Origin of the sequence: Burkholderia sp. MSh2 (genome assembly GCF_000731655.1) — a bacterium.
In the GTDB taxonomy this organism is placed as follows: domain Bacteria; phylum Pseudomonadota; class Gammaproteobacteria; order Burkholderiales; family Burkholderiaceae; genus Burkholderia; species Burkholderia paludis.
The window spans coordinates 1-56,047 of the sequence record NZ_JPGM01000055.1 but is presented as its reverse complement, the minus strand read 5'-3'; the positions used below and the strand labels follow the sequence as shown (position 1 = coordinate 56,047).

General features: G+C 67.8%; 49 protein-coding genes. 19 read left to right on the top strand and 30 right to left on the bottom strand.

Annotated features, from left to right (window positions below; genetic code table 11):
- Positions 1 to 87: 87 nt before the first annotated feature.
- The 6 genes from GQ57_RS28665 to GQ57_RS28640 form a co-directional block, all read right to left on the bottom strand.
- Positions 88 to 1,203, bottom strand: a complete 1,116-nt coding sequence (locus GQ57_RS28665) for a succinylglutamate desuccinylase/aspartoacylase family protein (RefSeq protein ID WP_034199655.1) — start codon at positions 1,201 to 1,203, stop codon at positions 88 to 90.
- Positions 1,204 to 1,429: 226 nt separating this feature from the next.
- The gene (locus tag GQ57_RS28660) at positions 1,430 to 2,212 is read right to left on the bottom strand and encodes an ABC transporter substrate-binding protein (RefSeq protein WP_031401823.1); all 783 of its coding nucleotides are present in this window, start codon (positions 2,210 to 2,212) and stop codon (positions 1,430 to 1,432) included.
- Positions 2,213 to 2,438: 226 nt separating this feature from the next.
- Positions 2,439 to 3,359: a LysR family transcriptional regulator gene (locus GQ57_RS28655; RefSeq protein ID WP_031401822.1), complete on the bottom strand. Its 921-nt coding sequence runs from the start codon at positions 3,357 to 3,359 to the stop codon at positions 2,439 to 2,441.
- A 265-nt stretch (positions 3,360 to 3,624) separates the two neighbouring features.
- Positions 3,625 to 4,218, bottom strand: a complete 594-nt coding sequence (locus tag GQ57_RS28650; protein WP_034199654.1) for a hypothetical protein — start codon at positions 4,216 to 4,218, stop codon at positions 3,625 to 3,627.
- 205 nt (positions 4,219 to 4,423) lie between these two features.
- On the bottom strand, positions 4,424 to 5,812 hold the full coding sequence (locus GQ57_RS28645; protein ID WP_031401820.1) for an NCS2 family permease: 1,389 nt from the start codon (positions 5,810 to 5,812) through the stop codon (positions 4,424 to 4,426).
- Positions 5,813 to 6,356: 544 nt separating this feature from the next.
- Positions 6,357 to 7,034: a TetR family transcriptional regulator gene (locus tag GQ57_RS28640; RefSeq protein ID WP_034199653.1), complete on the bottom strand. Its 678-nt coding sequence runs from the start codon at positions 7,032 to 7,034 to the stop codon at positions 6,357 to 6,359.
- 48 nt (positions 7,035 to 7,082) lie between these two features.
- Here GQ57_RS28640 and GQ57_RS28635 point away from each other — a divergent pair, with 48 nt between their 5' ends.
- Positions 7,083 to 7,748, top strand: a complete 666-nt coding sequence (locus GQ57_RS28635) for an O-methyltransferase (protein WP_031401818.1) — start codon at positions 7,083 to 7,085, stop codon at positions 7,746 to 7,748.
- Positions 7,749 to 7,872: 124 nt separating this feature from the next.
- Here the strand turns inward: GQ57_RS28635 and GQ57_RS28630 are convergent, their stop codons facing one another.
- From GQ57_RS28630 to dkgB, 3 genes are all read right to left on the bottom strand, one after another.
- Positions 7,873 to 8,400 (bottom strand): DUF3455 domain-containing protein, encoded by a 528-nt coding sequence (locus tag GQ57_RS28630; protein ID WP_034199652.1) that lies wholly within the window; start codon positions 8,398 to 8,400, stop codon positions 7,873 to 7,875.
- Positions 8,401 to 8,549: 149 nt separating this feature from the next.
- Positions 8,550 to 9,665 carry an alkene reductase gene (locus GQ57_RS28625; protein WP_034199651.1) on the bottom strand — a complete coding sequence of 372 codons (1,116 nt, stop codon included), beginning with the start codon at positions 9,663 to 9,665 and terminating at the stop codon, positions 8,550 to 8,552.
- A 64-nt stretch (positions 9,666 to 9,729) separates the two neighbouring features.
- The gene (gene dkgB, locus GQ57_RS28620) at positions 9,730 to 10,536 is read right to left on the bottom strand and encodes a 2,5-didehydrogluconate reductase DkgB (protein ID WP_034199650.1); all 807 of its coding nucleotides are present in this window, start codon (positions 10,534 to 10,536) and stop codon (positions 9,730 to 9,732) included.
- A 222-nt stretch (positions 10,537 to 10,758) separates the two neighbouring features.
- Here dkgB and GQ57_RS28615 point away from each other — a divergent pair, with 222 nt between their 5' ends.
- Positions 10,759 to 11,694, top strand: coding sequence for a LysR substrate-binding domain-containing protein (locus GQ57_RS28615; RefSeq protein ID WP_031401814.1), 936 nt, complete (start codon positions 10,759 to 10,761; stop codon positions 11,692 to 11,694).
- A 52-nt stretch (positions 11,695 to 11,746) separates the two neighbouring features.
- Here GQ57_RS28615 and zwf read toward each other — a convergent pair whose 3' ends face one another.
- From zwf to GQ57_RS40350, 3 genes are all read right to left on the bottom strand, one after another.
- Positions 11,747 to 13,222 (bottom strand): glucose-6-phosphate dehydrogenase, encoded by a 1,476-nt coding sequence (zwf, locus tag GQ57_RS28610; protein ID WP_031401813.1) that lies wholly within the window; start codon positions 13,220 to 13,222, stop codon positions 11,747 to 11,749.
- Positions 13,223 to 13,624: 402 nt separating this feature from the next.
- Positions 13,625 to 14,203 (bottom strand): peroxidase-related enzyme, encoded by a 579-nt coding sequence (locus GQ57_RS28605; protein ID WP_031401812.1) that lies wholly within the window; start codon positions 14,201 to 14,203, stop codon positions 13,625 to 13,627.
- Positions 14,200 to 14,706: a TetR/AcrR family transcriptional regulator gene (locus GQ57_RS40350; RefSeq protein ID WP_235212780.1), complete on the bottom strand. Its 507-nt coding sequence runs from the start codon at positions 14,704 to 14,706 to the stop codon at positions 14,200 to 14,202. Before GQ57_RS40350 ends, GQ57_RS28605 begins: the two co-directional genes overlap by 4 nt.
- Positions 14,707 to 14,934: 228 nt before the next feature.
- Between GQ57_RS40350 and GQ57_RS28600 the strand changes: the two genes are divergently transcribed.
- Both GQ57_RS28600 and GQ57_RS28595 read left to right on the top strand, forming a co-directional pair.
- Positions 14,935 to 16,125: a M20 aminoacylase family protein gene (locus GQ57_RS28600; RefSeq protein WP_031401811.1), complete on the top strand. Its 1,191-nt coding sequence runs from the start codon at positions 14,935 to 14,937 to the stop codon at positions 16,123 to 16,125.
- Positions 16,126 to 16,177: 52 nt separating this feature from the next.
- Positions 16,178 to 17,509, top strand: a complete 1,332-nt coding sequence (locus GQ57_RS28595) for an MFS transporter (protein WP_031401810.1) — start codon at positions 16,178 to 16,180, stop codon at positions 17,507 to 17,509.
- A 52-nt stretch (positions 17,510 to 17,561) separates the two neighbouring features.
- On the opposite strand, the gene GQ57_RS28590 is transcribed toward GQ57_RS28595, so the two are convergent.
- Positions 17,562 to 18,482: a LysR family transcriptional regulator gene (locus GQ57_RS28590; RefSeq protein WP_034199649.1), complete on the bottom strand. Its 921-nt coding sequence runs from the start codon at positions 18,480 to 18,482 to the stop codon at positions 17,562 to 17,564.
- A gap of 137 nt (positions 18,483 to 18,619) precedes the next feature.
- Between GQ57_RS28590 and GQ57_RS28585 the strand changes: the two genes are divergently transcribed.
- Together GQ57_RS28585 and GQ57_RS28580 are read left to right on the top strand one after the other, a co-directional pair.
- Positions 18,620 to 19,393, top strand: a complete 774-nt coding sequence (locus GQ57_RS28585) for a transporter substrate-binding domain-containing protein (protein WP_031401808.1) — start codon at positions 18,620 to 18,622, stop codon at positions 19,391 to 19,393.
- Between the two features lie 47 nt (positions 19,394 to 19,440).
- Positions 19,441 to 20,556: a succinylglutamate desuccinylase/aspartoacylase family protein gene (locus GQ57_RS28580; protein ID WP_034199648.1), complete on the top strand. Its 1,116-nt coding sequence runs from the start codon at positions 19,441 to 19,443 to the stop codon at positions 20,554 to 20,556.
- A 242-nt stretch (positions 20,557 to 20,798) separates the two neighbouring features.
- On the opposite strand, the gene GQ57_RS28575 is transcribed toward GQ57_RS28580, so the two are convergent.
- Positions 20,799 to 21,785 (bottom strand): LysR family transcriptional regulator, encoded by a 987-nt coding sequence (locus tag GQ57_RS28575; RefSeq protein ID WP_034199647.1) that lies wholly within the window; start codon positions 21,783 to 21,785, stop codon positions 20,799 to 20,801.
- Positions 21,786 to 21,926: 141 nt separating this feature from the next.
- Between GQ57_RS28575 and GQ57_RS28570 the strand changes: the two genes are divergently transcribed.
- Together GQ57_RS28570 and GQ57_RS28565 are read left to right on the top strand one after the other, a co-directional pair.
- Complete coding sequence (locus GQ57_RS28570; RefSeq protein WP_034199646.1) at positions 21,927 to 23,246, top strand: MFS transporter; 1,320 nt, start codon at positions 21,927 to 21,929, stop codon at positions 23,244 to 23,246.
- 332 nt (positions 23,247 to 23,578) lie between these two features.
- The gene (locus GQ57_RS28565) at positions 23,579 to 25,093 is read left to right on the top strand and encodes a M81 family metallopeptidase (protein WP_034199645.1); all 1,515 of its coding nucleotides are present in this window, start codon (positions 23,579 to 23,581) and stop codon (positions 25,091 to 25,093) included.
- Between the two features lie 66 nt (positions 25,094 to 25,159).
- Here the strand turns inward: GQ57_RS28565 and GQ57_RS28560 are convergent, their stop codons facing one another.
- Entirely contained in the window at positions 25,160 to 25,945 is a 786-nt protein-coding gene (locus GQ57_RS28560; protein ID WP_031401803.1) for an IclR family transcriptional regulator, read from the bottom strand.
- Between the two features lie 310 nt (positions 25,946 to 26,255).
- Here GQ57_RS28560 and pcaF point away from each other — a divergent pair, with 310 nt between their 5' ends.
- Complete coding sequence (pcaF, locus tag GQ57_RS28555; protein WP_034199644.1) at positions 26,256 to 27,458, top strand: 3-oxoadipyl-CoA thiolase; 1,203 nt, start codon at positions 26,256 to 26,258, stop codon at positions 27,456 to 27,458.
- Positions 27,459 to 27,566: 108 nt separating this feature from the next.
- On the opposite strand, the gene GQ57_RS28550 is transcribed toward pcaF, so the two are convergent.
- From GQ57_RS28550 to GQ57_RS28540, 3 genes are all read right to left on the bottom strand, one after another.
- Entirely contained in the window at positions 27,567 to 28,046 is a 480-nt protein-coding gene (locus tag GQ57_RS28550; protein ID WP_425322005.1) for a DUF523 domain-containing protein, read from the bottom strand.
- A gap of 123 nt (positions 28,047 to 28,169) precedes the next feature.
- On the bottom strand, positions 28,170 to 28,730 hold the full coding sequence (locus GQ57_RS28545; RefSeq protein WP_034199643.1) for a GNAT family N-acetyltransferase: 561 nt from the start codon (positions 28,728 to 28,730) through the stop codon (positions 28,170 to 28,172).
- Positions 28,727 to 29,584, bottom strand: a complete 858-nt coding sequence (locus GQ57_RS28540) for a class I SAM-dependent methyltransferase (RefSeq protein ID WP_031401799.1) — start codon at positions 29,582 to 29,584, stop codon at positions 28,727 to 28,729. Before GQ57_RS28540 ends, GQ57_RS28545 begins: the two co-directional genes overlap by 4 nt.
- 317 nt (positions 29,585 to 29,901) lie before the next feature.
- Between GQ57_RS28540 and GQ57_RS28535 the strand changes: the two genes are divergently transcribed.
- Together GQ57_RS28535 and GQ57_RS28530 are read left to right on the top strand one after the other, a co-directional pair.
- Complete coding sequence (locus tag GQ57_RS28535) at positions 29,902 to 31,446, top strand: methyl-accepting chemotaxis protein (RefSeq protein WP_031401798.1); 1,545 nt, start codon at positions 29,902 to 29,904, stop codon at positions 31,444 to 31,446.
- Positions 31,447 to 31,859: 413 nt separating this feature from the next.
- Positions 31,860 to 33,404, top strand: coding sequence for a methyl-accepting chemotaxis protein (locus GQ57_RS28530; RefSeq protein WP_034199642.1), 1,545 nt, complete (start codon positions 31,860 to 31,862; stop codon positions 33,402 to 33,404).
- Positions 33,405 to 33,470: 66 nt separating this feature from the next.
- On the opposite strand, the gene GQ57_RS40340 is transcribed toward GQ57_RS28530, so the two are convergent.
- The 6 genes from GQ57_RS40340 to GQ57_RS28520 all read right to left on the bottom strand — a co-directional run bounded on the left by GQ57_RS40340 (position 33,471) and on the right by GQ57_RS28520 (position 39,197).
- Positions 33,471 to 33,917 (bottom strand): hypothetical protein, encoded by a 447-nt coding sequence (locus GQ57_RS40340; RefSeq protein WP_081896792.1) that lies wholly within the window; start codon positions 33,915 to 33,917, stop codon positions 33,471 to 33,473.
- 68 nt (positions 33,918 to 33,985) lie between these two features.
- Positions 33,986 to 34,477, bottom strand: coding sequence for a hypothetical protein (locus GQ57_RS40335; RefSeq protein ID WP_081896790.1), 492 nt, complete (start codon positions 34,475 to 34,477; stop codon positions 33,986 to 33,988).
- Complete coding sequence (locus GQ57_RS40330) at positions 34,477 to 35,151, bottom strand: M35 family metallo-endopeptidase (RefSeq protein WP_075123046.1); 675 nt, start codon at positions 35,149 to 35,151, stop codon at positions 34,477 to 34,479. The genes GQ57_RS40335 and GQ57_RS40330 overlap by 1 nt, the downstream gene beginning before the upstream one ends.
- On the bottom strand, positions 35,138 to 35,692 hold the full coding sequence (locus GQ57_RS40325; RefSeq protein ID WP_081896789.1) for a PAAR domain-containing protein: 555 nt from the start codon (positions 35,690 to 35,692) through the stop codon (positions 35,138 to 35,140). The genes GQ57_RS40330 and GQ57_RS40325 overlap by 14 nt, the downstream gene beginning before the upstream one ends.
- A gap of 662 nt (positions 35,693 to 36,354) precedes the next feature.
- On the bottom strand, positions 36,355 to 37,824 hold the full coding sequence (gene gabD, locus GQ57_RS28525; protein ID WP_034199641.1) for an NADP-dependent succinate-semialdehyde dehydrogenase: 1,470 nt from the start codon (positions 37,822 to 37,824) through the stop codon (positions 36,355 to 36,357).
- Between the two features lie 89 nt (positions 37,825 to 37,913).
- Complete coding sequence (locus GQ57_RS28520) at positions 37,914 to 39,197, bottom strand: 4-aminobutyrate--2-oxoglutarate transaminase (RefSeq protein WP_031401794.1); 1,284 nt, start codon at positions 39,195 to 39,197, stop codon at positions 37,914 to 37,916.
- A gap of 126 nt (positions 39,198 to 39,323) precedes the next feature.
- On the opposite strand from GQ57_RS28520, the gene pdxR reads away from it, so the two are divergent.
- Positions 39,324 to 40,835, top strand: a complete 1,512-nt coding sequence (gene pdxR, locus GQ57_RS28515) for a MocR-like pyridoxine biosynthesis transcription factor PdxR (protein WP_031401793.1) — start codon at positions 39,324 to 39,326, stop codon at positions 40,833 to 40,835.
- A gap of 131 nt (positions 40,836 to 40,966) precedes the next feature.
- On the opposite strand, the gene GQ57_RS28510 is transcribed toward pdxR, so the two are convergent.
- The 3 genes from GQ57_RS28510 to GQ57_RS28500 are packed head-to-tail and all read right to left on the bottom strand — an operon-like array spanning position 40,967 to position 44,156.
- Entirely contained in the window at positions 40,967 to 42,457 is a 1,491-nt protein-coding gene (locus GQ57_RS28510; RefSeq protein ID WP_034199640.1) for a YfcC family protein, read from the bottom strand.
- Positions 42,458 to 42,486: 29 nt separating this feature from the next.
- Positions 42,487 to 43,260 carry an IclR family transcriptional regulator gene (locus GQ57_RS28505; RefSeq protein ID WP_031401791.1) on the bottom strand — a complete coding sequence of 258 codons (774 nt, stop codon included), beginning with the start codon at positions 43,258 to 43,260 and terminating at the stop codon, positions 42,487 to 42,489.
- The gene (locus GQ57_RS28500; protein WP_031401790.1) at positions 43,257 to 44,156 is read right to left on the bottom strand and encodes an N-formylglutamate amidohydrolase; all 900 of its coding nucleotides are present in this window, start codon (positions 44,154 to 44,156) and stop codon (positions 43,257 to 43,259) included. The genes GQ57_RS28505 and GQ57_RS28500 overlap by 4 nt, the downstream gene beginning before the upstream one ends.
- A gap of 352 nt (positions 44,157 to 44,508) precedes the next feature.
- Between GQ57_RS28500 and GQ57_RS28495 the strand changes: the two genes are divergently transcribed.
- Positions 44,509 to 45,612: a porin gene (locus GQ57_RS28495; protein ID WP_031401789.1), complete on the top strand. Its 1,104-nt coding sequence runs from the start codon at positions 44,509 to 44,511 to the stop codon at positions 45,610 to 45,612.
- Positions 45,613 to 45,638: 26 nt separating this feature from the next.
- Here the strand turns inward: GQ57_RS28495 and GQ57_RS28490 are convergent, their stop codons facing one another.
- Positions 45,639 to 46,475 carry a DMT family transporter gene (locus tag GQ57_RS28490; RefSeq protein ID WP_031401788.1) on the bottom strand — a complete coding sequence of 279 codons (837 nt, stop codon included), beginning with the start codon at positions 46,473 to 46,475 and terminating at the stop codon, positions 45,639 to 45,641.
- Between the two features lie 110 nt (positions 46,476 to 46,585).
- Between GQ57_RS28490 and selD the strand changes: the two genes are divergently transcribed.
- From selD to GQ57_RS28475, 3 genes are all read left to right on the top strand, one after another.
- Entirely contained in the window at positions 46,586 to 47,650 is a 1,065-nt protein-coding gene (gene selD / locus GQ57_RS28485) for a selenide, water dikinase SelD (RefSeq protein WP_031401787.1), read from the top strand.
- 64 nt (positions 47,651 to 47,714) lie between these two features.
- Positions 47,715 to 48,305 (top strand): LysE family translocator, encoded by a 591-nt coding sequence (locus tag GQ57_RS28480; RefSeq protein WP_031401786.1) that lies wholly within the window; start codon positions 47,715 to 47,717, stop codon positions 48,303 to 48,305.
- Between the two features lie 222 nt (positions 48,306 to 48,527).
- Positions 48,528 to 49,595, top strand: a complete 1,068-nt coding sequence (locus tag GQ57_RS28475; protein ID WP_031401785.1) for a purine-nucleoside phosphorylase — start codon at positions 48,528 to 48,530, stop codon at positions 49,593 to 49,595.
- 206 nt (positions 49,596 to 49,801) lie between these two features.
- Here the strand turns inward: GQ57_RS28475 and GQ57_RS28470 are convergent, their stop codons facing one another.
- Both GQ57_RS28470 and ceoR read right to left on the bottom strand, forming a co-directional pair.
- Positions 49,802 to 50,095 (bottom strand): DUF4148 domain-containing protein, encoded by a 294-nt coding sequence (locus GQ57_RS28470; protein WP_027790465.1) that lies wholly within the window; start codon positions 50,093 to 50,095, stop codon positions 49,802 to 49,804.
- A 393-nt stretch (positions 50,096 to 50,488) separates the two neighbouring features.
- A complete protein-coding gene (ceoR, locus tag GQ57_RS28465; RefSeq protein WP_031401784.1) occupies positions 50,489 to 51,493 on the bottom strand; it encodes a putative multidrug efflux transcriptional regulator CeoR in 1,005 nt (334 codons plus the stop codon).
- A gap of 224 nt (positions 51,494 to 51,717) precedes the next feature.
- On the opposite strand from ceoR, the gene GQ57_RS28460 reads away from it, so the two are divergent.
- The 3 genes from GQ57_RS28460 to ceoB all read left to right on the top strand — a co-directional run.
- The gene (locus tag GQ57_RS28460; protein ID WP_031401783.1) at positions 51,718 to 52,578 is read left to right on the top strand and encodes an alpha/beta hydrolase; all 861 of its coding nucleotides are present in this window, start codon (positions 51,718 to 51,720) and stop codon (positions 52,576 to 52,578) included.
- A gap of 32 nt (positions 52,579 to 52,610) precedes the next feature.
- Positions 52,611 to 53,828: a multidrug efflux RND transporter periplasmic adaptor subunit CeoA gene (ceoA, locus tag GQ57_RS28455; RefSeq protein WP_031401782.1), complete on the top strand. Its 1,218-nt coding sequence runs from the start codon at positions 52,611 to 52,613 to the stop codon at positions 53,826 to 53,828.
- 45 nt (positions 53,829 to 53,873) lie between these two features.
- On the top strand, positions 53,874 to 56,047 hold a 2,174-nt coding region (gene ceoB / locus GQ57_RS28450), incomplete at its 3' end, for a multidrug efflux RND transporter permease subunit CeoB (RefSeq protein ID WP_034199662.1).

Here is a 56,047-nt window from a genome sequence, read left to right as displayed (position 1 = left end):
GGCACCCGACGGACCGGAAAGCCGATCGCCCGCGCAAGCGGGCGATTGCATTGGTGCGCGCCGTGGCCCGGCGCGCGGGCCGGGCGCTCAGGCCGACAGCAGCGAACCGGTGCGGATCGCGGTCGCGCCGGCAATGCGCGCGACTTCCATGCCGGCCGTCGCGAAGCGCACGATCTGGCGCGCGTACAGCACGCCCGACACGCTGCTCTTCAGCGTGACGACGCGATCGGTCAGCGGATCGACGATGTCGGCCACCGCCTGGCCGGCCTCGATCCACACGCCGACCGGCGTGCGGAACACGATCACGCCCGACACGGGCGCGACCAGCGGATCGGTGCCCGCGAGCGGGGTGGCCGGATACGCGAGCGGCGGCAGCGGCGCCGGCGTGCCATCCACGACGCCGCGCTCGGTCAGGTATTCGACGATCGCCTGGGCGTCCTTTTCGGCGAACTCGTACGACACGTCGCGCTCGCTGCGCAATTCCACCGTGACGGAAATCGCGCCGTTCGGGATCGGGAAACGATCGCCGAGACGGTTGCGCAGATCGGACCAGCAGAAGCTGTGGATCTCGTCGAACGGGTTGCCGACCGAGTTCAGCGCGAGCAGCGACGCCTGCGCGTCGAGATAGCGCGACAGCGGTTCGACGTCCGGCCACAGATCGGGATTCGTGTAGAGGTGCATGACCGCATCGCTGTCGCAGTGCAGGTCGAGCACGATATCGGCGTCGAACGACAGCTTCTGCAGCGCGAGGCGCTGCGAGTCGAGCTCGGTGCGCGGCTTCTGCTCGTCGAGCGCTTCGCGCATAGCGGCGCGCACGGCCACGAGGTTGCGCTGCGCGTCGCTCGTGAGCCGGCTTTCGACGCGCGGCAGCACGAGCGCCGCGAGATCGTAGAAATTGCGGTTGAAGTTCTGCATCGAGCCGAGCTCGAAGCGGCCCAGGTGATCGCCGAACACGTGCTGCGACAGGCCGATCGGGTTCGGCACGGGCACGACGACGATTTCGCCGCGCAGCTTGCCGGCCGTCTCGAGCGCGGCGATCTTGCGGCGCAGCAGCGTGGCGACCAGCATGCCGGGCAGTTCGTCCGCGTGCAGCGACGACTGGATGTAGACCTTCTTGCCGCCGCGCGGGCCGTAGTGGAAGCTCGTGATCTGGCGTTCGGTACCGACGGCGGGGGAAATCAGCGGATGGGTCTGCGTTTGCATGATGAAGGGAGGGCGGCGCAGCCGCGAATGTCCGGTGTGCGTGGAAGATCGATTGTACGTTGCCTTCCTCGCCGCCATCAAACCGGCTCCAGAACACCCGGTTTCCCTTTGAGAATCATCAGGTTGGCACGAAAAAAATAATGCGGCCGGCGCCGTGCGCGCAAAAAAAACGGGCTCCTCCCGGAGCCCGTCTGCAGCGCGGCGCATCGCGCGCCGGCGTGCCGTGTTACTTGCCGTAGACGTCGAAATCGAAATACTTCTTCGCGATCTTGTCGTACGTGCCGTCCTTGCGCATGCCGGCGATCGCGCCGTCGATCTTCGACTTCAGGTCGGCGTCTTCCTTGCGCAGGCCGATGCCGGCGCCTTCGCCGAGCGTCTTCGGATCGTCGAGATCCTTGCCGGCGAAGTCGAAGCTCGCGCCGCGCGGCGTCTTCAGGAAGCCGATCTCGGCTTGCACCGCGTCCTGCAGCGCGCCGTCCAGGCGGCCGGAGATCAGGTCGGCATAGACCTGGTCCTGGTTCTGGTAAGGCACGACGTTCACGCCCTTCGACGCCCAGTAGGTCTTCGCGTACGTTTCCTGGATCGTGCCCTGCTCGACGCCGATCGACTTGCCCTTCAGCGATTCGGCCGTCGGCATCAGGCCGGCGCCCTTCTTCGTGACGAGGCGGGTCGGCGTGTTGAACAGCTTCGCCGAGAACGCGATCTGTTCCTGACGCGCCGGCGTCATCGACATCGACGACAGCACGCCGTCGAACTTGCGGGCCTTCAGCGCGGGGATCATTCCGTCGAAGTCGTTTTCGATCCACACGCACTTCGCCTTCATGCGGCGGCAGATTTCGTTGCCGAGATCGACGTCGAAACCCACAACCTTGCCGTCAGCACCTTTCGATTCGAAAGGCGGGTAGCTTGCGTCGACGCCGAACCGCACGGTCGTCCACTCCTTCGCGTACGCGCTGCCGGTCGAAACGGCAAGCAGGGCAACGGTCACAGCCGCAAGAATTTTTTTCACTCGGTGACTCCTCGTTTTGTTCGATGGGTGCGCGGTTGTGCCGCGCCGTAAGCCTTCGGCCCGGCGCGGCTTCGCGTCAGGCTGTCCGTTTCGCCCGCCCGATGCGGGCGCGCGACGTGCGCAAGATTATCAAGACAAAATACCGGCGGGGCGCCTAGGACAAGCCCCGATACCGGGCCCGGCGGCGGCGCGTCAGGCGCGCCGCCGTTTCAGACACAGGAACGATTCAGCCGAGCGTTTCGTTGACGGCGCGCTGCAGGCAGGCGACGAACTGCGACACGGCCGGCGTGGGCAGCAGGTCGCGCCGCGAGATGATCGACAGGTCGAAGCGCGGCATGCTTTCGTCGAGTTCGGCCGTGCGGACGCCGAGCGGCGCGACCATCGCGGCGAGCGGGCGCGTGAAGCAGCCGATCACGTCCGAGCGCGCGACGAGCCCGAGCGTCACCGCGAACGACATCGGCGAGCGCAGCATGCGCTTCGGCAGCGGCAGCCCGCGCGCCTCGAACATTCCCACCATCACGCTGTGCGGAAACTGCTCGGCGCCGACGGTGACGATCCACTCGGCGTCGAGCAGTTCCTCCAGCCGGCGCGCGTGCGCGAGCGGGTGGCCGTCGCGCATCACGACGGTGAATTCGGTCGACAGCAGCGGCGCTTGCGTGAAATCGCGGTCGAGCGCGGGCACATGGTGCATCGCGGCGATGTCGAGCGTGCCGTTGCGCAACTGCGCGAGCGCGTCGGGCACCGTCACTTCCTCGAGATGCAGGTTCACGTCCGGCATCGACCGGCGGAACGCCGTCACCGCGTGCGGCAGCGCCGTCAGCGCGATCGACGGCATCGTGCCGACCGCGACGCGTCCCGACATCTCGCCCTTCACCTGCTCGACGGCCTCGACCGTGCGGCGGATGTCGCCGAGCAACTGCTCGGCGCGCGGCAGCAGCGCCTGGCCGCAGGCGGTCAGCTCGACGCCGCGTACGCTGCGCGCGAGCAGTTCCGCGTTGAGCGCCGTCTCGAGCTCGCGGATCGTATGCGTGATCGCCGGCTGCGTGACGCCGAGTTCGCGCGCGGCGGCGCGCAGGCTCTTGTGGTGCGCGGCGGAGACGAACGCCTGGAGCTGCGCGAGGTTCAGGGGATTGCGAATGCGGGTCATCGATCGGATCCGGTGGCGGTGTTCGGTAGCGATCCTGAAGAATCTCGCGTACCGGTGCGTGCGCGGGACGTCCGGCAATACCGCTGCGGCGCATGCCACGCGGCGATCCTGCCGTCGCGCCGGTGCGGTGGCTCGGGCAGGCGGCGGGCGCTGTCGCGGTTGCGACGGAGCGCGTCGTCGGGCTGGCCGTGCGCGAGCCGTTCCCACGGGGGCGGCGCGAACCGGTTGCCGGCGGCGACGGGCCGACGTTGCGCGACGCGCAACGCTATGCCAGCGCCGTTTCGACGGCCGCCAGCGTGCGGCGCCGAATCCAGCCGCTCGCGAGCCGGATCGCGAGCCAGTACGGCGTGAACAGCAGCCGCGTGCGGGCGGTCGGGCAATGCACGAAGGTTTCGGTGCGCAGGACCTGCGAGCCGGCGGGCCGCCCGACCACCTCGAAGCGCAGCACCAGCCGCGCGTCGCGCGGGTCGTCGTGCCGGACGAACGCCGCCGTGTCGGCGATCGTCCGCACGCCGAAGTCGGGGCGCCAGAAGCGGCCGACGAGGCCGAGCGACAGCGACGTATCGTCGCGTTGCAGCACCGTGAACGTGTGGAGGCCGAAGCGTGCGCGTTCGCGGCGAGGGGTGCCGTGGCGCAGCGAGGCGGCGAGGGTCGTCGGGAATTCGCGGACGTTGAGCAGCGCGTCGACGATCGGATCGGTGCGCATGTCGATCGCGGTGACCGCCTCGATGATGCGTGCCGGGGCGGCGTCGATCGGCTTCGATTCGTGCATCTCGTGGAAGCCGAACGACGGGATGAACGGGGGCTTGCACGCCGAGGTCCGGGTGCTCGATTCGGAGACGATGCCGAGTGCGTTCATGGTGGCTTCCGGGCGAAAACCGCGATCGTAGCACCGGCGCGCAATGCGTGCCCGGCTGCTTCGCTCGGGGTGCCGCCGCCGTTGAAAAAAAGCCTGGAAACACGTGTTCCCAGGCCTGGAGACCATCGGCGACGATGGTGGAGGAGACGAAGGTCGTCCCGATGCGCGCCGTCCTTCAGCCGGCGACGGCGCGCCCGATGCGCGCTCAGATCGCCCAGCCGCCGAGATAGAAGACGACCAGCACGGCCGCGATCAGCACGGTGCCGACATTGAGCTTGCGGAATTCGCCGCTGGCGATGCGGCCGATCACGAGCGTCGAGAAGCCGAGCATGATGCCCGTCACGATGTTCGCGGTCAGCACGATGAACACGGCGCACACGAGGCCCGACATCGCGTCGACCATGTCGTCCATGTGCAGCCTGCTCACGCTGCCGAGCATCAGCAGGCCGACGTACATCAGCGCGGGGGCCGTGGCGTACGACGGCACGAGGCCCGCGAGCGGCGAGAAGAACATCACGACGAGGAACAGCAGGCCGACCACGGCCGCCGCGAGGCCCGTCTTCGCGCCGGCGGCCACGCCGACGCTCGACTCGATGTAGGCCGCCGCCGGTGCGCCACCGAGGAAGCCGGAGAAGATCGAGCTGAGCGAATCGGCGGTCAGCGCGCGGCCGCCGTTGATGATGCGGCCGTTCTCGTCGAGCTGGCCGGCCTGCCCGGCGACCGCGCGAATCGTGCCGGTCGCGTCGAACACGGCGGTCATCACCAGCGCCAGCACGCTCGGCAGCACGGCCATCGACAGCGCGCCCTTGATGTCCATCGCGCCGATCAGCGACGCATGGCCCGGTGCGCTCAGCGACGGCAGCGCGAAGATGCCGTGATACTTCACGGCCGGATCGAACACGAGGCCGAACACCGAGATCGCGATCACGACGAGCAGGATGCCGCCCGGCACGCGGCGCTTCTCGAGGCCGAAGATCGCGGCGAGGCCGACGACCGACATGATGACCGGGAACGCGGTGATCTGGCCGAGCGAGACCGGCAGGCCGGCGCCCGGGTTCTTGATCACGAGGCCGACGTCGTTCGACGCGATCAGCAGCAGGAACAGGCCGATGCCGATGCCGGTGCCGTGCGCGACGCCCGCGGGCAGGTTGCGCAGGATCCACGAGCGCACGCCGGTCACCGAGATGCCGGTGAACACGAGGCCCATCAGGAACACGGCGCCGAGCGCGACCGTCGGGTGCAGGCCCTTGCCGAGCACGAGGCCGAACGCGGTGAACGCGGTCAGCGAGATCGCGCAGCCGATCGCGATCGGCAGCTTCGCCCACAGGCCCATCAGCAGCGAGCCGAACGCGGTGGTGAGGCAGACCGCGACGAACACGGCGCTCGTGTCGAAGCCGGCCTTGCCGAACATGCCGGGCACGACGAACACCGAATAGACCATCGCGAGGAAGGTGGTGACGCCGGCAACGATCTCGCGGCGCTGCGTGCTGCCGCGCGACGAAATGCCGAAGTACCGGTCGATGACTCCCTTGGTGCCAAAGTCAGTTTCTTCCGCGCCGACGCCGACCGTCGGCTGCACCGGGGTATCACTCATGAGCTTGCTCCTTTATCAGCATGCTGAAACGGCCCGTAGCGAACCGTCGTCAGGGTGTCTCGTATCTGGTTGGGATGGTCGGCAGCGTCGTGGGGACGAATGACGCGTGATGCGTGTCGTTACGTGCGCATCGAAACGAGCGCGAGGGTGTCGCGTCGGACGACGCGTGGTGTGGTCGACCCCGTCACGTGTGCTTTGCCGTAGCGAAGGTTAGGCGAGCCGCTCATCACGTCCCATCGGGGGACGAGCATGCAGCGCATGTCGCAGCGCTTATATCGGCGTGCGACCGGGCTCCGTCGCGACGACACGCGTGTATACGCCTAGTTCGAATCCGTTAAGGCGACTATTTGAACGCGGGGCCGGCGGGCAGGGCGGGAGCGGGTCAGACATGGGATATTGCAAATCACTTTCATTGAGGCTGTGCGCACGCATGCGGATGACGGCCGCGGCGTGCGACGCGATGCGCGGCCGTGCGCACGCGGCACCCGGATGATACCGGTGCCGCGCGCGGCTTGCGCTCGCGTTCGTTCCGTCCCTCGTCGCGTCAAGCGCGCGCGAGATGCGCGAGGTACGCGCAGAACATGTCGGCCATCGCGGAGGAATGAGCGTCGATTTCCGCCGGCGTGCGCTCGGTTTCGGAGAACGCCTTGCCGCCCGCCGTGAGCGTCGTCATGATCAGCTCGCAGGCCAGCGCATGCGTGGCGTCGGACACCTCGGGCAGCGCTTCGCGCATGAACGCGCTGAAGATCCGGTTGCCCTCGGCCTTCACTTCCTGCGCCTCGGGCGCGTCGCGATAGAGGGGCGCGGCGTCGTCGAGTGCGATGCGCATGCGCGCCTCGTCGCATTCCGAGCGGATGAACGCGTGGACGGCAGTGCGCAGCCGCTCGGGCGGTGTCTTTTGCGTGTCCTGCAGCATCCCGCACAGCATGTCGGAGGTCTGCCGCCATTCGTCGTGCTGCAGCCGGAACAGCACCGATGCCTTGTTCGGGAAGTACTGGTACAGCGAGCCGACGCTCACGCCGGCGCGTTCGGCGACGCGGGCCATCGTGAAGCGCTGCGCGCCTTCGGTCGCCAAAACCTGAATAGCGGCCTGGAGGACGTCTTCGACGAGACGGGTCGAGCGCGCCTGCCGAGGCAGCTTGCGCGTGGCGATCGGGGCGTTGCGGCGGGCGGTCATGGGCGGTTTGCCAATGCGAATAGTAAAACCTGAATAGTTCGTCATATTCTAGTCGGGTGCAACGACGCACTCAACCCGATACCGGAGATTCGCATGACCACTCTTGCGCTCGACCCGCTGGCTTCGCTGCTGGCGCGCCTGTTCGACGAAGCCGATTCGTTGTCGCCGGCGACGAGCCCGGCCTTCGCCGGCCTGTCGCACGACGAGCAGACGCGACTGATGCGCAGCAAGACGGGCTACACCGATCTGTATGCGCGCCTGAAGGACTTCCCGCTTCCCGTGTCGCGCGAGACGGGCAGGCTGCTGTACATGCTCGCGCGCAGCGGCGGCGCGCGGGCGATCGTCGAATTCGGCATGTCGTTCGGCATTTCGACGCTGCATCTCGCGGCCGCGCTGCGCGACAACGGCGGCGGCCGGCTGATCACGAGCGAGTTCGAACCGTCGAAGGTCGTGCGTGCGCAGGCGAACCTGGCGGCGGCCGGGCTGGCCGACCTCGTGGAGATTCGCGAAGGCGACGCGCTGCGCACGCTGGCCGCCGATCTGCCGGATACGGTCGACCTGCTGCTGCTCGACGGTGCGAAGTCGCTGTATCCGGAGATCCTGGCGCTGGTCGAGCCGCACCTCAGGACGGGGGCGTTCGTCGTGGCCGACAACGCGGAATACAGCCCCGACTACCTCGCGTACGTGCGCGCGCCGGAAAACGGCTATCTGTCGGTGCCGTTCGGCGGCGACGTCGAGTTGTCGATGCGGATGCGCTGAGCCGCGCGGAACGCGGGCGAGGCTTTCATGCTGCCTCGGCCGGCATGGACGACAGCCGATCGTGCGGGCGTGCCGAGGATCGCACCGGAAGCGCGTACGGCGGGCGCTTCGCGTGCCGCACGCGTCACTTCAGGAACACGTAGCGCGCGAAGTACGGAAAGCGGCCGACCGCATGCTCGGTCGTGCACGTCGCGGCCGGCGGCGTGCCGCCGGACGTGTCGAGCCGCTGCACGAAGCGCACGCCGGCCAGCGTGCCTGTCGTCGTCGTGGCGGCCGGCAGCGCGGCGAGCAGCAGTTGCGGAATGCTGCCCGCGCGTGCGCTCGGCGCTTCCGCGAGTTTCTTGCCGGTAATGCGGCTGCCGTCGAGCGCTTCCCACGACGGCCCCGCGCCGTGCCGGACGACGAGCGTGCCGCCGTCGTCGAACAGCATGGCCTCCGGGTGCTGGAAGGCCCACGCGAGCCGATGCTCGGCGTCGTATTCGCATGAATAGACCTGCACGCCGCTCGCGGTGGTCGACAGTACCGGCGCGGCCGGTTCGGGCGGCGCGAGGCGCGCTGCGTCGTCGGCGCAGGCCGGCGCGGTGAAGGCCGCACAGGCAAGGCCGGCCGCGACGGCCCGCAGCAGGTCGCGTGTCGGGGAACGGCGTGGCATGGCGGGGTGTCCTTTCAGGTCGGTGGATGGCGTCGTGCAGGGTCGATCCCGACAACTCTAGACGCCGATTGCGCGGGCCGCCATTCGGAAATGGCAATCGCGGCGATAGCGGCCGCGATTGCCGGGGGCCGGCCGCGCATGCGCGCGGCTCAGGCCGCGGCTTGCGCGAGCGTCGGATAGTCGGTCAGGCCCCGGGCGGCGCCGCCGAACAACGTGTTGCGGTCGTGCGGCGCGAGCGCGGCGCCGGTGCGCAGGCGTTCGGGCAGGTCGGGGTTCGCGACGAACGGGCGGCCGAACGCGACGAGGTCGGCCCAGCCGGCGGCGATCGCTTCGCGCGCACGCGCGGCGGTGTATGCGCCGGCGTAGATCAGCACGCCCGGATAGGCGGCGCGCAGCCGCTGCTTGAATTCGACCGGCATCGGCGGTGCGTCGTCCCAGTCGGCTTCCGCGATGTGCAGGTAGCAGACGCCGAGCGTGCCGAGCAGCGTCGCGGCGGCGAGGTAGGTCGTTTCCGGATCGGCGTCGACGCAGCCGTTCAACGTCGTCAGCGGCGCGAGGCGGATGCCGACGCGCGACGCGTCGCCGGTCCCGTCGATCAGCGCCTGCGTGACTTCACGCAGGAAGCGCAGCCGGTTGTCCAGCGAGCCGCCATATGCGTCGGTCCGCGTGTTCGCGTTCGAATCGATGAACTGGTTCACGAGGTAGCCGTTCGCGCCGTGCAGCTCGACGCCGTCGAAGCCCGCGTCGATCGCGTGGCGCGCGGCGGCGCGGTACTGGTCGACGATCTCGTGGATCTCGTCGATCGACAATGCGCGCGGCTCGGACGCCTGCACGAAGCCCGGCGTGCTGCCGTCTTCGCTTGCGACGAACACGTTCACACCCTTCGCCTGGATCGGCGACGACGACACCGGTTGCCGGCCGCCGAGCAGGCTCGTGTGGCTCAAGCGGCCGACGTGCCACAGTTGCGCGAAGATGCGGCCGTGCGCGGCATGCACGGCGTCCGTCACCTTGCGCCAGCCGGCGACCTGCGACGGCGTGTGGATGCCGGGCGTCCATGCGTAGCCCTTGCCGAGCGGCGCGATGTAGGTGCCTTCGCTGACGATCAGGCCCGCGCTCGCGCGCTGCGCGTAGTACGCGGCCATCAGGTCGTTGGCTTCGTCGCCGGGCCGGCTCGCGCGCGAACGCGTCATCGGCGGCATCACGATGCGGTTGGGCAGCGTCAGCGCGCCGAGTCGCAACGGCTGGAAAAGCGGATCCTGGGTCATGGTGAGGTCCTGTCGGTGCCGCGGCCGGACGGCCGCGGACGGGGCGGTGGAGGGGGCGGTGCGCTCAGTCCCATTCCGGCGCGAGGCCGGCCGGGTCGACTTCGCGGCCGTTGCGCTCGAGCGCGGCGATCTGCGCCATGTCGTCGTCGGTCAGGCGCAGCGTCTGCGCGAGCAGATTGCTCGCGAGGTTCTCGCGTTTCGTCGACGACGGGATTACCGAGTAGCCGAGCCGCAGCGCCCACGCGAGGGCGACCTGGGCGGGCGTCGCATCGTGACGGCGCGCGATCGCGCCGATCACCGGGTCGCCGAGCACCTTGCCGTACGCGAGCGTCATGTACGACGTCACGTGAATGCCCGCGCCGTTCAGGAATTCGACGAGCCTGCGGTTCTGCAGGTACGGGCTCAGTTCGATCTGGTTCGTCGCGATCGCCTCGGCGCCGACGGCCGCGATCGCCTCCTTCGTCAGGGCGATGTTGAAGTTCGAAATGCCGATTCGGCGCGTGAGGCCCTTCGCCCTTGCATCGGCGAGTGCGGTCATGAACGACGGGAGCGACACGCCGTTGCCCGGGGCCGGCCAGTGGATCAGCGTCAGGTCGACGTAGTCGGTGCGCAGCTTGCGCAGGCTTTCCTCGAGGCTTGCGGCGAGCTTTTCCGGGGCGTAGTGGTCGACCCAGATCTTCGTGGTCAGGAACAGGTCGTCGCGGCGCACGCCCGACGCGGCGATCGCTTCGCCGACGTCGGCTTCGTTGCCGTAGATCTGCGCTGTGTCGATCGCACGGTAGCCGGCTTCGAGGCCGTCGCGGACCGAGTCGACGGCAACCTGGCCCTTGAGCCGGAAGGTGCCGAGGCCGAATGCGGGAATCCTGTTCATCGTGTGCTCCTGGGAATGAGGGGAACGGCGTGATCGTGAAACCGATTGTGGCCGCCGGAGCGAACGGGATAAACGCCGTCGCGGGACAAAAATAGTTGAATCGGAATCAATAATCGACGCGTCGGACGCGCTGCCGGCGAAATGAACGGGATGCCGCGCCGATGCTTTGCTCTTGCGCGAAAACTGGCCTATAACGCGGGATGTCTTGATTCGGGATCAATAATGAAAGTCACGCTCGACGAACTCCAGGCCTTTGCCGCCGTGGTCGACACCGGCTCGATCACGGCCGCCTCCCAGCAGCTCGACCTCACCGTATCGGCGACGAGCCGCACGCTCGCACGGCTCGAGGAGAAGCTGAAGACCACGCTGCTGCGCCGGACCACGCGCCGGCTCGAGCTGACCGAAGAGGGGCGCGCGTTCCTGCAGGATGCGCGCGCGATCATCGAATCGGTGGAGAACGCGGAGGAGCAGATGCTCGCGCGGCGCGAGATGCCGTCGGGGCGCCTGCGCGTCGATGCGGCGACGCCGTTCATGCTGCACGTGATCGTGCCGCTCGTGCGCGGTTATCGCGAGCGCTTCCCGCAGGTCGAGCTGGAGCTGAACAGCAACGAAGGGATCATCGACCTGCTGGAGCGGCGCACCGACGTGGCGATCCGGATCGGCCGCCTGAAGGATTCGACGCTGCACAGCCGCAAGATCGGCACCAGCCGCCTGCGCGTTCTGGCGAGCCCCGCGTATCTTGCCGCGCACGGGCAGCCGCGGAAGGTCGACGAGCTCGGCAAGCACACGCTGATCGGCTTCACGCAGCCGGAATCGCTGAATATCTGGCCGGTGCTCGGCACGGACGGCGAGCCGTACCGGATCGAGCCGGACATCTGGTCGTCTAACGGCGAGACCGTCAGGCAACTCGCGCTGGAAGGAGCGGGCATCGCGTGCCTGTCGGATTTCATGACCGCGCACGATCGCGACAGCGGGCGGCTTGCCCAGCTGTTCGCGCGGCAGACGCTGGACATCCAGCAGCCGATTCATGCGGTGTACTACCGGAACACCGCGATCTCGTCGCGGATCGCGTCGTTCGTCGATTATCTGATCGAGGCGCTGGGTGGCGGCGGCGATGCGCCCGCGCGGCACCCGGCCGCATGGCTGGCGCCGCGATAGGGCGGCGCCGGGCGCGGCGAAGGCGGCTCGGGTGCGCCGCGCCGCGCGGCGGTTACGCTTCTTCGGACCAGGACATCCCGTCGCGCGCGAGCAGCGCCGACGAAGCCGCGGGCCCGAACGTGCCGGCCGTGTACAGGCGCGGACGGTCGCCGAGCTGCTTCCAGCCGTCGAGGATCGGCTCGACCCACGACCAGGCGGATTCGAGCTCGTCGCGGCGCATGAAGTGCGTGAGGCGGCCGCGGATCACGTCGATCAGCAGCCGTTCGTACGCTTCCGCGCGGCGCTCCGGAATCGCCTGCTGCAGGTCGAGGTTCAGGCTCACGGGCACCATGTTCATCCCGCTGCCCGGCTCCTTCGCGAGCATCTGCAGCTGGATCGACTCTTCCGGCTGGAGCTGGATCACGAGGCGGTTGCTGTAGTGGCGCGGGCCGGTCGGGATGATCGAGAACGGCATGTCCGCGAACTCGATCACGATTTCCGACTGGCGGCGCTGCAGCCGCTTGCCGGTGCGCAGGAAGAACGGCACGTTCGCCCAGCGCCAGTTGTTGATGTGCGCGCGCAGCGCGACGAAGGTTTCCGCGCGGCTGTCGGCCGGCACGTTGTCTTCCTCGAGATAGCCCTTGACGGGCTGGCCGTCGACCGCGCCGGCCGTGTACTGGCCGCGCACCGTGTCGCGCGCGACGTCCGACAGCGCCATCGGCCGCAGCGAGCGCAGCACCTTCAGCTTCTCGTCGCGCACCGCGTCCGGGTCGAGCGACACCGGCGGTTCCATCGCGACGATGCACAGCAGCTGCAGCAAGTGGTTCTGCACCATGTCGCGCAGCGCGCCCGTATGGTCGTAGAAGCCCGCGCGGCTGCCGACGCCGACCGTTTCCGCCACCGTGATCTGCACGCTGCGGATGCTCGGCGCCTGCCACAGCGGCCCGAAGATCGGGTTGCCGAAGCGCAGCACCATCAGGTTCTGCACGGTTTCCTTGCCGAGATAGTGGTCGATCCGATAGATCTGCGATTCCTCGAAGTGCTTGCCGACCGCATCGTTGATCGCCTTGGCGGACGCGAGATCGTGGCCGAGCGGCTTTTCGAGGACGACGCGCGAGTGCGCGTCGACGAGTTGCGCGGCCGACAGGTTGTCGCAGATCGTCGTGAACAGTTCCGGCGACGTCGACAGGTAGAACACGCGGACCGCGTCGCCGCGCGCCGCCTCGGCGAGCCGCAGGTAGTCGTCCGGCGCGTTCACGTCGATCAGCACGTACTTGAACAGGTCGAGGAAGCGGCCCCATGCTTCGGCGTCGAACGCCTTTTCGTCGATGAACGGGCGCGACTGCTCGTCCACGAACTTGCGATAGCCGTCGATGCCCCAGTCGCGGCGGCCGACCGCGATGATGCGCGTGTCGGGCGGCAGGTTGCAGTGCAGGTGCGCCATGTACAGCGCGGGCAACAGCTTGCGGGCGGCCAGATCGCCGCCGCCGCCGAAGATGATCATGTCGACGGGACGGTCGGCTGCGGTCTGAGTGGGCTGATTCGTCATGGATGGTTCGCGTCTGAAACGGTGAGCGTGGAACGAACGTCGAAGGCGCCGGGCGCCGGTACGGCAAAACCCTAATAGTGCACGCTTTTGATGGATCGCGTGCGTGTCGGTGTCCGTTTCGCGGCGCGAAGCGGCCGGGCGGCGTGCCGTCGCCGACGGGGTGGAGTGAGCGCTGACATCCGGTTTGCGGGCCGGGTTTGCCGGCTGGCGCGGCGGGTGGCCGCGCCGATGCGGGCGCGTTCGGGCCGGCGCCGCCCGTGTGCTGCGTGTGACGGGCGCGCCCGGGTATCGGCCCGGTCGTCCCGGCCGGGGGGGCCGGTCCTGCGGGCGCGAGCGCTGCCCGCGCGGCGTTGGCCCATGCCACGGCGTCTGCCACGCGGCGGCGCGGGACCGCGTCCGCGCTCAGCGGCCCAGCGCGTAGAACGCCGCGTTGGGCCGCATGTTCGTCACGTTCGCGATGCGATTGGACATGCCGAAGAAGGCCGAGATCGCCGCGATGTCCCAGATGTCTTCCTCGCCGAAACCGTGCGACTTGAGCGTGTCGAAGTCCGCTTCGCCGACCAGGTGCGCGGATTGCGAGACCTGCATCGCGAAATCGAGCATCGCCTTTTGCCGCGCGGTGATGTCGGCCTTGCGGTAGTTGGTGGCGACCTGGTCGGCAATCAGCGGGTCCTTCGCGCGAATGCGCAGGATCGCGCCGTGCGCGATCACGCAGTACTGGCACTGGTTCGCGCTGCTGGTCGCCACGACGATCATCTCCCGCTCGGCCTTGCTCAGGTTGCCCGGCTTGTCCATCAGCGCGTCGTGGTAGGCCATGAACGCGCGAAACTCGTCCGGACGGTGCGCGAGGGTCAGGAAGACGTTCGGGATGAAGCCCGACTTTTCCTGGACGGCCGCGATGCGTTCGCGAATGTCGTCGGGCAGGTCTTCAAGCGCCGGCACGGGAAAGCGGCTGACGGGAGCGGTGTCTGCAACGGTCATGGTGGTTCCTCGACAGGGTGGTTCGGTGGCTGGGGCGATCTCGATGCGCGAGCGGCCGGGCCGGATGAAAGCGGCGACGACGCGTCGCCGGCAGGCGTATTACGCGTCGACGCCTGCGCCGCAGCCGTTCGGCACGGCCCGATCGTCGTGGCGGTAGACGTAGCGTGCCATGCCGTCCGGGGCATCGTCGACGAAATCGCGGACGCGCTGCAGCGGCGGCGGTCCGGCTGGTTGGAATGGCGGTCCCGCTGACGGGCGAAGAAACCGGCGCAGCAGTCGATTCGCGCGAGGCCGAATGCTTCCTTGCCGTCGAAGTAGCGATGGAAGGAGCCTTTGGGCACGCCGGCACGAGCGAGGCTCCCGTCGAGCCCGGTGGCCGGGAAGCCCGTTTCGGTGAGCACGTCCAGCCCGGTGTGCAACAGCATGTCGCGCGCGGCGGCGAGGCTCTCGTCCTGCTTCGGCGGCCTGCCGCGACGGCGAGACGGATCGGTTCGAGCGTCCATGCGCGAATCATGGACCGCTCGTCGGGAAAATGCATGGCCGGGGTGCTGATGGCCTCCGCGCACGGGGCCCCGCGTGCCGATCCGGCCGGCATTCCCCGTATTAACCCTGATAAAAAAATCTTATCGCGGTGAAAAATTCCGCATCTTATTGAACGGATATCGGCTCGATATAGTGGCTCGCTTTCCCGCACGCGTCTTCAGCGTGCGCAGACAAACGCAGGAGCCCCCATGACCACCGATACCCGCTTCACCGAAGTCGAGGATCTGATGCCCGCCGCCGGCGGGCTGCGCGAGATCCGTCATCACATCCATCGCCATCCGGAGCTCGCGTACGAAGAGCACGACACGGCCGCGCTCGTCGCCGACAAGCTCGGGGAATGGGGCTGGCAGGTGACGCGCGGGGTCGGCAAGACCGGCGTGGTCGGTACGCTGCGCGTGGGCGACGGGACGCGCAGCATCGGCATTCGCGCCGACATGGATGCGCTGCCGATCGTCGAGGCGACCGGGCTGCCGTATGCGAGCGGCACGCACGGCAAGATGCACGCCTGCGGCCACGACGGCCACACGACGATGCTGCTCGGCGCCGCGCAGCATCTCGCGAAGACGCGCAACTTCTCCGGCACCGTGCATCTGTATTTCCAGCCGGCGGAAGAGCATGGCGTCGACAGCGGCGCGAAGAAGATGATCGACGACGGCCTGTTCGAGCGCTTCCCGTGCGACGCCGTGTTCGGCATGCACAACCACCCGGGCGCGGCGCCCGGCGTGTTCCTCACGCGCCGCGGCCCGTTCATGTCGGCCGGCGACAAGGCGATCATCACGATCGAAGGCGTCGGCGGCCACGCGGCGCGGCCGCACCTGACGGTCGACCCGGTCGTCGTCGCGGCGAGCATCGTGATGGCGCTGCAGACGATCGTCGCGCGCAACGTCGACCCGGCGCAGCCGGCGGTGGTCACGGTCGGCTCGATGCATGCGGGCACCGCGAACAACGTGATCCCGAACGGCGCACGCCTCGAACTGAGCGTGCGCTCGTTCAGCCCCGACGTGCGGGCGCTGCTCAAGCGCCGCATCACCGAGCTGGCCGAAACGCAGGCCGCGAGCTACGGCGCGACCGCGAACGTCGACTACATCGAAGGCTACCCGGTCGTCGTCAATACGGATGCCGAAACGGATTTCGCCGCGCAGGTCGCGCGCGAACTCGTCGGCGATGCGCACGTGGTCGAGCAGACCGACCTGCTGATGGGCAGCGAGGATTTCGCGTTCATGCTGCAGAAGCGGCCCGGCTCGTTCGTGCGGCTCGGCAACGGCGAAGGCGAGGACGGCTGCATGGTGCACAACCCGAAATACGACTTCAACGATCGCAACCTGCCGGTCGGCGCGGCGTTCTGGACGCGTCTCGTGGAGCGCTACCTCGGGCGGTGATCGCGGCGGCGGCGCGGCCGGCGCTTCCGGCCGCATAGAGGAGACGATGACAATGCAGAAAGACCATCTCGTGCTGCACCCCGCGTCGACGGGGGCCGCCGAAGCCGATGCGCCCGGCGCGCGCGCCGTCACGCGGCGCGGCGCGATCGCGGCGGCCGTGATCGGCAACTGGCTGGAGTTCTTCGATTTCACCGTGTACGGCTTTTTCGCGGTGCTGATCGGCAAGCTGTTCTTCCCGTCGAGCGACCCGACCACGTCGCTGCTGCTGTCGGTGGCGACGTTCGCCGCCGGCTTCTTCACGCGGCCGCTCGGCAGCGTCGTGCTCGGCGTCTACGCGGACCGCAAGGGGCGCAAGGCCGCGCTGAACCTGACGATCATGCTGATGGCGCTCGGCACCGGCCTGATCGCGATCGCGCCGACCTATGCGCAGGTGGGCGTGGCCGCGCCGCTGCTGGTCGTATTCGCGCGGCTGCTGCAGGGCTTCTCGCAGGGCGGCGAATTCGGCGCGGCGACGTCGACGCTGCTCGAGCAGGGCGGCACGTCGCGCCGGGCGTTTCACGCAAGCTGGCAGCTCGCGACGCAAGGCGGCGCCGCGCTGATGGGGTCGGGTTTCGCGGCGCTGCTGTCGAACACGATGACGAAGGATGCGCTCGAAAGCTGGGGATGGCGGCTGCCGTTCCTCGTCGGCTTGCTGATCGCGCCGGTCGGCATGATCCTGCGCCGCCGGCTCGCGGACGATGCGCCCGGCGACAGCCATCACGGCATCGAGCGCGGCGTGCTGCACGAGCTGTTCTCGCGGCACGCGCGCACGGTGCTGCTGCTGATGCTCACGGTGATGGGCGGCACGGTGTCGACCTACATCCTGACCTTCTACATGCCGACCTATGCGATCCACACGCTCGGCCTGCCGATGGGGCTGTCGATGTTCGTCGGCGTCGCGTCGGGCTGCGTGATGCTGGTCACGTGTCCGCTGTTCGGCTGGCTGTCGGACCGGCTCGGCAGCCGGCGCCTGCCGATCTTCGTCGGCCGCGGCGTGCTGGTCGCGCTGCTGTTCCCGGCGTTCTGGCTGATGAACCACCACCCGACGCTGTCGGCGATCCTGCCGCTGACCGCGTTGATGCTGCTGTTCTATTCGCTCGGCTCGGCGTCGGAAATGGCGCTGATGTGCGAATCGCTGCCGCGCCACGTGCGGGCGACGGGCATTTCGATCGCGTATGCGCTCGCGGTGACGATCTTCGGCGGCACCGCGCAGCTCATCGCGACCTGGCTCGTGAAGACGACCGGCAGCAAGCTTGCGCCGGCCGGCTACGTGGCCGCGTGCGTGGTGGTGTCGCTGATCGCGGTCGCGATGCTGCGCGAGACGGCGCGGGAATCGATCGACTGACGAGCGGGGCGCGGCAGGCGGCGGACCGCGGACGGCAGGCGGCAATACGCGCCTAGCGTCCGCGCACGACCCGCAGGTACGACGCAAGCATCGTCGCGAGTTCCTGCGCGGCCGGCGTCAGCGGCACGGCCGCGCGCTGCAGCAGGCAGATGTCCTGCGCGTCGGCCTGCTCGCGCACGGGCACCTTCGCGAGCGCGCCGGCGAACGGCCCGTGCCGCGTCACGGCTTCGGTTTCGAGCGACAGGCAATCGGTCTGGGTGACGAGCTGCAGCGTCTCGAACATCCCCTCGACGGTGGCGAGAATCCTCGGCGGCGGCAGGCCGTGCGTGTCGAAGTAGGCGAGCAGCCGGTTGACGACGGGATCGGCGCTGAGGTTCGGCGATCGGGTCGACACCCACGCGTAATCGGCCAGCTCGGAGAGCGATTGCGCGTGCATGGCCGGATGCCCGTTGCGGCACACGACCACCGGGGCCGATGCGCGCAGCGGCGTGACCGCGAGGTCGGTCGTGTCGGTCTGCTTCGCGACCAGCGCGATCGCGAAATCGACCGCGCTCTCCCGCAGCCAGCCGATCATCATCCGCGACGTACCGGTGCGCAGGTGAACGTCGACCCTGTCGAAGCGCGCGCGGAACGCGCTCAGCACGGGCGCGAACGCGTCGATCAGCGGTTCGGCCACGAGGCCGAGCGTGACGGTGCCTTCGTATTCGCCGCTCAGTTGCCGGATTTCCCGCTCGACCTGCTCGCATTCGCCGAGGATCGAGCCGGAGCGCGCGAGCAGCCGCTGGCCGACGGCTGTCGGCACGATGCCGCGATTGGTGCGCGTGAACAGCGTCGCGCCGAGCGCCGCCTCGAGGCCTTGCAACTGCTGCGTGACGCCGCTTTGCGCGAGATCGAGCGCGCGCGCCGCGGCGCGCAGGCTGCCGTGCTCGACGACGGCCTGGAAGATGCGGAGCTGGGACAGCGTGAACGCCATGGGCGAGCGGCGGGGCCGGTGATCGGAAATACCGATCATGATAAGGCAGCCGGCGATTCCGGCGGCGGTGCGTGCGCACTACGATCGCAGACAGTCCGGCTCGTGCCGTTTGTCCCTCGTCCCGCACCCGATCGACCATGAAACGCACCTTCCTCCCGCTCGTTTCCCTGTGCCTCGCGTTCACGGCCGGCGCCGCGCATGCGCTCGACGCCCGCACCGTGCGCCTCGGCATCGACCCGACCTATCCGCCGATGGATTCGAAGGCGCCCGACGGCAGCCTGAAAGGCTTCGACGTCGATCTCGGCAACGAGATCTGCCGCCGCGCGCAATTGCACTGCCAGTGGGTCGAGCTCGAATTCTCCGGGATGATTCCCGCGCTGCAGGCGCGCAAGATCGACGCGATCCTGTCGTCGATGGCGATCACCGAGAAGCGCGAGAAGCAGATCCTGTTCTCGTCGAAGCTGTTCCGCTTCAGGTCGCGGCTCGTCGCGCGGCCCGAACTCGGGCTCGGCAGCTCGGCCGCGTCGCTTGCGGGCAAGCGCGTCGGCGTGCAGTCGGGCACGCAGTTCGAATCGTGGGCGCTCGCGCACTGGGCGCCGGCCGGCGTCAGCGTGGTGCCGTACAAGAGCCAGGACGACGTGTTCGCCGATCTCGTCAACGGCCGCCTCGACGCGGCGCTGCTCGGCACGGTCGAAGCCGATTACGGGTTCCTGCGCCAGCCGCGCGGCAAGGGTTTCGCGTTCGTCGGCGCGCCGCTCGACATGGGCGACCGTGGCGTCGGCATCGGCATGCGGCAGTCGGATACGGCGCTCAAGGCGTCGATCGACGGCGCGATCGCGTCGATGCTGAAGGACGGCACGTACGACCGGATCGCGAAGAAGTATTTCGATTTCAACCCGTACGGCGACTGAGCACCGGGCCGCCCGATTTTTCCCGTTTCTTCCGTTCGAGACCCTCGATGCAGATTCGCACCACGCCGCTCCTGTCGCCGTCGATCGGCACGCAGCGCACGCTGACCAGCTTTCATTTCGGGCCGGCCGACACCGGCCGCAAGATCTACCTGCAGGCCGCGCTGCACGCGGACGAGACGCCCGCGATGCTCGCGGCGTTCGTGCTGAAGCAGCGCCTCGCGCAGCTCGACGCGCAAGGCCGGCTCGCGGCCGAGGTCGTGCTCGTGCCGGTCGCGAACCCGGTCGGCCTCAACCATCATCTGCTCGGGCAGTTCATCGGCCGTTTCGACCTGGCGAGCGGCCGCAACTTCAACCGCGGCTTCCTGCCGCTCGCGGAGATCGCCGCGCGCGCACGCGACCGGCTCGGCGACGACGGCGAGCGCAACCGGGCGATCGTGCGCGAGTGCGTCGGCGCGGCGCTCGACGGCATCGCGCCGCGCACCGAATTCGACGCGCTGCAGCTCGCGCTGCTGAAGCTGTCGCATGACGCGGACGTCGTGATCGACCTGCATTGTTCGCTCGAAGCGGTGATGCACGTGTACACGAGCGACACCGCATGGCCGGAAGTCGAGCCGCTCGCACGCTATCTCGGCGCGAAGGTGTCCCTGCTCGCGGAGGATTCGGGCGGGCACGCGTTCGACGATGCGCATCACCTGCTGTGGTCGCAATTGCGGCCGTTGCTGCCGGAAGGCACGCCGCTCGCGGCCGGCGCGGTCGCCGTGACCGTCGAATGCCGCGGCCAGCGCGACGTGACGTATGAGCATGCGCAACGCGATGCCGATGCGCTCGTCGACTATCTCGTGTGGCGCGGCGCGGTGCGCGGCGAACGCACGCCGCTGCCGCCGCTTGCCGCGCCGGCCACGCCGCTCGCGGGCAGCGAGCAGTTCTACGCACCGGTGAGCGGCATCCTCGTGCACCGCGCGGCGGTCGGCGCGACGATCCACGCCGGCGATCCGCTGTTCGACATCGTCGATCCGCTGACGGATGCGATCACGACGATCTCGAGCGGAACCGACGGCGTGTTCTACATGCGCCGCGCGATCCGCTTCGTGACGGCCGGCGCGCCGCTCGGCCGCGTGACGGGCACGGTGCCGGTGCGCAAGGGGATGCTGCTCGGCGCGTGAGCGGCGGATGCGCGGCGGATGCCGCGCGCCACACTCAGCATCCGCACACCGCACACCGCACACCGCACACCGCACACCGCACACCGCACACCGCACACCGCACACCGCACGCCACACGCCACACGCCACACGCCGCGCCCCGCGCCCCGCCCCGCGCGCGATACCCGGCCGTTCGATACCGGCCTGCACCGTAGCGGCCGCCTGTCGAAGGCCGGCGATGCAAACCGCTTCGCCGACGAGGGTCACGGCCCGCCGCGATTTCCCGCGGCCCGCTTGCGGGCCTTGCCGCGCGCCGTCGTCCTGCCGTCGCGTCCGCCCGGGTCCGAGAACATCTTCATGTCCCGGAGGATGCCGCGCAGCAGCGTATCGGCGGCCACCCCGAGCGTGCGTCCGGCCTTGACCAGCAGCCGTGCCTTGGCGGTTTCGAGCAACGGATGCGCGATGGGCAGCGCGACGAGTTCGCCGGCCTCCAGCTCCCGATACGCGGCCACCGTGGCGAGCAGCGTGACGCCGTCGTTGCGCTTGACGAAGTGGCGCAGCACGGCCAGCGAGTTGGTGGTGAGCGTCGGGTGGATCTGGAGGTTCTCCGCGTACGCGAGCATCTGTACGGCCTGTCCGAGACCGAACGCGGGCGGCATCAGCGCGAGCGGGTACCCGGTCAGCTCGCGGACCTCGACCGGCCGGCCCCGCACCGCGAGCGGGTGCCCCGGATGCACGAGCGCCACCACCGGCTGCGGCGCGGTCGCGACGTATTCGATGTCCGGATGCGCGGGCGGGTTGTAGGCCAGCCCGATATGCGCGCGGCTCTCGGCCACTTCCTGGAGCAACGTGCTGACCGGCAGGGTGTCGACGGTGACGTCGAGCTTCGGATGGCGCGCACAGAAATCGGTGAGCACCTCGTCCATCAGGCGGTCGATATAGCCTTCGCTGGTGACGATGCGGATCTGGCCGCGCTGCAGCCCGCGCAGCGCCTGCAGGCGGTCCTCGAACAGCTCCTGCTGCGAGCGGCAGCCGCGCCAGTATTCGAGCAGGTACGCGGCGGCCTCGGTCGGCTGCACGCCGCGAGGCTGGCGCTCGAACAGCGGGGCCCCGATTTCTTCCTCGAGCAGCCGGATCTGCCGCGTGATGACGGACGGCGACGTGTTGATGCTGTCGGCCGCGCCGCGGATGGAGCCGTGCGACAGGACTTCATGGAAATAGCGCAAGCGGCGCTGGTTCAGTTCGCGCATGATGTCGGTTGGTGTGCCGGTGAAGTGTTGCCCGTTGAGCAACGATAACTCGCTTAGGTTGCTCTTGCGCCGCTTTTTCGTCTCCTCGACGATTCGAACATCGATGCGGGATTTGAAGCAATACGCCCTAAAGGAGAGCGCATGTCCGCCGTTCCATCCCCTCAACTTCCGGCCGCGCCGGACAGCCCGGCGCATCAGGCCCTGTATCGCAAGCTGAACTGGCGCCTGCTGCCGTTCCTGCTGCTCTGTTACACGTTCGCGTACCTCGATCGCGTGAACATCGGGTTCGCGAAGCTCGCCATGCAGAGCGAGCTGGGCATCTCCGATGCGGTGTACGGGCTCGGCGCGGGCATCTTCTTTCTCGGCTACGTGCTGTTCGAGATCCCGAGCAACCTGCTGCTGCCGAGGATCGGCGCTCGCAAGACCATCAGCCGGATCATGGTGCTGTGGGGCCTGACGTCGGCCGGCATGATGTTCGTCCACAACGAGACCACGTTCTATGCGATGCGCTTCCTGCTCGGCGTGTTCGAAGCGGGTTTCGCGCCGGGGATGATCTTTTACCTGACCTACTGGTACGGCCAGCGCCGGATGGCCGGCGTGATGGCGGTCGTCATGCTCGCCGGCCCGATCGGCGGCGCGTTCGGGTCGCCGCTGTCGGCGTGGCTGATGACCGGGCTGTCCGGCGCCCACGGCCTGGCCGGCTGGCAGTGGATGTTCGTCGTCGAAGGCCTGCCGTGCGTGCTGCTCGGCGCGCTCGCGCTCAGGGTGCTGTCCGACCGGCCGGCCGATGCGAAATGGCTGACCGACGACGAGAAGCGGATGCTCGCCGCCGAGCTGCACACGCCCGGCGCGGGGCATCACTCGTTCGGCCAGGTGGCGCGCGATCCGCGCGTGTACCTGCTGGCGTTCGCGTACTTCACGATCATCTGCGGGATCTACGCGGTGAGCTTCTGGCTGCCGTCGATCATCAAGGCAGACGGCGTGACCGACACGATGCAGATCGGGCTGTACTCGATGATTCCGTACGTGTGCGCCGCGCTCGCGATGGTCGTCATCGGCCGCAGGTCGGACCGCCGCGGCGAGCGGCGTTACCACAGCGCGGTGCCGGCGCTGATCGGCGCGCTCGCGCTGGCCGTGGCGACGACCGCCAACGGCAATCTCGTCGTCTCGCTGGTCGGCATGACGATCGCCACGTCGATGATCTGGGCGGCGTACACCGTGTTCTGGGCGATTCCGTCACAATACCTGAAGGGCGACGCGGCCGCGGGGGGCATCGCGCTGATCAATACGATCGGCCTGATCGGCGGCTTCCTGAGCCCGACCATCATCGGGGCGATCCACTCGGCCACGGGCAGCATGGCGGCCGGCCTGCTGGTGATGGTGGCGCTGCTGGTCGCGGGCGCCGCGGTGCTGGTGGCGAACCGGCTGCCCGCGCCGCACGACGAGCTGGCGACGGCTTAGGGCCCGTTCACGCGCATACCGGGCTTGCGCCGGCCCCCGGAAGGGCCGGGCGCAAGGAATACGACGAAGCGAATACTCGACGTATTCGCGAGCAGCCTGACGCGGCGATCGGCCCTTCCGGGGGCCAGCCCCGCGAACGATTTTTTCCAGACAGGCGAACGTGCCTTTGCGCCCGCCTTGCGGCGTCGCTCGTCGTTGCGATGCCGACGGCCATTGCGCGCCGCCTTTCTCCTTGCCCTGCGGGCGCAAAGGCACGTTCGCCAGCCCGTTACTAGCGTGAACAGGCCCTGGCGTTGCCGGTGCCTTGACAACCTGTTTCCGGAGACACGCCTTTGAACACACGCATCCTGATCGCCGGCTTTCAGCACGAGACCAATACGTTTGCACCGTCGAAAGCCGCCTACGAAAACTTCGAGCGCGGCGAGGGCTTCCCGGCCATGGTGCGCGGCGACGACATGCTCGCGCTGCGCGACGTCAATATTCCCGCGGGCGGCTTCATCGTCGCGGCGCAACGGCGCGGCTGGACCTTGCTGCCGGTCATCTGGGCGGGCGCCAGCCCGTCGGCCCACGTGACTGAGGACGCGTTCGAGCGCATCGCCGGCGAAATCCTCGCGGCGGTGCGCAACGGCGGCTACGACGCGGTGTATCTCGACCTGCACGGCGCGATGGTCGCCGAGCATACCGACGACGGCGAGGGAACGCTGCTGGAGCGCGTGCGTGCTGCGGTCGGCCCGGACGTGCCCGTGGTCGTGTCTCTCGACCTGCACGCTAACGTCACCGGGAAGATGCTGCGCGAGGCCGACGTCCTGGTCGCCTTCCGCACCTATCCGCATGTCGACATGGCCGAGACCGGCGAACGCGCTGCCGCGCTGCTCGGGCGCCTGCTCGACCTGAAGGCGGCGGGCGGCCGCCCGCTGCATCGCGCGGTGCGCCGGCTGCCGTTCCTGATCCCGATCAACGGCATGTGCACGCTGCTCGAGCCTTCGTGCGGCATGTATGCGCAGCTCGCGGCGCTGGAGACCGGGGCCGTGGCGTCGCTGTCGTTTGCGCCGGGCTTCCCGGCGGCCGATTTCCCCGAATGCGGCCCGGTCATCTGGGGTTACGGCGATGACGCCGCGTCGGCGGAGGCCGCCGTGGACGCGCTCTACGCCAGGATGCTGGCGGACGAGGCCGCGTGGCAGGTGCCGTTCCTGTCGCCCGATGCCGCCGTGCGCGAGGCGATGCGGCTTGCGGAGGGGGCCGGCAAGCCGGTCGTCATCGCGGATACGCAGGACAATCCCGGCGCGGGCGGTGATTCGAACACGACGGGCATGCTGCGGGCGCTGCTGCGCAATGGCGCAAAGGGTGCGGCGATCGGCCTGATCTGGGACCCGGCCGCCGCGGCCGAGGCCCATCGCGCCGGGGTCGGCGCGTTCATCGAGGTGGCGCTCGGCGGCGTCGCCGGCGTGCCCGGCGACGAGCCGTACCGCGGGCGCTTCGAGGTCGTGACGTTGTCCGACGGCGTCTGCCGGTACGAAGGCCCGATGATGAACGGCATGCGGGCGGATGTCGGCCCGGTCGCGTGCTTGCGGATCGACGGCGTGCTGATCGTGGTGAGCAGCGGCAAGGCGCAGATGCTCGACCGCAATCTCTATCGCGTGGGCGGCGTCGAGCCGGAAGCGATGCGCATCCTCGTCAACAAAAGCTCCGTGCATTTTCGCGCCGACTTCCAGGGCATCGCCCACGCGGTGCTCGTGGCCAAGGCGCCCGGCCCGATGACGGCCGATCCGGCCGATCTGCCGTGGACCCGGCTGGCGCCGGGCATCCGGACGAAGCCGATGGGAACGGCGTTCGCCGGCAACGGTTGACGCGCTGCCCGCCGACGGCGGCGCGCGGTCGTGCGGGGGCGGTGCGCCCGCATGACCGCTTGCCGCTCATCCGCGCCGCGCGACCAGTTCCGACACGGTCTGCGCGGCCTGCTGCAGCGGCCCGAGAAATTCCTTCACCATCTGCTTCGCGGTGTGCCGCTGCGCGTTGCCGCTGATGTTCATCGCCGCGATGATCTGCCCGCGCCGGTTGCGGATCGGCGCGGAGATCGACATCAGGCCCACTTCGAGTTCCTGGTCGACCACGGCCCAGCCCTGCTGGCGCACCTGCGCGATCGTCGCCTTCAGTTCGCCGAGGTCCGTGATCGTGCGCGGCGTATGCGCGCGGATGCCGCTTTGCGCGAGCGTTTCGTCGAGCGCCGCGTCGTCGAGCGCGGACAGCAGCACGCGGCCCATCGACGTGCAGTACGCGGGCAGCCGGCTGCCGATCGACAGGTTGATCGTCATGATCTTGTGGGTCGGCACGCGCAGCACGTAGACGATCTCGGTGCGGTCGAGCACGGCCGCCGAGCAGCTTTCGTGGATCTGCGCGGACAGTTGCTCCATCACCGGGTCGGCGAGATTCCAGAACGGCATCGACGTCAGGTACGCGAAGCCGAGTTCGAGGATCTTCGGCGTGAGCCGGAACAGCCGGCCGTCGGCCTCGACGTAGCCAAGCGTCTGCAGCGTGAGCAGGATCCGGCGCGCACCCGCGCGCGTCAGGCCGGTGGCCGCCGCGACTTCGGTGAGCGTCTGCTCCGGGCGCTGCGCGTCGAACGCGCGGATCACCGCGAGCCCGCGGGCGAACGACTGGACGTAGGAGTCGCCGGGTTTCTGAGTGTCTTCGGTTGTCATGAGCGGTCGGAATGTCGTGCAGCCGAGAAGATAGCGCATGGGGCCTGACACGCCAACCGCACGGCAGGCCGGGCGCTTGACAGGTCGTCCCCGGACTCCCTATGATGCGTTGAACGTTCGATACACGATCTTATGTTCGTATATAGAACATTTAAGCGCATCCCGGCGGGCAATGCAAGGGGCGCGCCCCGTTCATTTCCCCGCGTTGCAGGTGGCCGCAGCGGGCGCCGGTTCTCCGGTGCCGGCCGACCGCGAAGCGTGGGACCGGAGCAAGCGCGCCCGCGCCCGTTCCGGCCGACTGGAGACACTGATGACCGAAGCTTTTCTGTGTGATGCGATCCGTACGCCGATCGGGCGTTACGGCGGTGCGCTGTCCGGCGTGCGCGCCGACGATCTCGGCGCGGTGCCGCTCAAGGCGCTCGTCGAGCGCAACCGCGACGTCGACTGGACGGCGATCGACGACGTGATCTACGGCTGCGCGAACCAGGCCGGCGAGGACAACCGCAACGTCGCGCGCATGTCGGCGCTGCTCGCGGGCCTGCCGCAGGGCGTGCCGGGGTCGACGATCAACCGCCTGTGCGGTTCCGGGATGGACGCGGTCGGCGTGGCCGCGCGCGCGATCAAGTCCGGCGAGGCCGCGCTGATGATCGCGGGCGGCGTCGAGAGCATGACGCGCGCGCCGTTCGTGATGGGCAAGGCCGCGAGCGCGTTCGCGCGCCAGGCCGACATCCACGACACGACGATCGGCTGGCGCTTCGTCAATCCGCTGATGAAACAGCTGTACGGCGTCGACTCGATGCCGGAGACGGCCGAGAACGTCGCGGTCGACTACGGCATCAGTCGCGCCGACCAGGATCTGTTCGCACTGCGCAGCCAGCAGAAGGCTGCGCGCGCTCAGCAGGACGGCACGCTCGCCGACGAAATCGTGTCCGTCACGATTCCGCAGAAGAAGGGTGATCCGGTGGTGGTGTCGCGTGACGAACACCCGCGCGAAACGTCGCTCGAGGCGCTGGCCAAGCTGAAGGGCGTGGTGCGCCCGGACGGCTCGGTGACGGCCGGCAACGCGTCGGGCGTCAACGACGGCGCAGCCGCGCTGCTGCTCGCGAACGAGGCCACCGCGAAGCGCTTCGGCCTGACGCCGCGCGCCCGTGTGCTGGGCATCGCGACGGCCGGCGTCGCGCCGCGCGTGATGGGTATCGGCCCCGCGCCGGCCACGCAGAAGCTGCTCGCGCGGCTCGGCATGACGATCGACCAGTTCGACGTGATCGAGCTGAACGAGGCGTTTGCGTCGCAGGGCCTCGCGGTGCTGCGCATGCTCGGCGTCGCCGACGACGATCCTCGCGTGAACCCGAACGGCGGCGCGATCGCGCTGGGCCACCCGCTCGGCGCATCGGGCGCGCGTCTCGTGACGACCGCGATGTACCAGCTGCATCGCACGAACGGCCGCTTCGCGCTGTGCACGATGTGCATCGGCGTGGGCCAGGGCATCGCGATCGCGATCGAACGCGTCTGACGCATGTCATGCGGCGACGCGGCCGGATCCGCGCCGCGTCGCCGCTTGACCGCCATACCGCTGGTGCAACGATGCGCGGCACGACGATCGTCGTGCCGCGCATCGTCGTTAACCGGCCTGCGAAATCAGCTTGAGACGTGCGTCGAGCGCATCGATCTCGGTATCCGCGAACACCTCGATGCCGTGCTCGCGCAGCAGCGCGGCGGTAACGCCGTCGCCCGCGTGCCGCCGGTTCGCGAAACTCCCGTCGTAAATGAACGTGCTGCCGCACGACGGACTGCCGTCGGCGAGGATCGCGAACCGGCAATCGTGCGTGCGCGCCAGCGCCAGCGCGGTGTGCGCGCCGGACACGAACGGCGCGGTCACGTCGGTACCGTTCACGTCGACGATGCGCGCGGCGCCCGACAGGACCCGCTGCCCCGACGCGCCGTCCGCGATCTCGGCGGGCGGGCGCGGCACGCTGAAGCCGCCGGCCAGCTCGGGGCAAACGGGCACGAGGCGCCCTTCGCGCTGCCACCGTTCGAGCGCCTCGTGCGCGGCGGTCTTCGCCGAGCCGTTGTAACGAACCGGATGACCGACCACACACATGCTGACGAGGATCTTGGGCAGCGCCTGCGGCTGCGGTTCGTTCTGCAATTGCGCTCTCCGTGATGGCCGATGGCGGCCGTGGCAAGGCGGGAAATTCTACGCTGCGCGCGCATGCGCGGCGCGTCAGGCCGCCGGCCCTTCCAGATGAATGTCTTCCGGCTCCAGCGCGTAGAGCGCCGGATCGGGCGATGCGCTGACCGTGAAGCCGAGCCGCAGGTAGAAGTCGATCGTGCGCTGTGACGGCGTGGCCGACACGTACAGGCGCGCGGCGCCCATGGCGCGCGCCTGCGCCCGGGCCGCGCGATGAAGCTGCTCGCCGAGCCCGCAGCCGCGCCAGTCGCGGCTCACGTGCAGGAACTTCAGTTGCAGCATGTCGCGGTGCGGGCCGAGCGGCCGGCTGTCGACGACGGCCGCCGCGACGAGCCGCGCGCCGTCGAACGAGCCGAGGAACCAGCCGCCGCGATCGTGGCAGTCGAGCAGGATCGGCGTGTAGTGGTCGGCTTCGCCGTCGGGCCAGCCGCCGACGTCGTAGAACTCGGGTACGCGCTGCAGCGTGCCGTCGCGCAGCACGTACAGGTGCTCGATGATTTCGCGCCGGTCGATGGTCCACACGAGCGGCACCTCGTCGCGTGCGAGCAGGCGCGCGGACAGCGCGTCGCGTTCGGCGGCGGTGCGGCGCGTCATGCGGCCACCCGGTGCGCGGCGATCGCGTACATCAGCGGCAGGCGCGGCATGCCGTCGGGCGGCGCCATCCGACGGCCGTCCAGCTCGCGCATGCCGTCGAAGCCCTTCCAGCCGTTCGCATACGGATATTCGGTCAGGCGGCCGATCGCGAGCCCGGCCGACACGAGTGCGTTCACGACGTCGCCGATGCCCCACATGAACTCGTAGCTCGGATGCGGGTTCGCGAAATCGACGACGCCCGGCTGGTCGTGCTGCGCGCCGAGCCCCGTGCCGGACGCGGCGACATAATCGCCGACGCCCGACGGCTCCTCGGTCGCGCCGGTCTTGAAGTAGTCGTAGCGCGGCGTCCAGTGCGGGTCGAAATACAGCGCGAACGGATGGAACTCGACCATCGCGAAGCGGCCGCCCGGCGCGAGCAGCGCGGCGATCCCGCGCGCCCACGCGGTCAGGTCGGACAGCCAGCAGAGTGCACCGTACGACGTGAATACGCGCTCGAAGCGCTCGCCGCGCGCGGCCGCCGCGGGCATCCAGTCGAGCACGTCGGCGCGCTCGAAGCGCGCGGGCAGGCCCGTGTCGGCCGACAGTCGCTGCGCAAAGCCGATCGCTTCGTCGGAGATGTCGACGCCCGTCGCGACCGCACCTTCCCGCACGAGGCTGAGGGTGTCCTGCCCGGCGTTGCACTGCAGGTGCAGGAGCCGCAGCCCGGCGACATCGCCGAGCAGTTCGCGTTCCTCCGGAAAGAGCGTCGAGCCGCCCGCGCGGAAAAACGCGGCCTGGTCGCCTTTGTGGCTGTTATGCGCGACGGTTGCCGTATTCCAGGACAGCCGGTTCAGTTCGTGCAATGCCTTTTTCATCAAGTGCGCATATCGGTTGAATGAAGCCTGCAGAAGGATAAACGGAATCGTTTCTTCGTGCGCAACGGTTGACGGCATTGGCGTTTCGTGTGGCGCGATGTGACGGGAGCGTGAACGGTCGCGTCGATTATTTCGTCATTATTTGATCGAAATCATGGCATTGGCCGAAACGGATATTTTATGCGGGGAAAGGGTAAGGTTTTTCCCGAATATGCCGACAGCAAATGAAGACCGTCGTAAAGCGATAAACCGTTTTTCGGCTACTGAGCGTGAAGTCAGCGCGGCGCGGACGACAGATCCGCCTTTCGGAGCCTTGCATGCGCAATAACCAGCCCGTTACCCAACAGGAATTCGACTTTCCCGACGACGTCACGCTGATGTCGACGACCGACGCCGACAGCGTCATCACCTACGCGAACACCACGTTCGCGCAGGTGAGCGGCTTCACGAACGAGGAACTCGTCGGCCAGCCGCACAACGTGGTGCGCCACCCGGACATGCCGCGCGAGGCGTTCGCCGACATGTGGGAGACGCTCAGGCGCGGCGAGCCGTGGACCGCGCTCGTGAAGAACCGCCGCAAGAACGGCGATCATTACTGGGTGCGTGCGAACGCGATTCCCGTCATGCGCAACGGCGAGCCGCAGGGCTACATGTCGGTGCGCACGAAGGCGCCGGGCGACGAGACAGAGGCCGCCGACGCGCTGTATCGCGCGTTTCGCGAAGGCAAGGCCGGCCAGCGCCGGTTCCACAAGGGGCTGGTGATCCGCACGGGGCTGCTGCGCGTCGCGTCGCTGTCGCAGACGATGTCGGTGCGCGCGCGCGTGCTTTCGGCGCTGTGCGTGCTGGTGCCGGTCGTCGTCGGCACGGGCTGGGCGTGCGGGCTGGCCGGCGGCGGGCTCGCGGCGTTCGCCGGCGTGGCGGTCGGCGCGGCGGCGGCCGCCGGCCTGTGGCTCGACGCGCAGATCGTCCGGCCGCTGAAGCGGCTGCACGACCAGGCGCTGAACGTCGCGACCGGCGAGAGCCGGCGCGGCGTGCGGATGAACCGCGTGGACGAGATCGGCATGACGCTGCGCACGATCAACCAGCTCGGGCTGATGTTCCGCTGGCTCGTCGACGACGTCAGCGAACAGGTGCACAACGTGCAGCGCGCGAGCAACGAGATCGCGCAGGGCAACAACGACCTGAGCGCCCGCACCGAGCAGGCCGCGTCGAGCGTGCAGGAGACGGCCGCGTCGATGGCCGAGATGACGGCGACCGTCGACAGCAACGCGGAAACCGCGCTGCAGGCGAACCGGCTCGCGATGTCGGCCAGCGAGGCGGCCGGGCGCGGCGGGCAGGCGGTGGGCGAGGTCGTCGCGACGATGAGCGACATTACCGCCAGTTCGCGCAAGATCGCGGACATCATCGGCGTGATCGACGGCATCGCGTTCCAGACCAACATCCTGGCGCTGAATGCGGCGGTCGAGGCGGCGCGCGCGGGCGAACAGGGGCGCGGCTTCGCGGTCGTGGCGGGCGAGGTGCGCGCGCTCGCGCAGCGCAGCGCGAACGCGGCGAAGGAGATCAAGACGCTGATCGGCGCGAGCGTCGACCGGGTCGAATCGGGCGCGCGGCGCGTGGACGAGGCGGGCAAGACGATGGAGGACATCGTCACGCAGGTGAAGCGCGTGTCGGACCTGATCGCGGAGATCAGCTCGTCGACGGTCGAGCAGAGCACGGGCGTGTCGCAGGTCGACCAGGCGGTCGTGCACCTGGACAACATCACGCAGCAGAACGCCGCGCTGGTCGAGCAGAGCACCGCGGCATCCGAGAGCCTGAAGCAGCAGGCGACGCGCCTCGTGGACGCGGTGAACGTGTTCCGGTGATCGTCGGGGCGCGCACCCGGCGTGCGCGCCCGATCGATGCATTCCGGTTGTCGCGCGCGATGCGCATCCGGATTTGCCGATTCAATAGAAATACGCAGCACGAGCAACAACCGTATCAAGGATTTTGTATTGATGTTTTAAGTCGATTTTAAAGAATGGCGCATAATAATCAGATGAATAGCCGCCAAACCCTTGCCTGGTCTTGCTTTCCATTTCATCAATAAATGAATGTTTTGGTAAAAGCAGGATGATGCGCGTCTAATGAATGTTTTCACTGATACACCATAATGTTTTTGCCGAATATGCCGAAAGCGCAGGAGTCAGATTCATGCGCATACGGCCAGGCCGTATTGCGCGGGGTCTCGATTCAATCGACAAGCGGACGCAAGATCCGTTACCCGGAGCTCCACACCATGCGCAATAATCAACCCGTCACGCAACGCGAATTCGATTTTCCCGAAGACGCGACGTTGATGTCGACCACTGACGCGAACAGCTACATTACGTACGCGAATGCGGCATTCATCCAGGTCAGTGGATTTTCTCCCGAAGAGATCGAAGGCCAGCCGCATAACGTCGTGCGCCACCCGGACATGCCGAAGGAGGCGTTCGCCGACATGTGGGCGACGCTCAAGGGCGGCGAGCCGTGGACCGCGCTCGTGAAGAACCGCCGCAAGAACGGCGATCACTACTGGGTGCGTGCGAACGCGATTCCCGTCATGCGCAACGGCGAGCCGACGGGCTACATGTCGGTGCGCACGAAGGCTTCGCGCGACGAGATCGCGGCGGCCGAAGCGCTGTACAAGACCTTCCGCGAAGGACAGGCGGGCAACCGCCATTTCCACAAGGGGCTGGTCGTCCGCAAGGGGCTGGCCGGCTTCGCGTCGCTGTTCCAGACGATGTCGGTGCGCACGCGGCTCCATGCATCGCTGTGCGTGCTCGCGCCGGTCGTGATGGCCGGCGGGTGGGCGTGCGGGCTGACCGGCGGCGGGCTTGCGGCGTTCGCGGCGGTGACGGCGGGCGCCGCCGCGGCCGCGGGGCTGTGGCTCGATGCGCAGATCGCGCGTCCGCTCATGCAGTTGCGCGACGCGGCGCTGAACGTCGCGACCGGCGAGAGCCGGCGCGGCGTGCGGATGAACCGCGTGGACGAGATCGGCATGACGCTGCGCACGATCAACCAGCTCGGGCTGATGTTCCGCTGGCTCGTCGACGACGTCAGCGAACAGGTGCACAACGTACAGCGCGCGAGCAACGAGATCGCGCAGGGCAACAACGACCTGAGCGCGCGCACCGAGCAGGCGTCGACGAGCGTGCAGCAGACGGCCGCGTCGATGGCCGAGATGACGGCGACCGTGTCGAGCAATGCGGAGACGGCGCTGCAGGCGAACCAGTTGTCGGTGTCGGCGAGCGAAGCGGCCGGGCGCGGCGGTCAGGCGGTGAACGAGGTCGTCGCGACGATGAACGACATCACCGCCAGCTCGCGCAAGATCGCGGACATCATCGGCGTGATCGACAGCATCGCGTTCCAGACCAACATCCTGGCGTTGAATGCGGCGGTCGAGGCGGCGCGCGCGGGCGACCAGGGGCGCGGTTTCGCGGTCGTGGCGGGCGAGGTGCGCGCGCTCGCGCAACGCAGCGCGAATGCGGCGAAGGAGATCAAGACGCTGATCGGCGCGAGCGTCGAACGGGTCGAATCGGGTGCGCGGATCGTCGACGGCGCGGGCAAGACGATGGAGGACATCGTCACGCAGGTGCGGCGCGTGTCGGACCTGATCGCGGAGATCAGCTCGTCGACGGCGGAGCAGAGCACGGGGGTCGCGCAGGTCGACCAGGCGGTCGTGCATCTGGACAACATCACGCAGCAGAATGCGGCGCTGGTCGAGCAGAGCGCCGCGGCGTCCGAGAGTTTGAAGCAGCAGGCGACGCGGCTGGTGGATGCGGTGAACGTGTTCAGGTGATCGCGGGGATGTGCGAGGAAGGCGGCCCGCGTTGCGCGGGCCGGCGTCGGGGGGCGTCGTGCTACGTCACGGCGCACTCGGTACGGGATTCGGGTTCGGGCAACGGTGGCCGGGGCATCCGGAACTGACGTTCACCTCGACGCGTCGCCCGGATTGACCGAACTCGTCCGGCTTGAAAATTTTCCCTGCCAGAGCGCTTTTCTCGCCACGGATCGAATGCTGATCCAGCACTGCCATCACGTTTTCCGCTCGTTGCGTTGCAAGCTGCTGCGCATTATGTTCGGTTTGTTCGGCCAGTCCGATAAGCCACACCGTATCAAGGATCGGAAAGCACTTGCGCATGTCGCTCGACCATACCGGCAACCGCGACAGTTCGGTTGGAGAAATCGCGCTCGAATCAGCATTGAAAACTATATCGATGTAATGGGCGGGCATGTTCGACGCGCCGTCACAGGCGAGCGCTGCATCTGCGCGGCTCAATACGAGCGCGGCGGCGAAGAGTTTAGTCGCCATCGATATCGTACCCGCGGCACTGTCGGCGTTTCGGAATGAGCGCATGTGCATGCGCGAGCGTTCAGGGATCAGCGATCGATGAGTTTGCTGTGTGGTGTTACGCGAGGGTCGTTGCACATCCATGCGCAGCTACCTTTGCATATCGGCGTAAATTCCACGACTATCTGATTGGTTTTTATTGTTCCGTCAGGCCGTCGTGTAATCATTTCATCGGTGAATGTCTTTTTGTCGATGAAGATGTGATCGGCATTGATGCCTAGCTGTTTTAAGTAATCTTTTATGTTTTCTCCGCGCATGGTCTTCAATTTTTCGATGTTTTTCTCGTGAACAAAGGCGCCTGAAATTACTATTGCTTGAATTTTCACGTCAGGCCATTTCTTTGCCTCGATGACGCTATCGGCTATCGTCACTCTGTCCGCATTGGAAAGTGTGGTTGCGTTGAGTGGAAGTTGCAGCCGCGCTTCCTCACCTATTGTGCATGCCATCGCCACGTTCGATAGCATTGTCGACAGAGTAAGCGTACAGGCTGCAACGCCGGATTTGAAGGAATTTCGGCTCATTATTCGATTGTCTTGTCAAAGGTTGCTATGTATCCGGTAATGCTGTCGGCATTGCTCATGGCGAGATCCGGATTTTTCATTGCGAAAATCTTCATTCCGGATTCGCTGTTTCCATACATGATGTCATCCGAATCGAATGTGTCGATGAAGTGAGTGCACTCGTGAATTAGTATCTTTATTTGTGCCTCATGATATAACTCGCCAAACGAGTTGCTGCAAAATGAAGAGTAAATGGCAATGATTCGCTTGTCGGAGTCGGGCTTGCAAACGGCGGCACGGTTTTGGTTGCTGTCAGGTACGACTGCGCAAGATAGATTCCTGCTGGTTTCGCTGTCCCATCGAACAATTTTTTCTGGCACTAACTCTTGCATCGCGGAGCGCAGTCGTGGAAGGCCGGCCGACAACGTGGTGCGAACCTGCGCGTTGGCGCGCCCAAAATAAGTTGTGACCCGTGCTTGTTCTCCCGCGTCCCATCTCGCTAGCGCTGCAATGCGAGCATTAATCAGATGGACGGCTTCGTCGCGAGCGCGTATTACGATCTTTCTGAACGCTTCATTGCTCATGTTCGGGCATATCGGCTTCGTGTTGATATCGACATACACCTTGGAACCGGGCCTTGTGTTCGTCATGGCCGTGTCGTGTACCAGCACGTAGTCGTCTTCAGGATGCGGCATTTCCACTCCTTGCTATCTCGAACTTGAGCGATTCTGCATACACTGTCGTGACGCGTTGCGTGTGGCCTGCCGCGTCTGTCACGCCGGTGAATATCTTTCCGGATGACAGGCGAATCCGATAGGGAACGTACGCGAGCGGTCGCCCGCTCTCTGCTTCGCGTAGTACATACTGTTCGTCATGTGTGTCCGATGCGATTACATGCCGGGCGGGTGCGAATGCAGAGCGCGTGGTCGTTGAGTGTGCGTTGCCGCGGCCACTGTTGCCATCGCTGTAGAAAAAAGTGCAATCGCTGCCAGCGATGAGCAGGTTTTGCCCGCACGGGCAGAGTACCGCGTCGCCCTCCAAAGCCAAGCATCTCCCGCGAGATATCAAGCGTACCGCGCTGCCAACTATCGGAAACGTTCCCGCGCAATTTCCGCACGTCGCCTGGTCACCGTCTACGGCAATGGTTTTGCTGTTGCTGAACATGTTTGACGAACCACTGACGACGACTCCACCTGTCGTTGTCGGGTCGCCGATCCTGACTGCCCGTCGGCTCATGGCTATCTCCTCAATCGAAGTGGGTAAAGACCGGATCGGCTGACTCCGGGTCATGAAACGAGTATTGATCGGCTGTGGCGTCTTCAGCTGCGACGGCCGGCGGCATATTCCTCTTCCATGGACTTGGATACCTTATGCAAGGACAAGCTATGGACGGTGACCTGTGAGATTTTCCTTGTCTATAGGATGAGTACGATTTTGTTTTGAAGTGCGACAGAAGTGGGTGATGTGAAACGATCGTTGACGCCGAGGCGAGGGAGGGTTCGGCAGAAAGCGGCTGGGCGGTGGCCTACCCGTAAATCATGCCGGCGACTGTTGACGTGTGTCACTTCGCATCCGGATCGAACGGCACGTGAGTGCGCTGACTCTGCGCACACGAGACCGTCGGGAAATGTTCATGCGCGGACACCCCGGATCGAGACGGAGCACTCAATCCAGCGGCTTGCAGCGGAGCGAGAAACGAGACTAGAGGGATAGTCGCGCGCGATATGAGGTATCGGCGGATGCAACGTCGGAATCGAGTGCGCAGTGCGGGCCGATCTCGTGCGCAGCGAGATGAGAGATGACGCGGGCGCGACGGAGAGGGACGCCGGCCCGCGTCGGACCGCCCGGTTCCGGCCGGGCGGTCAGGGCCCGTCGCCGAGGCGGCAGGCCCTGAACCGTCAGACGGCCAGGCAGAGGTACTTGATCACGACGTAGTCGTCGATGCCATAGTGCGAGCCTTCGCGGCCGAGGCCCGACTGCTTCACGCCGCCGAACGGCGCGACTTCGTTCGAGATCAGGCCCGTGTTCACGCCCACCATCCCGTATTCGAGCGCTTCCGCAACCTTCCACACGCGGCCGATGTCGCGGCTGTAGAAGTACGCGGCGAGACCGAACTCGGTGTCGTTCGCGAGGCGGATCACCTCGTCGTCGCTGCCGAACTTGAACAGCGGCGCGAGCGGCCCGAACGTCTCTTCCTTCGCGACCTTCATCGCCGGCGTGACGCCCGTCAGAACGGTCGGCTCGAAGAAGCCGTGGCCGAGCGCGTGGCGCTTGCCGCCCGTCACGACGGTCGCGCCCTTCGCGAGCGCGTCCTCGATGTGCGCCTCGACCTTCAGCACCGCCGCTTCGTTGATCAGCGGGCCTTGGGTGACGCCCGGATCGGTGCCGCGTCCGACCTTCAACTGGCCGACCGCCGCCGCGAGCTTCTGCGCGAACTGGTCGTACACCGCCTCATGCACGTAGAAGCGGTTCGTGCACACGCAGGTCTGGCCGCTGTTGCGGTACTTCGACGCGATCGCGCCCTGCACGGCCGCGTCGAGATCGGCGTCGTCGAACACGATGAACGGCGCGTTGCCGCCGAGTTCCAGCGAGACCTTCTTGACCGTCGCCGCGCATTGCGACATCAGCAGGCGGCCGACCGGCGTCGAACCGGTGAACGACAGCTTGCGCACGATCGGGTTGGACGTCAGCTCGCCGCCGATCGCCTTCGGGTCGCCCGTGACGACGCTGAACACACCGGCCGGCACACCCGCGCGCTCGGCCAGCACGGCCATCGCGAGTGCCGAGAACGGCGTCGCCTCGGCCGGCTTCACGACGATCGGGCAGCCTGCGGCGAGCGCCGGGCCGACCTTGCGCGTGATCATCGCCGCCGGGAAGTTCCACGGCGTGATCGCCGCGCACACGCCGATCGCTTCCTTCGTCACGACGATGCGCTTGTCGCTCGCCGGCGTCGGGATCGTGTCGCCGTACACGCGCTTGCCTTCTTCGGCGAACCATTCGAGGAACGATGCGGCATAGCCGATCTCGCCTTTCGCTTCGGCCAGCGACTTGCCCTGCTCGGTCGTCAGGATCAGCGCGAGGTCGTCGGCGTTTTCCATCATCAGGTCGTGCCACTTGCGCAGGATGACCGCGCGTTCCTTCGCGGTCTTCTTGCGCCACGCCGGCCATGCGGCGTTCGCGGCTTCGATCGCGTGACGCGTCTCGGCCGTGCCCATCGCCGGCACGGTGCCGAGCAGGCCGCCCGTCGCCGGGTTGCGGACTTCGAACGTCTCGCCGTTCGTCGCGCCTTGCCATTCGCCGTTGACGTACGCCTGCTGGCGGAACAGCGACGGGTCTTTCAGTGCCAGGGTTTCCTGAACCGTGCTCATATGCATCACCTGCTTTGAAATGGACGGATGAAACGGCCGCCGCCGTCGTGAAGACGGCGGCGGCGCATTCAATTGAAGTCGAAGGGAACTCAGGCCGGCACGCCGACCGTTTCCTTCAGCACTTCCTCGAGGATCGCGAGCGCTTCGTCGAACACGGCTTGCGGGATCGTCAGCGGGAACAGGAAGCGCACGACGTTCGAGTACACGCCGCACACGAGCAGCAGCAGGCCGCGTTCGAGCGCGCGGGTCTGCACGCGCTTCGTGAACTCGGCATCCGGCTCGCCCGAGCCCGGCTTCAGGAACTCGACCGCGATCATCGCGCCCGGGCCGCGCACGTCGGCGATCTGCGGCACGTCGGCCTGCAGCGCGTTCAGCTTCGCCTTCAGCACGTCGCCGAGTTGCGTGGCGCGCTCGCACAGCTTCTCTTCGTCGATGATCTCGAGCACCGCGTGCGCCGACGCGACCGCCAGCGGGTTGCCCGCGTACGTGCCGCCGAGGCCGCCGGGGGCTGCCGCGTCCATCACGTCGGCACGGCCGACGACGCCCGACAGCGGCATGCCGCCCGCCAGGCTCTTCGCCATCGTGATCAGGTCGGCCAGCACGTCGTAGTGCTGCATCGCGAACAGCTTGCCGGTGCGCGCGAAGCCCGTCTGCACTTCGTCGGCGATCAGCAGGATGCCGTGTTCGTTACAGATCTTGCGCAGCGCGCGCACGAATTCGGCCGGCGCCGGGTTGAAGCCGCCTTCGCCCTGGACCGGTTCGAAGATGATCGCGGCAACGCGCTTCGGATCGATGTCGGCCTTGAACAGCATCTCGATCGCCTTGATCGAGTCGGCCGTCGTCACGCCGTGCACGGCGTTCGGGTACGGGGCGTGGAACACGTCGCCCGGGAACGGGCCGAAGTTCAGCTTGTACGGGGCGACCTTGCCGGTCAGCGCCATGCCCATCATCGTGCGGCCGTGGAAGCCGCCCGAGAATGCGATCACGCCCGGACGGCCGGTCGCGGCGCGCGCGATCTTGATCGCGTTTTCGACGGCTTCGGCGCCGGTCGTGAAGAACGCGGTCTTCTTCGGGAAATCGCCCGGCGCACGCGCGTTGATCTTCTCGGCCAGTTCCACGTAAGACGCGTACGGGACGATCTGGTAGGCGGTGTGCGTGAAGCTGTTCAGCTGATCCGCGATCGCCTTGACGATCTTCGGGTGGCGGTGGCCGGTGTTCAGCACCGCGATGCCGGCGGCGAAATCGATGAAGCGGCGGCCTTCGACATCCCACAGCTCCGCGTTCTCGGCGCGGGCGGCGTAGAAATCGCACATCACGCCGACGCCGCGCGGGGTGGCGGCGTTCTTGCGGGCCTGCAGGTCGGCATTCTTCACGGTCATCTCCTTGATGTTCTTTCCGGTGAGTAGGGAATCGGGCGCCTTGGCAGCCCATGCAGGGGAATATAATCACATTTGGCTCTGGCAATCAGAGCCATTTCAATAAATATACAGGAGCCAATCATGCGCGCGAGCGTGTTGTCGGACTGGCTGGCGCAGCGCCTCGTGCGCGGCGGCGAACAGCCGATCTACCGGCAGCTTCACCGGCTGCTGCAACAGGCGATCCTGTCGCGCGAACTGCCGGCCGGCACACGCGTGCCGTCGTCGCGGCTGCTGGCCGCCGAGCTCGGGATCGCGCGCAATACGGTCACGCAGGTTTACGAACAGCTTGCGCTCGAAGGCTACGTGAACTCGGCGACGGGCCGCGGCACGTTCGTGGCCGACAGCGCGCCGGACGAGATCGTCGGCGCGCCGCCCGACGCGGCGGCCGGCCCGGCCGTCATGCTGCCTTCGTCCGCGCGGCGGCTGTCGGCGCGCGGCACGCGGCTCGTCGAAGGGGCCGGTGTGTCGAAGCGCCAGGGCGGCGCGTTCATGCCGGGCGTGCCCGATGTGTCGCGCTTTCCGGCGCGCGTGTGGACGCGGCTGCACAACAAGTACTGGCGGCGCCTGCGCCCCGATCTGCTGACTTACGCGCCGGGCGGCGGGCTCGCGCTGCTGCGCGAGGCGCTGGCCGACTACCTGCGCACGTCGCGGTCGGTGCGCTGCACGCCCGAGCAGATCGTGATCACGACCGGCATCCACCAGTCGATCGACCTCGCGGTGCGGTTGCTGACCGACCCGGGCGACGCGATCTGGACCGAGGATCCGTGCTACTGGGGCGTGCGCAGCGTGCTGAACGTGTCGGGGCTCAAGACGCGGCCGGTTCCGGTCGACGACGAAGGCATCGCGCCGTCGGCCGCCGATCTCGCCGAACCGCCGAAGCTGATGCTCGTCACGCCGTCGCACCAGTATCCGCTCGGCATGGTGATGAGCCTCGCGCGGCGGCGCATGCTGCTCGAATACGCGCGCCAGCACGGTTGCTGGATCATCGAGGACGATTACGACAGCGAATTCCGCTACGGCAGCCGGCCGCTTGCGTCGCTGCAGGGGCTCGATACGGCCGGGCAGGTGATTTACGTCGGCAGTTTCGGCAAGACGCTGTTCCCCGGGTTGCGGGTCGGCTATCTGGTCGCGCCGGAGCCGCTCGCGGAAAGCTTCGCGACCGCGAGCGCCGAGCTGTATCGCGAAGGGCAATTGCTGCAGCAGGCCGTGCTCGCGGAATTCATCGCGGAAGGGCACTTCGTGTCGCATATCCGCAAGATGCGCACGCTGTACGGGCAGCGCCGCGAGGTGCTGCTCGACGCGGTCGCGCGGCGCTACGGCGACACGCTGCACGCGCTCGGCAGCGACGCGGGGCTGCATCTGGTGACGCAATTGCCGCAAGGCGTCGACGATCGCGCGGTCGCGCAGGCCGCGCTCGAACGCAATATCGTGGTGCGGCCGCTGTCCGGCTATTACGCGGACCGCACGCGCGCGGCGTCGGGGCTGCTGCTCGGCTATGCGTGCGTGCCGGAGGACGAGATCGCGACCGCGTTTGCCACGCTCGCCGAGGCGATCGACGAGCGGGCGTTCGGCGGCGCGGTCGCGTTGGCCTGAGCGCGGGGCCCGGCCGCGGCATCGGGAGGCGACGCCTGGCTCCGGGGCGTCGGCAAACCCGCTTTACGCGGCGCGCGGAAAAAGGCGGAGCGGGCGCACGGAGAAGGCGGGATCGGGCGCGCGGCCGAACCTCAATACCCGGTCCACACCGCGAACGTCAGCGCGACGCACGACAGCGCGAGCAGCGTCAGGAACAGCGGCAGCACGAAGCGGATCCATGCGCCGAAGTCGACGCGCGCGGTCGCGAGGTAGGCCAGCAGCATCCCCGACGTCGGCGTGACGAGGTTCGTCAGTCCGCCGCCGAGCACGAACGCGAGCACCGACGTCTGCCCGCTCACGCCCGAGAGCTGCGCGATCGGCCCGATGATCGGCATGCTGACCGCGGCCTTGCCCGACACCGACGGAATGAAGACGTCGAGCACCATCTGCACGCCCATCAGCCCGTTGGCGACCCACACCGGCGACTGCCCGTCCGCGAGCCGCGTGAAGAAGTGGATCAGCGTATCGAGCACGAGGCTGTTCTGCAGCAGCAGTTCGACGGAGGCGGCGAGCCCCATCAGCAGGGCGGCGAGCATCATGTTCTTCATCCCGTCGACGAACGCGTCGGCCGCGCTGCGCGAATCGAGCCCGCCGATGATGGCCGTCGCGATGCTCACGGCCGTGTAGAACGCCGCCAGCTCGACATTGCCCCACTTCAGCTCGCGCGTGCCGTAGATCAGCATCGCGACCGCCGCGGCGAACACGGCCAGCGTCGCCTTGTGGCGCAGCGACAGCTTCGCGGCCGTGTGCGCGGCATGCCCTTCGGCGGTCTGCCCGGCCCGGTAGCCGCTGTTGCGCACGTAGCGCAGCAGGTACAGGATGCCGATCGTCAGGAACACGACGAATACGACGGCGCGCAGCGCGACGCCGCTGAACAGCGGCACGCCGACGAGCGGCTGCGCGACGGCGAGCGCGAGCGGATTCGTGACCGACGCGATATAGCCGATCTTTGCGGCGATTGCGACGAGCGCGACCGCGAACAGGTCGGACAGGCCGAGGCGCCGGGCGATCACGACCACCATCGGAATGATCACGAGGTACTCGGAGATGAAGCCGAGCAGCGTGCTGCCGAGCCCGATCAGGATCATCAGCATCGGCGTCAGCAGGTACGCGTTGTTGCCGGTGAGCTGCAGCAGCCGGTCGATGCCGGCATCGACGACGCCGGTGCGGCGCATCACGCCGAACATCCCGCCGACGAACATCACCATCACGATCAGCGGCGCGTTCTTCAGCAGCCCTTCCGGCACCGCGACGAACGCGGAGACGAGGCTCGCGGGCAGCGCGTGCGCGGACGTGCTGTGGCTCACGGCCGGCGCGACGAGCGTCGCGAGCGCAGTCGTCTTCGGCACCACGTGGTAGGTGCCCGGCACGACGAGCCGGCCGTTGCGCGCGAACTGGCCCGAGTCGACGAGCCACGTGAGCGCGATCGCGGCGGCCAGCACCCACAGCATCATCACGACCGGGTGCAGCATCTTGCCGTGCGGATGCGGCGCATGACCGGCGCTCGCCGCCGGCTGGTCGGCCGCGCACGCGGCGGTGTCGGCGCCGTGCGCGCCGACCGGGTTCGGGGAAGAGGCGGACATCGGATCCTCGTCGAAGAAGGAGCGGGCCGTCAGGCCGGTTGCAGCGCGGCGCGCGCCGGGACGTAGCCGAGTTCGGCGGAAATGGCGAGGCTGCACGCCTGCAGGCGTTCGAGATAGTCGGGAATGTCGGCGTGGCTCACGCGCACCTCGGGGCCCGTCACGCTGACGGAGGCGACCGTCGCGCCCGTCAGGTCGCGCACCGGCACCGCGATCCCGACCGCGCCGGGCGTCACCTCGCCGCTGCTCACCGCATAGCCCTTGCGCGCGACCGCGTCGAGTTCGCCCTCGAGCGTCGCCGGCGCGTCGGCCCGGGCGTTCCGGCGCAGTTGCGCGAGGTATTCGTCGCGCACCGCGTCGGGCGCGAACGCGAGCAGCACCTTGCCCGATGCGCCGAAATCGATCGGCCGGCGGTTGCCGACCGCGCCGACGGTGCGCACCGCGTGCGTCGTCTCGCATCGCGCGACGCACACCGATTCGAGCCCTTCGCGCACGCGCAGCACGACGGTCTCGTTGATCGCCTGGTTGAGCGCGAGCATGTGCCGGTGCGCGGCGCGCACGAGCGCGTTCTGCTGCGACGCGGCCACGCCGATCACGAACGCCTGCGGGCCGAGCGCATAGGTGGACGTGCGCGGGTCCTGCACGACGAAGCGGTGCAGTTCGAGCGTGCACAGCATCCGGTACGTGCGCGACTTGTTGATGCCGAGTTGTGACGCGAGTTCGGTCACGCCGAGGTTCGGATGCTCGGCCACGTAGGTCAGCAGTTTCAGCGCACTGTCGACGGCGTCGACGATATAGGTCGTCATGCGGTGCCTCCCGGCGCTGCGATGCGCGCGCGCACGTAATCGGCGAGCGCGTCGAGGTACGCGTCCACCGAGCGCTTCAGCGCGGCGAAGCCCACGTGCTTCGCGAACGCGGCTTCGTCCATATACAGCGCGCGGTTGAATTCGATCTGGATGCCATGGCGCCGCCGGGCCGGATCGGCAAGCGCGTTCAGCAGGTCGCCGCCCTGGTACGGGTCGTTGACCTGCACGCGATAGCCGGCGTCGGCGAACCATTGCGCGGTCCATGCGGTGAAGGCCGGGTCGGCGGTCGTGCCGCGCCGGTCGCTGACGACGACGTCCGGCCGCAGTGCGCCCGCGTCGACGTTCATCGCGTTGCCGCGCGACTTCATCGAATGGCAGTCGATGTGCCACAGCGCGCCGTGCGCGGCATGCAGCGGCTCGGCGATGGCGGCGAGCGCGCGGCGGTAAGGCCGGTAGTACGCGTCGATCCGGTGGCGCACCTCGGCGAGCGACAGCTTGCGGTCGTACAGCGGCACGCCGGGCAGCGCGTCGCGGCGGATCAGCCCCATCCCGCGCTGCGTATACGGCTGCGGCGACAGCGGCTCGGGCCACGGCTCGGCAAGCAGCATCGCGTCGATGTCGGTTTCCGCGCGGTTCGGATCGATGTATGCGCGCGGGAACGTCGCGGCGAGCAGCGTGCCGCCGCGCGCGGGCGCGCCCGCCCACAGTTCGTCGATGTACGCGTCCCACGTCGTGCGGATTGCGTCGTCGGGGGCGACGGTGGCGAAGTCCGGCGGATAGGCGATGCCGCTGTGCGGCGAGTCGACGACGATCGGCAGGGCCGGCGCCGTCGGCGGGGTGACGACATGCGCGGGCGCCGCGCCGGCGGCCGCGGTGTTGCAATTAAACGTCAGCATGGGGATCAGGTTCTTTACCTAGTTTCGCGAGATGTCTCGTTCGTTGGTTTTAATCATTAAAACAGCGTATCAATATTTCACAACGACTGAAAATTGCGGTCAAGGGCTTTTTGCGATACCGGGATTGCGTGTTGCGATCGGCCCGTCAGGCCCGCCGTTATTGGGACTGTTTCATTCCTCGAAACGCCTTGCTGCTCAAGGTCATTTGATGCCCGCATGCGATTTTTGGCGCCGCTTGACGCCTCAAATCGACGAATTCGACAATGAATAAGACGATGTTTTATTCAATAAAACACGTTGCGGGGCGAAATAAATCGCTCCCCATATTCAATCGACAAAAAAGGGGCTGGAGATGAAGCGGAAAGGGATGGCGGTCGCGCTGGCGGGTATCGCAATGGCGGCGGGTGCGACGCATGCGCAGGCGCAGTCGAGCGTGACGCTGTACGGCGTGGTCGATTCGGGGATCACCTACACGAACAACCAGAACGGGCACGCGGCGTGGCAGGCGACCGGCGGCAACGAGCAGGGCACGCGCTGGGGGCTGCTCGGCAAGGAGGAACTCGGCGGCGGCACGCGCGCGGTGTTCCGGCTCGAGAACGGCTTCAACATCGAGAGCGGCGCCGCGAGCCAGGGCGGCCGGCTGTTCGGGCGCCGCGCGTACGTGGGGCTGGAAGACGACCGCTGGGGCACGCTGACGATGGGCCGCCAGTACAACGCCGCGCAGGAAGTGCTGGAGCCGCTGCAGATCGGCGCGACCACCGCGCTCACGCAGTACGCGCTGCATCCGTTCGACACCGACGACCTGAACAACACGTTCCGCACCAACAACTCGGTGCAGTACCAGACGCCCACCTGGTACGGCCTGCACGCGGTCGGCCTGTACGGCTTCTCGAATTCGACGTCGTTCGCGCAAAACCGCGTGTGGAGTCTCGGCACGAGTTACGAGAACGGGCCGCTGCAACTCGGCGCGGCCTATGTGCGCGTCGACCATCCGGCGCTCGACACGACCGGCGCGGTCGCGTCGGACAACTATTACACGTTCATCAAGGGCGTGACGCGCCAGCAGATCTGGGGCGCGGGCGGCGCGTATGCGTGGGGCGCCGCGACGTTCGGGCTGCTGTACACGAGCTCGCTGTTCAACCTGCAGACGGGCGGCGCGATGCGCTTCAACAACTACGAGGGCAGCGTGCGCTACCTGATGACGCCCGCGCTGCAGTTCGCGCTCGGCGAAACCTATACGCAGGTGCTCGCGTCACAGGGGCCGAAGCCGAGTTCCCACTACCTGCAGACGAGCGTCGGTGCGCAGTATTTCCTGTCGAAGCGCACCGACGTCTACGTGAACGCGTTCTACCAGCGCGCCTCGGCGAACGCGGTGGCCGCGATCGAGGGGATCTCGAATCCGTCGAGCACGCGCACGCAGATCGTCGCGGTGACGGGCATCCGCCACAAGTTCTGACGCGTGTCGCGGCGTGCGCGCGGCGGTTACATCCGGATCAGCACCGCGCCGGTGACGACCAGCGCGCACGCGACGAGCCGTTTCGCGCCGGGCCGCTCGCGCATCGCGAGCCAGCCGATCAGCACCGCGAAGATCGAGCTGGTCTCGCGCAGCGCCGACACGGTCGCGACCGGCAGGTGACGGTACGCGAGGATCGCGGTGCCATAGGCGGCGAGCGAGAGCGTGCCGGCGATCGCCCCCTGCCGCAGCCCGGCGCGCGAGCCGAGCACGACGCGCGGGCCGCCGCGCAGCGCGCACACCAGCACCATCTGCGGAATGCTCCACAGCAGGAACACCCAAGCGATGTAGCCGAGCACGCTGCCCGACATGCGCGAGCCGATCCCGTCGCAGATCGAGTACGCAGCGATGAACACGCCGGTGAGCAGCGCGTAGGGCACGCCTTCCCCGGAGAACCGGAAGCCGCGCCGCAGCGCGAGCGACATGATGCCGAACGACACCATCGCGATGCCCGCGAAGCCGAACGGCGTCGGCTGCTCGTGCAGGATCGCGAACGCGAGGATCGACACGAGCAACGGCGACATCCCGCGCGCGATCGGATAGATCTGCCCGAACTCGCCGCTGCGGTACGCGCGCGCCAGCGTGAAGCAGTACCCGACCTCGAGCGCGGCCGACGCGGCAATGTACGGCCACGACGCGGGCGCCGGCGCGGGCAGCAGCGCGGCGCCGACGGCGCCGAACGCGAAATACGGCAGCGACATCGTGCCGAGCTGCACGAGCCGGTCTTCGCTGACGTGGAGGAAGGCGTTCCAGATGGCGTGCAGCAGGGCGGAGCACAGCACGAGGCCGATGAAGAGGTGGTCCATGGGAGAAGGGCGTGACGGGCAGGGTCAGGGGCGCCGTCATTATGTCGGGATTGCGCGCGCTCGCGCGGAATTGTCGATAATGGCGTGTTGTTATTCACCGGATGCCGACGATGACCGAAGCCACCCCATCCCAGCCCGCCGTTCCGCGTCTCACGAGCCTGTCGCACGGCGGCGGCTGCGGCTGCAAGATCGCGCCGGGCGTGCTGTCCGAGCTGCTGAAGCGCGCGACGCCGCCCGCGCTGTTCCCGGATCTGCTGGTCGGCACCGAGACGTCCGACGACGCGGCCGTCTACCGCCTCAACGACGAGCAGGCGATCGTCGCGACCACCGACTTCTTCATGCCGATCGTCGACGATCCGTTCGACTTCGGCCGCATCGCGGCCACCAACGCGCTGTCCGACGTCTATGCGATGGGCGGCAAGCCGATCCTCGCGCTCGCGCTGGTCGGCATGCCGATCAACGTGCTGCCGCACGAGACGATCGCGGCCGTGCTGCGCGGCGGCGAATCGGTGTGCGCGGAGGCGGGCATTCCGGTCGCGGGCGGCCATTCGATCGACTCGGTCGAACCGATCTACGGGCTCGCGGCGATCGGCGTCGTGCATCCGTCGCGCGTGAAGCGCAATGCGGCCGCGCGCGCGGGCGACGTGCTCGTGCTCGGCAAGCCGCTCGGCGTCGGCGTGCTGTCGGCCGCGCTGAAGAAGAACCGGCTCGACGATGCCGGTTACGCACAGATGGTCGCGACCGCCACCCAGCTGAACCGGCCGGGCGCCGAGCTCGCCGCGCTGCCGGGCGTGCATGCGCTGACCGACGTCACGGGCTTCGGGCTGCTCGGCCATACGCTCGAACTGGCGCGCGGCGCGCAGCTCACCGCGCGCGTGCACTACGCATCGCTGCCGTGGCTCGCGGGCGTCGAGGCGTTCGTCGCCGACGGCGTGCTGACCGGCGCGTCGGGCCGCAACTGGGCCGCATACGGCGCCGACGTACGGCTGGCCGACACGCTGCCGCCCGTCGCGCAGGCGCTGCTGACCGATCCGCAGACCTCCGGCGGCCTGCTGGTTGCGTGCGCACCCGAAGCCGTCGACGAGGTGCTCGCGTGTTTCCGTGCCGACGGTTTCGACCGCGCGGTGGTGATCGGCGAGATGGCGGACGGGCCCGCCCGCGTCGACGTCGCATGACGGAGGCTCGTCGTTTGCGGTTGCCAGGGTCGATGCCTTCCGTCATCGAAGGCATCGGCGACCGATGAACGACTTCCTGTTCGGGCTGACGATCGCGCTGTCGGTCGGGCCCGTGGCGCTGCTGATCGCGAACTACGGCATGCGCGCCGGCACCGCAAGCGGCGTGTGCGCGGCGGTCGGCGTCGCGACGGCCGACGGCTGCTACGCGCTCGTCGCTTTCACGCTCGGCGCGATGCTCGCCGGTACGCTCGCCGCGCATCTGCCGCTGTTCCGCCTGGTCGGCGCGCTCGTGTTGCTCGCGATGGGCGCGCGGATGCTGTGGCAGGCCGTGCGGGATCGCCGCCGCACGCTCGACGGCGATGCGCGGCCGCCGGGCAGCCGACCGTTTGTGTCGATGTTCTTCGTCACGCTGGCGAATCCGCTGACGATCCTGTTGTTCTACGGCTATGCGACGGCCGCCGCCGGCGCGCATCGGCACTGGCTGCTCGGCGCCGCTTGCGTGTTTGCCGGCAGCCTGACGGGGCAGCTCGTGTTTGCGTTCGGCGGGAGCGCGATCGGCCGGATCGTGAAGTCGCCGGGGCTGCTGGCGGCGAGCCACGTGGTCGCGGCGCTGGTCGTGCTCGGTTACGGGGTGGCGGGCCTGGCTCGGCTGTAGCGGTCAGCCGGCCGATGCGCGTGCGGGTCGACCGGATAGCATTCCTGATCATGTTGCGCGGGCGGATGCCGCGTTCGTCGCGCGCCCGGATCGCCCGATCCGCACCGGAATGCCCGCGGCCGTTTCGTAGTCGGGTTCCGCATTGCGCATGCCCGTTCTATACTCCGTCGCGCAGTCTCCGAGAGCCGTTCTCACCCAACATCATCGAAACAAGGAACGCCGATGCTGACTCGCTCCATCCTTTCCGCCGCCGCATTCTCGCTCGCGGCCTGCGCAACCGCACCGTCGATCGCGCAGGACAGCCAGGGCAACAATGCATTCGCCGAGACCGGTGCACAGGGCCGCCCGGTCAAGGTCATGATCGTCACGATGTTCGGGCCGGAGGGCCAGGCATGGCTCGACCGGCTCGGTCCGTGGCGCGACATCGCCGTGCCGGGCCTGTCGCCCGATTACCCGAACGTTCACTGCAACAAGCAGGACGTGTGCGTGGTGACGACCGGCATGGGCTACGCGAACGCGTCCGCGACGATCATGGCGCTCACGTTCTCGCAGCGCTTCGATCTGCGCCGCACGTACTTCCTGGTTTCCGGCATCGCGGGCGTCGACCCGGCGCAAGGTACCGTCGGGTCGGCCGCGTGGTCGAAGTACCTCGTCGATTTCAGCCTGCAGTGGGAGCTCGATGCGCGCGAGATTCCGGCCGGCTGGAATACGGGCTATCTCGGCATCAACACGAAGAGCCCGAACGACAAGCCGCCGCTCGACTATCGCACCGAAGTGTTCCAGCTCAACCCGCAACTGACCGACGCCGCGTACGCGCTGTCGCGCAACGTCGTGCTCGCCGACAGCGCACAGGCGCAGGCCGCGCGCGCGAAGTTCACGTATGCGCCGGCCAACCGGCCGCCGACGGTGATCCAGTGCGACACGTCGTCGGGCAACACGTGGTTCTCGGGCACGCTGATCGGCGAGCGCGCGCGCCAGTGGACGAAGATCCTGACCGACGGCAAGGGCACCTACTGCATGACCGCGCAGGAAGACAACGCGACGTACGAAGCGCTCAAGCGCGCGGCGAGCGTGAAGCGGGTCGACCTGTCGCGTGTGGCGGTGCTGCGCACCGGGTCCGATTTCGACCGGCCGTATGCGGGGCAGACGAGCGCCGACAACCTGCTGAACTACGCGGACCAGGGCGGCTTCGCGCCGGCGACCGAAAACCTGTACCGCGCGGGCAATCCGCTCGTGCAGGACATCGTGACGCACTGGGGCGAATGGCGCGACGGCGTGCCGCGCCGTTGAGGCCGGGCGACACCCCGGCCGGCGCTCAATGCGCGTGCGGCGCCGAACGGAACGGCGTCCACACCGGCGTGGTGTCGTCCCAGTGATCGAGCGGCGAAGGAAGCGGGTCGTTCATGATGTACTCCTGCAACTGACTGACTCGACGGGCCGTCGAGGGGGTGTCGGGACGCCGCGCGCGGGGCAACCCGCCGCGCGGCGTTGTACGTTTACCGGCCTCCGCCGGCGAGCTGGTTGCTTTCCGGCATCGAGCGATACGGCCCTTGCGCCAGTTCGAGCCCTTGCGGGTACGAATTCGCCTTGCGCAGGTAGGCGAGCGTGCCGTCCTTGCGCGCCTGCTCGACTTCGGCGCTGACTTCGGCGCGCGTACGCGGGCCGTAGTGCTGCGAGTACCACGACGTGTTGCCGTAGTCGCCGGCATGCGGCGTGCCCGAATCGGCGAAGGCCGGTGCGGATACGGCGAGGGTGAGCGCGAGGGCGGAGAGAAGATGGCGGCGGTTCATGGCAAGACTCCTGTGTCGATACGAGCGAGCGCCTGGGCGCCGGCTCCGGCCCCGTCAGGCGGGTCCGTTCGATGCGCAACGAGGTGCGCGACAGGGTTTACTCTAGGTATCTGCTCCGTCGCGATAAATGCGGCAGACGCGAATTGATTTGTCGTCGCAAAGGAACAATCGACATCCGCACGGCCGGCAGGGTGATTCCGGAATCGCCCGGACCCGCCTGCGGGGGGCCTCTCGGGCAGCCGCGGCGAGACGCGACGACGCCCGCGCGCGACTGTCGCGCGCGGCACAAAGGATTGCTGCGGATTCGGGAACGATCGGGTGCGCGGTGCCGGAGCGCGGCGCGAAGGCGGGACGACGCGCGGGCCTCGCAGCCCGCGCGTGCGGTTCAGACGGTCAGGCGACCCACTCGTTGATGACCGGCGTGTCGAGCACCGGCGCGCGTTCGGCTTCCTCGAACGTGCGCTTGCTGCACGTCGCGTCGAGGCTGCCCTTGCCGCTCAGCAGCGGACAGCGGTCGAACACCTCGGCGACCCAGTCGACGAACACGCGGACCTTCGGCGACAGGTGGCGGCTGTGCGGGTACACCACCGAGATCGGCATCGGCAGCGGCCTGACGCCGGGCAGCACTTCCTTGAGGCGGCCTTCGCGCAGGTGCGGCAGCACCATGAACAGCGGCGGCTGAACCAGCCCGAAGCCTTCGAGCCCGCAGGTCACGTACGCATCCGCATCGTTCACCGACACGATGCCTTCCATCTTCATCTCGACTTCCTGGCCTTCGATCAGGAAGGTCCAGTCGATCGTGCGGCCGGTGCGGCTCGAGAAATAGTTGACGGCCTTGTGCTGGCTCAGGTCGTCGATCGTCTGCGGCTCGCCGTAGCGCTCGAGATAGTTCGGCGCGGCAACCGTCACGCATTCGAACAGGCCGACCCGCCGCGCGACGAGCGACGAATCCTGCAGCGCGCCGACGCGGATCACGCAGTCGACGCCTTCCTGCAGCAGGTCGACCGGCCGGTCGGACAGGCCGAGCTGCAGGTCGATGTCCGGGTAGCGCGTATGAAATTCGCACAGCGACGGAATCACGAGCAGCCGCCCGATCGAGCCCGGCATGTCGATACGCAACTTTCCGTGCGGCTTCCGGTTGTTGGCCTGGAAGCTCGCTTCGGTTTCCTCGACGTCCGCGAGGATCCGCACGCATCGTTCGTAGTACGCCGCGCCGTCCGGGGTGAGCGACAGCCGGCGCGTGGTCCGGTGCATCAGCCGCACGCCGAGGAATGCTTCGAGATTCTGGATGATCGTCGTGACGGACGCCCGCGGCAAGCCGAGCGTTTCCGCCGCCTTGGTGAAGCTGCTCGTATCGACGACGCGAGTAAACACCTGCATGGCCTGAAGCCGGTCCATCGCAACCTCCGCAATCTGGGGCCCGCCAGCCGATGGGGCGCGTGTGAACGCCGCAGGCAGCAGGCCCGATGAGCCCCCGGAACGACAAGGCTGCGCTACCTCGTGGGTAAACGCAGCCTCGGATTGTTCGGGGGCGTTGAATTGTGTTGCCGGATTATAGGCATTTATCCCGATGTCTGCCGGACCCAGAATTCGTTCCATCTCGAAATGGATGCTGCATCGTCATGGACGCTTCTGAATTCAGCAAATTCCTGAAGGCCGCACTGCCCGCGCAAGCCACGGCGGGCGCGGCGCTGACGGTCGCGGAAGTGGAAATTCCCGGCTACGCGCAGGACATCGTGCTGCGCCTCTACCGGCGGCCGGACAAGACCGGGTTGCCAGTAGTGCTTTATTTTCACGGCGGCGGCTTCGTGCGCGGTTCGCTCGAGGACGCCGATTTCGCCGCGCGTTATTTAGCAGAACGCTTACCGGCGCTCGTCGTGTCGGTCGACTATTCGCTCGCGCCGGCCTTTCCTTTTCCGGCCGCGCCGGAGGATGCGTATCGCGCGGCCGTATGGGTCGCGACGCGCGCCCGCGCGTTCGGCGGCAACCCGAAGAAGCTCGGTGTCGCGGGCCACGACGCGGGCGGCCAGCTCGCCAACTGCCTCGCGTTCATCGCGCGCGATCGCGGCGAAGTGTCGATCGCCGCGCAGGCGCTGTTCGGACCGATGCTCGACCCGAGCATGACGCGCATGGGCGACGCCGAGCGTCTTGCGTCCGACATCACACCGCGCGAATGCGCGGCCTGTTATCGCGCGTATCTGCCGCAGGCGGCGCAGCGCATGCACCCGTACGCGGCGCCGCTCGAATCGGTGCGCCTCGCGGGGCTGCCGCCGACGCTCGTGGTCACGGCGCAGAACGACGTGCTGCACGTCGAGGCGGAGAAATATGCGGGCTGCCTGATCTCGTCGGGCGTGCTCACGCAGGTGATCCGCTATCCGGACATCACGCACGCCGCGCTCGCCACGCACGAAGCCGCGTTCGAGGAAGCCGTGCGCTTCTTCCAGTGCCGCTTCCAGGCGCGCCAGCCGGCCCGTTCCGAATAATCAGAACCAATCCACGCTTACCGGAGATCCACATGGCCATCCTACGCACCTCCCGTTCCCGAATCGCGACGGCGGCGATCGTGACGCTCGCCGTCGTCGGCCTCGGCACGTTCGGCGCGATGCGCGTGAACGCCAACGCACCCGACAAGGCGGCCGCACCGCTGCCCGAAGTCGACGTCGCGACCGTCGTGCCGCAAACCGTGACCGACTGGCAAAGCTACTCGGGCCGCCTCGAAGCGGTCGAGAAGGTCGACGTGCGCCCGCAGGTGTCGGGCACGATCGTCGCGGTGAACTTCAAGGACGGCGCGCTCGTGAAGAAGGGCGACGTGCTGTTCGTGATCGACCCGCGCCCGTACCAGGCGGAAACCGACCGGGCGGCCGCGCAGCTTGCCGCCGCGCAGGCGCGCAACGGCTATGCGCAGACCGACTGGCAGCGCGCGCAGCGGCTGATCGGCGACAACGCGATCGCGAAGCGCGACTACGACGAGAAGCAGAACGCGGCCCGCGAGGCGACGGCGAACCTGAAGGCCGCCGAAGCCGCGCTGGAAACGGCGCGCATCAACCTCGGCTATACGCGGATCACCGCGCCGGTGTCGGGCCGCGTATCGCGCGCGGAAATCACGCTCGGCAACGTCGTGTCGGCCGGTGCGTCGGCCGCACCGCTGACGACGCTCGTGTCGGTGTCGCCGATCTACGCATCGTTCGACGCCGACGAGCAGACCTACCTGCAGTACATCAACGGCGCACGCAACGGCCGCAAGGTACCGGTCGAGCTGGGCCTCGCGAACGAGACGGGCTACTCGCGCAGCGGCGAGATCGATTCGGTCGACAACCGGCTCGACACGTCGTCGGGCACGATCCGCGTGCGCGCGCGCTTCGACAACGCGGACGGCACGCTGGTCCCGGGCCTCTACGCACGCGTGAAGGTGGGCGGCAGCGCGCCGCACGAGGCGCTGCTGGTCGACGACGCGGCGATCAACACCGACCAGGACAAGAAGTTCGTGTTCGTCGTCGATGCGCAGGGCCGCGTGTCGTATCGCGAGGTGCAGCAGGGGATGCAGCACGGCAACCGGCGCGTGATCGTGAGCGGGCTGTCGGCGGGCGATCGCGTCGTCGTGAACGGTACGCAGCGCGTGCGCCCCGGCGAACAGGTGAAGCCGCACATGGTCCCGATGACGGGCGGCGATGCGCCGTCCGAGCCGCTCGCGAGCAACGCGAAGCCGGCCGCATCGGCGAAGGCGGATTCGTAAGCGGCACGCCGCTTCGCATCCGCGTTCAACCAGACAGAGCAATCCATGAACATATCCAAATTCTTTATCGACCGGCCCATCTTCGCAGGAGTCCTATCGGTGATCATCCTGCTCGGCGGGGTGATCGCGATGTTCCTGCTGCCGATCTCGGAATATCCGGAGGTCGTGCCGCCTTCCGTGATCGTGAAGGCGCAGTATCCGGGCGCGAACCCGAAAGTGATCGCCGAGACGGTCGCGTCGCCGCTCGAGGAGCAGATCAACGGCGTCGAGGACATGCTCTACATGCAGTCGCAGGCGAACAGCGACGGCAACATGACGATCACCGTCACGTTCAAGCTCGGCACCGATCCGGACAAGGCCACGCAGCTCGTGCAGAACCGCGTGAACCAGGCGCTGCCGCGCCTGCCGGAAGACGTGCAGCGGCTCGGCATCACGACGGTGAAAAGCTCGCCGACGCTGACGATGGTGGTCCACCTGATCTCGCCGGACAACCGCTACGACATGACCTACCTGCGCAACTACGCGCTGATCAACGTGAAGGATCGCCTGTCGCGGATCCAGGGCGTCGGCCAGGTGCAGCTGTGGGGATCGGGCGACTACGCGATGCGCGTCTGGCTCGATCCGCAGAAGGTCGCGCAGCGCGGGCTGTCCGCCGAGGACGTCGTGCAGGCGATCCGCGAACAGAACGTGCAGGTCGCGGCCGGCGTGATCGGCGCGTCGCCGTCGCTGCCCGGCACGCCGCTGCAGCTGTCGGTGAACGCGCGCGGCCGCCTGCAGACGGAAGACGAGTTCGGCGACATCGTCGTGAAGACGACGCCGGACGGCGGCGTCACGCGCCTGCGCGACATCGCGCGGATCCAGCTCGACGCATCCGAGTACGGGCTGCGTTCGCTGCTCGACAACAAGCCGGCCGTCGCGATGGCGATCAACCAGTCGCCGGGCGCGAACTCGCTGCAGATCTCCGACGAAGTGCGCAAGACGATGGCCGAGCTGAAGCAGGACATGCCGGCGGGCGTCGACTACAAGATCGTCTACGACCCGACGCAGTTCGTGCGTTCGTCGATCAAGGCGGTCGTGCACACGCTGCTCGAGGCGATCGCGCTGGTCGTGATCGTCGTGATCGTGTTCCTGCAGACCTGGCGCGCGTCGCTGATTCCGCTGATCGCGGTGCCGGTGTCGATCATCGGCACGTTCTCGCTGCTGCTGGCGTTCGGCTATTCGATCAACGCGTTGTCGCTGTTCGGGATGGTGCTCGCGATCGGGATCGTGGTCGACGATGCGATCGTGGTGGTCGAGAACGTCGAGCGCAACATCGAAAGCGGGATGAACGCGCGACAGGCGACCTACAAGGCGATGCAGGAAGTGAGCGGGCCGATCATCGCGATCGCGCTGACGCTCGTCGCCGTGTTCGTGCCGCTCGCGTTCATGTCGGGCTTGACCGGCCAGTTCTACAAGCAGTTCGCGATGACCATCGCGATCTCGACGGTGATCTCGGCGTTCAACTCGCTGACGCTGTCGCCGGCGCTGTCCGCGATCCTGCTGAAGGGCCATGGCGACAAGGAAGACTGGCTCACGCGCGTGATGAACCGCGTGCTCGGCGGCTTCTTCCGCGGCTTCAACAAGGTGTTCCATCGCGGCGCGGAGAACTACGGCCGCGGCGTGCGCGGCGTGCTGTCGCGCAAGACGCTGATGCTGGGCGTGTACCTCGTGCTGGTGGGCGCGACCGTGCTCGTGTCGAAGGTGGTGCCGGGCGGCTTCGTGCCCGCGCAGGACAAGGAATACCTGATCGCGTTCGCGCAGTTGCCGAACGGTGCATCGCTCGACCGCACCGAGAAGGTGATCCGCGACATGGGCTCGATCGCGCTGAAGCAGCCGGGCGTCGAGAGCGCGGTTGCGTTCCCGGGGCTGTCGGTGAACGGCTTCACGAACAGCTCGAGCGCGGGCATCGTGTTCGTCACGCTGAAGCCGTTCTCGGAACGGCATGGCAAGGCGCTGTCGGCGGGCGCGATCGCGGGTGCGCTGAACCAGCAATACGGCGCGATGAAGGACTCGTTCGTCGCGGTGTTCCCGCCGCCGCCGGTGCTCGGCCTCGGTACGCTCGGCGGGTTCAAGATGCAGATCGAGGATCGCGGCGCGGTCGGTTATGCACGGCTCGCGGATGCGTCCAACGACTTCATCAAGCGCGCGCAGCAGGCGCCTGAACTCGGCCCGTTGTTCAC

What these genes read in the sequence shown, in the direction of transcription:
- GQ57_RS28665 (WP_034199655.1), bottom strand. Translation starts at nt 1,203, where the DNA reads ATGCAAACGCAGACCCATCCGCTGATTTCCCCCGCCGTCGGTACCGAA.
- GQ57_RS28655 (WP_031401822.1), bottom strand. Translation starts at nt 3,359, where the DNA reads ATGACCCGCATTCGCAATCCCCTGAACCTCGCGCAGCTCCAGGCGTTC.
- GQ57_RS28650 (WP_034199654.1), bottom strand. Translation starts at nt 4,218, where the DNA reads ATGAACGCACTCGGCATCGTCTCCGAATCGAGCACCCGGACCTCGGCG.
- GQ57_RS28645 (WP_031401820.1), bottom strand. Translation starts at nt 5,812, where the DNA reads ATGAGTGATACCCCGGTGCAGCCGACGGTCGGCGTCGGCGCGGAAGAA.
- GQ57_RS28640 (WP_034199653.1), bottom strand. Translation starts at nt 7,034, where the DNA reads ATGACGAACTATTCAGGTTTTACTATTCGCATTGGCAAACCGCCCATG.
- GQ57_RS28635 (WP_031401818.1), top strand. Translation starts at nt 7,083, where the DNA reads ATGACCACTCTTGCGCTCGACCCGCTGGCTTCGCTGCTGGCGCGCCTG.
- GQ57_RS28630 (WP_034199652.1), bottom strand. Translation starts at nt 8,400, where the DNA reads ATGCCACGCCGTTCCCCGACACGCGACCTGCTGCGGGCCGTCGCGGCC.
- GQ57_RS28625 (WP_034199651.1), bottom strand. Translation starts at nt 9,665, where the DNA reads ATGACCCAGGATCCGCTTTTCCAGCCGTTGCGACTCGGCGCGCTGACG.
- dkgB (WP_034199650.1), bottom strand. Translation starts at nt 10,536, where the DNA reads ATGAACAGGATTCCCGCATTCGGCCTCGGCACCTTCCGGCTCAAGGGC.
- GQ57_RS28615 (WP_031401814.1), top strand. Translation starts at nt 10,759, where the DNA reads ATGAAAGTCACGCTCGACGAACTCCAGGCCTTTGCCGCCGTGGTCGAC.
- zwf (WP_031401813.1), bottom strand. Translation starts at nt 13,222, where the DNA reads ATGACGAATCAGCCCACTCAGACCGCAGCCGACCGTCCCGTCGACATG.
- GQ57_RS28605 (WP_031401812.1), bottom strand. Translation starts at nt 14,203, where the DNA reads ATGACCGTTGCAGACACCGCTCCCGTCAGCCGCTTTCCCGTGCCGGCG.
- GQ57_RS40350 (WP_235212780.1), bottom strand. Translation starts at nt 14,706, where the DNA reads ATGGACGCTCGAACCGATCCGTCTCGCCGTCGCGGCAGGCCGCCGAAG.
- GQ57_RS28600 (WP_031401811.1), top strand. Translation starts at nt 14,935, where the DNA reads ATGACCACCGATACCCGCTTCACCGAAGTCGAGGATCTGATGCCCGCC.
- GQ57_RS28595 (WP_031401810.1), top strand. Translation starts at nt 16,178, where the DNA reads ATGCAGAAAGACCATCTCGTGCTGCACCCCGCGTCGACGGGGGCCGCC.
- GQ57_RS28590 (WP_034199649.1), bottom strand. Translation starts at nt 18,482, where the DNA reads ATGGCGTTCACGCTGTCCCAGCTCCGCATCTTCCAGGCCGTCGTCGAG.
- GQ57_RS28585 (WP_031401808.1), top strand. Translation starts at nt 18,620, where the DNA reads ATGAAACGCACCTTCCTCCCGCTCGTTTCCCTGTGCCTCGCGTTCACG.
- GQ57_RS28580 (WP_034199648.1), top strand. Translation starts at nt 19,441, where the DNA reads ATGCAGATTCGCACCACGCCGCTCCTGTCGCCGTCGATCGGCACGCAG.
- GQ57_RS28575 (WP_034199647.1), bottom strand. Translation starts at nt 21,785, where the DNA reads ATGCGCGAACTGAACCAGCGCCGCTTGCGCTATTTCCATGAAGTCCTG.
- GQ57_RS28570 (WP_034199646.1), top strand. Translation starts at nt 21,927, where the DNA reads ATGTCCGCCGTTCCATCCCCTCAACTTCCGGCCGCGCCGGACAGCCCG.
- GQ57_RS28560 (WP_031401803.1), bottom strand. Translation starts at nt 25,945, where the DNA reads ATGACAACCGAAGACACTCAGAAACCCGGCGACTCCTACGTCCAGTCG.
- pcaF (WP_034199644.1), top strand. Translation starts at nt 26,256, where the DNA reads ATGACCGAAGCTTTTCTGTGTGATGCGATCCGTACGCCGATCGGGCGT.
- GQ57_RS28550 (WP_425322005.1), bottom strand. Translation starts at nt 28,046, where the DNA reads ATGTGTGTGGTCGGTCATCCGGTTCGTTACAACGGCTCGGCGAAGACC.
- GQ57_RS28545 (WP_034199643.1), bottom strand. Translation starts at nt 28,730, where the DNA reads ATGACGCGCCGCACCGCCGCCGAACGCGACGCGCTGTCCGCGCGCCTG.
- GQ57_RS28540 (WP_031401799.1), bottom strand. Translation starts at nt 29,584, where the DNA reads ATGAAAAAGGCATTGCACGAACTGAACCGGCTGTCCTGGAATACGGCA.
- GQ57_RS28535 (WP_031401798.1), top strand. Translation starts at nt 29,902, where the DNA reads ATGCGCAATAACCAGCCCGTTACCCAACAGGAATTCGACTTTCCCGAC.
- GQ57_RS28530 (WP_034199642.1), top strand. Translation starts at nt 31,860, where the DNA reads ATGCGCAATAATCAACCCGTCACGCAACGCGAATTCGATTTTCCCGAA.
- GQ57_RS40340 (WP_081896792.1), bottom strand. Translation starts at nt 33,917, where the DNA reads ATGGCGACTAAACTCTTCGCCGCCGCGCTCGTATTGAGCCGCGCAGAT.
- GQ57_RS40335 (WP_081896790.1), bottom strand. Translation starts at nt 34,477, where the DNA reads ATGAGCCGAAATTCCTTCAAATCCGGCGTTGCAGCCTGTACGCTTACT.
- GQ57_RS40330 (WP_075123046.1), bottom strand. Translation starts at nt 35,151, where the DNA reads ATGCCGCATCCTGAAGACGACTACGTGCTGGTACACGACACGGCCATG.
- GQ57_RS40325 (WP_081896789.1), bottom strand. Translation starts at nt 35,692, where the DNA reads ATGAGCCGACGGGCAGTCAGGATCGGCGACCCGACAACGACAGGTGGA.
- gabD (WP_034199641.1), bottom strand. Translation starts at nt 37,824, where the DNA reads ATGAGCACGGTTCAGGAAACCCTGGCACTGAAAGACCCGTCGCTGTTC.
- pdxR (WP_031401793.1), top strand. Translation starts at nt 39,324, where the DNA reads ATGCGCGCGAGCGTGTTGTCGGACTGGCTGGCGCAGCGCCTCGTGCGC.
- GQ57_RS28510 (WP_034199640.1), bottom strand. Translation starts at nt 42,457, where the DNA reads ATGTCCGCCTCTTCCCCGAACCCGGTCGGCGCGCACGGCGCCGACACC.
- GQ57_RS28505 (WP_031401791.1), bottom strand. Translation starts at nt 43,260, where the DNA reads ATGACGACCTATATCGTCGACGCCGTCGACAGTGCGCTGAAACTGCTG.
- GQ57_RS28500 (WP_031401790.1), bottom strand. Translation starts at nt 44,156, where the DNA reads ATGCTGACGTTTAATTGCAACACCGCGGCCGCCGGCGCGGCGCCCGCG.
- GQ57_RS28495 (WP_031401789.1), top strand. Translation starts at nt 44,509, where the DNA reads ATGAAGCGGAAAGGGATGGCGGTCGCGCTGGCGGGTATCGCAATGGCG.
- GQ57_RS28490 (WP_031401788.1), bottom strand. Translation starts at nt 46,475, where the DNA reads ATGGACCACCTCTTCATCGGCCTCGTGCTGTGCTCCGCCCTGCTGCAC.
- selD (WP_031401787.1), top strand. Translation starts at nt 46,586, where the DNA reads ATGACCGAAGCCACCCCATCCCAGCCCGCCGTTCCGCGTCTCACGAGC.
- GQ57_RS28480 (WP_031401786.1), top strand. Translation starts at nt 47,715, where the DNA reads ATGAACGACTTCCTGTTCGGGCTGACGATCGCGCTGTCGGTCGGGCCC.
- GQ57_RS28475 (WP_031401785.1), top strand. Translation starts at nt 48,528, where the DNA reads ATGCTGACTCGCTCCATCCTTTCCGCCGCCGCATTCTCGCTCGCGGCC.
- GQ57_RS28470 (WP_027790465.1), bottom strand. Translation starts at nt 50,095, where the DNA reads ATGAACCGCCGCCATCTTCTCTCCGCCCTCGCGCTCACCCTCGCCGTA.
- ceoR (WP_031401784.1), bottom strand. Translation starts at nt 51,493, where the DNA reads ATGGACCGGCTTCAGGCCATGCAGGTGTTTACTCGCGTCGTCGATACG.
- GQ57_RS28460 (WP_031401783.1), top strand. Translation starts at nt 51,718, where the DNA reads ATGGACGCTTCTGAATTCAGCAAATTCCTGAAGGCCGCACTGCCCGCG.
- ceoA (WP_031401782.1), top strand. Translation starts at nt 52,611, where the DNA reads ATGGCCATCCTACGCACCTCCCGTTCCCGAATCGCGACGGCGGCGATC.